Annotated in this window: 54 protein-coding genes and 1 pseudogene (2 of these 55 cut by a window edge); 21 read left to right on the top strand and 34 right to left on the bottom strand. The window is 71.2% G+C overall.

Annotated elements, in window-relative coordinates; translation table 11 throughout:
• The 4 genes from IG99_RS22915 to IG99_RS22900 all read left to right on the top strand — a co-directional run.
• Positions 1–161: the 3' end of a zinc-binding alcohol dehydrogenase family protein gene (locus tag IG99_RS22915; protein ID WP_199815580.1), read on the top strand. It extends 847 nt beyond the left edge of the window; only the last 161 of its 1,008 coding nucleotides appear in the window; its start codon lies beyond the left edge, outside the window; its stop codon occupies positions 159–161.
• A gap of 181 nt (positions 162–342) precedes the next feature.
• Positions 343–1,785: a family 2B encapsulin nanocompartment shell protein gene (locus IG99_RS22910; RefSeq protein ID WP_037676731.1), complete on the top strand. Its 1,443-nt coding sequence runs from the start codon at positions 343–345 to the stop codon at positions 1,783–1,785.
• A complete protein-coding gene (locus tag IG99_RS22905; protein ID WP_037676730.1) occupies positions 1,782–2,843 on the top strand; it encodes a family 2 encapsulin nanocompartment cargo protein terpene cyclase in 1,062 nt (353 codons plus the stop codon). The genes IG99_RS22910 and IG99_RS22905 overlap by 4 nt, the downstream gene beginning before the upstream one ends.
• A 50-nt stretch (positions 2,844–2,893) precedes the next feature.
• Positions 2,894–3,772: a geranyl diphosphate 2-C-methyltransferase gene (locus IG99_RS22900; protein ID WP_037676729.1), complete on the top strand. Its 879-nt coding sequence runs from the start codon at positions 2,894–2,896 to the stop codon at positions 3,770–3,772.
• Between the two features lie 355 nt (positions 3,773–4,127).
• Here IG99_RS22900 and IG99_RS22895 read toward each other — a convergent pair whose 3' ends face one another.
• A complete protein-coding gene (locus IG99_RS22895) occupies positions 4,128–4,610 on the bottom strand; it encodes a VOC family protein (protein ID WP_037676727.1) in 483 nt (160 codons plus the stop codon).
• Between the two features lie 220 nt (positions 4,611–4,830).
• Between IG99_RS22895 and IG99_RS22890 the strand changes: the two genes are divergently transcribed.
• A complete protein-coding gene (locus IG99_RS22890; RefSeq protein ID WP_037676726.1) occupies positions 4,831–5,469 on the top strand; it encodes an ATP-dependent Clp protease proteolytic subunit in 639 nt (212 codons plus the stop codon).
• 1 nt (position 5,470) lies between these two features.
• A complete protein-coding gene (locus IG99_RS22885; RefSeq protein ID WP_037676725.1) occupies positions 5,471–6,073 on the top strand; it encodes a ClpP family protease in 603 nt (200 codons plus the stop codon).
• Between the two features lie 21 nt (positions 6,074–6,094).
• Here IG99_RS22885 and IG99_RS22880 read toward each other — a convergent pair whose 3' ends face one another.
• The gene (locus tag IG99_RS22880) at positions 6,095–6,499 is read right to left on the bottom strand and encodes a helix-turn-helix domain-containing protein (RefSeq protein WP_037676723.1); all 405 of its coding nucleotides are present in this window, start codon (positions 6,497–6,499) and stop codon (positions 6,095–6,097) included.
• A gap of 274 nt (positions 6,500–6,773) precedes the next feature.
• Between IG99_RS22880 and IG99_RS22875 the strand changes: the two genes are divergently transcribed.
• Positions 6,774–7,661: an RNA polymerase sigma factor SigF gene (locus IG99_RS22875; RefSeq protein ID WP_037676722.1), complete on the top strand. Its 888-nt coding sequence runs from the start codon at positions 6,774–6,776 to the stop codon at positions 7,659–7,661.
• Positions 7,662–7,795: 134 nt separating this feature from the next.
• Here IG99_RS22875 and IG99_RS22870 read toward each other — a convergent pair whose 3' ends face one another.
• Positions 7,796–8,260: an ATP-binding protein gene (locus IG99_RS22870; RefSeq protein WP_037676721.1), complete on the bottom strand. Its 465-nt coding sequence runs from the start codon at positions 8,258–8,260 to the stop codon at positions 7,796–7,798.
• 226 nt (positions 8,261–8,486) lie between these two features.
• Between IG99_RS22870 and IG99_RS22865 the strand changes: the two genes are divergently transcribed.
• Positions 8,487–9,743: a streptophobe family protein gene (locus IG99_RS22865; RefSeq protein ID WP_037676805.1), complete on the top strand. Its 1,257-nt coding sequence runs from the start codon at positions 8,487–8,489 to the stop codon at positions 9,741–9,743.
• A gap of 89 nt (positions 9,744–9,832) precedes the next feature.
• On the opposite strand, the gene IG99_RS22860 is transcribed toward IG99_RS22865, so the two are convergent.
• Both IG99_RS22860 and IG99_RS22855 read right to left on the bottom strand, forming a co-directional pair.
• Positions 9,833–12,175 (bottom strand): ABC transporter ATP-binding protein/permease, encoded by a 2,343-nt coding sequence (locus tag IG99_RS22860; RefSeq protein WP_037676720.1) that lies wholly within the window; start codon positions 12,173–12,175, stop codon positions 9,833–9,835.
• A gap of 80 nt (positions 12,176–12,255) precedes the next feature.
• On the bottom strand, positions 12,256–12,666 hold the full coding sequence (locus IG99_RS22855; protein WP_037676719.1) for a hypothetical protein: 411 nt from the start codon (positions 12,664–12,666) through the stop codon (positions 12,256–12,258).
• 308 nt (positions 12,667–12,974) lie between these two features.
• Between IG99_RS22855 and IG99_RS22850 the strand changes: the two genes are divergently transcribed.
• The gene (locus IG99_RS22850) at positions 12,975–13,262 is read left to right on the top strand and encodes a DUF1905 domain-containing protein (protein WP_037676718.1); all 288 of its coding nucleotides are present in this window, start codon (positions 12,975–12,977) and stop codon (positions 13,260–13,262) included.
• Positions 13,263–13,736: 474 nt separating this feature from the next.
• Here the strand turns inward: IG99_RS22850 and mgrA are convergent, their stop codons facing one another.
• On the bottom strand, positions 13,737–14,732 hold the full coding sequence (gene mgrA, locus IG99_RS22845) for an L-glyceraldehyde 3-phosphate reductase (RefSeq protein ID WP_037676717.1): 996 nt from the start codon (positions 14,730–14,732) through the stop codon (positions 13,737–13,739).
• Positions 14,733–14,845: 113 nt separating this feature from the next.
• On the opposite strand from mgrA, the gene IG99_RS22840 reads away from it, so the two are divergent.
• Entirely contained in the window at positions 14,846–15,760 is a 915-nt protein-coding gene (locus tag IG99_RS22840; RefSeq protein ID WP_037676716.1) for a LysR family transcriptional regulator, read from the top strand.
• Positions 15,761–15,831: 71 nt separating this feature from the next.
• On the opposite strand, the gene IG99_RS22835 is transcribed toward IG99_RS22840, so the two are convergent.
• Together IG99_RS22835 and IG99_RS22830 are read right to left on the bottom strand one after the other, a co-directional pair.
• Positions 15,832–16,116: a hypothetical protein gene (locus IG99_RS22835; RefSeq protein WP_037676715.1), complete on the bottom strand. Its 285-nt coding sequence runs from the start codon at positions 16,114–16,116 to the stop codon at positions 15,832–15,834.
• 21 nt (positions 16,117–16,137) lie between these two features.
• Entirely contained in the window at positions 16,138–16,590 is a 453-nt protein-coding gene (locus tag IG99_RS22830; protein WP_158973225.1) for an ATP-binding protein, read from the bottom strand.
• A gap of 102 nt (positions 16,591–16,692) precedes the next feature.
• Here IG99_RS22830 and IG99_RS22825 point away from each other — a divergent pair, with 102 nt between their 5' ends.
• Positions 16,693–17,202 (top strand): mycothiol transferase, encoded by a 510-nt coding sequence (locus IG99_RS22825; protein ID WP_158973224.1) that lies wholly within the window; start codon positions 16,693–16,695, stop codon positions 17,200–17,202.
• Here the strand turns inward: IG99_RS22825 and IG99_RS22820 are convergent.
• On the bottom strand, positions 17,190–18,263 hold the full coding sequence (locus IG99_RS22820; RefSeq protein ID WP_037676711.1) for an adenosine deaminase: 1,074 nt from the start codon (positions 18,261–18,263) through the stop codon (positions 17,190–17,192). The two genes, IG99_RS22825 and IG99_RS22820, sit on opposite strands and share 13 nt — an antisense overlap.
• A 47-nt stretch (positions 18,264–18,310) precedes the next feature.
• The gene (locus tag IG99_RS22815; protein WP_037676710.1) at positions 18,311–18,703 is read right to left on the bottom strand and encodes a VOC family protein; all 393 of its coding nucleotides are present in this window, start codon (positions 18,701–18,703) and stop codon (positions 18,311–18,313) included.
• Between the two features lie 166 nt (positions 18,704–18,869).
• On the opposite strand from IG99_RS22815, the gene IG99_RS22810 reads away from it, so the two are divergent.
• On the top strand, positions 18,870–19,328 hold the full coding sequence (locus tag IG99_RS22810; protein WP_037676708.1) for a pyridoxamine 5'-phosphate oxidase family protein: 459 nt from the start codon (positions 18,870–18,872) through the stop codon (positions 19,326–19,328).
• A 133-nt stretch (positions 19,329–19,461) separates the two neighbouring features.
• Here the strand turns inward: IG99_RS22810 and IG99_RS22805 are convergent, their stop codons facing one another.
• Entirely contained in the window at positions 19,462–20,679 is a 1,218-nt protein-coding gene (locus IG99_RS22805) for an MFS transporter (RefSeq protein ID WP_051865785.1), read from the bottom strand.
• Between the two features lie 15 nt (positions 20,680–20,694).
• A complete protein-coding gene (locus IG99_RS22800) occupies positions 20,695–21,462 on the bottom strand; it encodes an SDR family NAD(P)-dependent oxidoreductase (RefSeq protein WP_037676707.1) in 768 nt (255 codons plus the stop codon).
• Positions 21,463–21,518: 56 nt separating this feature from the next.
• Here IG99_RS22800 and IG99_RS22795 point away from each other — a divergent pair, with 56 nt between their 5' ends.
• The gene (locus IG99_RS22795) at positions 21,519–22,526 is read left to right on the top strand and encodes an ArsR/SmtB family transcription factor (RefSeq protein WP_037676706.1); all 1,008 of its coding nucleotides are present in this window, start codon (positions 21,519–21,521) and stop codon (positions 22,524–22,526) included.
• Between the two features lie 282 nt (positions 22,527–22,808).
• Here the strand turns inward: IG99_RS22795 and IG99_RS48825 are convergent, their stop codons facing one another.
• The 14 genes from IG99_RS48825 to IG99_RS22725 form a co-directional block, all read right to left on the bottom strand.
• On the bottom strand, positions 22,809–23,162 hold the full coding sequence (locus IG99_RS48825; RefSeq protein WP_037676705.1) for a hypothetical protein: 354 nt from the start codon (positions 23,160–23,162) through the stop codon (positions 22,809–22,811).
• Positions 23,163–23,177: 15 nt separating this feature from the next.
• Positions 23,178–23,636: a MarR family winged helix-turn-helix transcriptional regulator gene (locus IG99_RS22785; protein ID WP_037676704.1), complete on the bottom strand. Its 459-nt coding sequence runs from the start codon at positions 23,634–23,636 to the stop codon at positions 23,178–23,180.
• Between the two features lie 69 nt (positions 23,637–23,705).
• A complete protein-coding gene (locus tag IG99_RS22780) occupies positions 23,706–24,602 on the bottom strand; it encodes an aldo/keto reductase (RefSeq protein ID WP_037676703.1) in 897 nt (298 codons plus the stop codon).
• Positions 24,603–24,678: 76 nt separating this feature from the next.
• The gene (locus IG99_RS22775) at positions 24,679–26,001 is read right to left on the bottom strand and encodes an aldehyde dehydrogenase family protein (protein ID WP_037676702.1); all 1,323 of its coding nucleotides are present in this window, start codon (positions 25,999–26,001) and stop codon (positions 24,679–24,681) included.
• Between the two features lie 109 nt (positions 26,002–26,110).
• Positions 26,111–26,815: a gamma-glutamyl-gamma-aminobutyrate hydrolase family protein gene (locus IG99_RS22770; RefSeq protein WP_037676701.1), complete on the bottom strand. Its 705-nt coding sequence runs from the start codon at positions 26,813–26,815 to the stop codon at positions 26,111–26,113.
• Positions 26,812–28,302, bottom strand: coding sequence for an aldehyde dehydrogenase (locus IG99_RS22765; RefSeq protein ID WP_037676700.1), 1,491 nt, complete (start codon positions 28,300–28,302; stop codon positions 26,812–26,814). Before IG99_RS22765 ends, IG99_RS22770 begins: the two co-directional genes overlap by 4 nt.
• Before the next feature lie 60 nt (positions 28,303–28,362).
• Entirely contained in the window at positions 28,363–29,808 is a 1,446-nt protein-coding gene (locus IG99_RS22760; protein WP_037676698.1) for an APC family permease, read from the bottom strand.
• Between the two features lie 179 nt (positions 29,809–29,987).
• Positions 29,988–30,614, bottom strand: coding sequence for a TetR/AcrR family transcriptional regulator (locus IG99_RS22755; protein ID WP_037676697.1), 627 nt, complete (start codon positions 30,612–30,614; stop codon positions 29,988–29,990).
• A gap of 26 nt (positions 30,615–30,640) precedes the next feature.
• Positions 30,641–31,486: a fumarylacetoacetate hydrolase family protein gene (locus IG99_RS22750; RefSeq protein ID WP_037676695.1), complete on the bottom strand. Its 846-nt coding sequence runs from the start codon at positions 31,484–31,486 to the stop codon at positions 30,641–30,643.
• Positions 31,487–31,526: 40 nt separating this feature from the next.
• Positions 31,527–32,459 carry a 3,4-dihydroxyphenylacetate 2,3-dioxygenase gene (locus IG99_RS22745; protein WP_037676694.1) on the bottom strand — a complete coding sequence of 311 codons (933 nt, stop codon included), beginning with the start codon at positions 32,457–32,459 and terminating at the stop codon, positions 31,527–31,529.
• Complete coding sequence (locus IG99_RS22740) at positions 32,452–33,915, bottom strand: aldehyde dehydrogenase (RefSeq protein ID WP_037676693.1); 1,464 nt, start codon at positions 33,913–33,915, stop codon at positions 32,452–32,454. Before IG99_RS22740 ends, IG99_RS22745 begins: the two co-directional genes overlap by 8 nt.
• Positions 33,916–33,958: 43 nt before the next feature.
• Entirely contained in the window at positions 33,959–34,765 is an 807-nt protein-coding gene (locus tag IG99_RS22735; protein WP_037676692.1) for an acetoacetate decarboxylase family protein, read from the bottom strand.
• Positions 34,766–34,787: 22 nt separating this feature from the next.
• A complete protein-coding gene (locus IG99_RS22730) occupies positions 34,788–36,005 on the bottom strand; it encodes an NAD(P)/FAD-dependent oxidoreductase (RefSeq protein WP_199815578.1) in 1,218 nt (405 codons plus the stop codon).
• 5 nt (positions 36,006–36,010) lie between these two features.
• Entirely contained in the window at positions 36,011–36,199 is a 189-nt protein-coding gene (locus IG99_RS22725) for a ferredoxin (protein WP_037676691.1), read from the bottom strand.
• Between the two features lie 367 nt (positions 36,200–36,566).
• Between IG99_RS22725 and IG99_RS22720 the strand changes: the two genes are divergently transcribed.
• The 7 genes from IG99_RS22720 (at position 36,567) to IG99_RS22690 (ending at position 42,903) form a co-directional block, all read left to right on the top strand.
• On the top strand, positions 36,567–37,922 hold the full coding sequence (locus IG99_RS22720) for a glutamine synthetase family protein (protein ID WP_037676689.1): 1,356 nt from the start codon (positions 36,567–36,569) through the stop codon (positions 37,920–37,922).
• Positions 37,923–37,938: 16 nt separating this feature from the next.
• A complete protein-coding gene (locus tag IG99_RS22715; protein ID WP_037676688.1) occupies positions 37,939–39,222 on the top strand; it encodes a cytochrome P450 in 1,284 nt (427 codons plus the stop codon).
• Between the two features lie 59 nt (positions 39,223–39,281).
• The gene (locus IG99_RS22710; protein WP_234311921.1) at positions 39,282–39,827 is read left to right on the top strand and encodes a GrpB family protein; all 546 of its coding nucleotides are present in this window, start codon (positions 39,282–39,284) and stop codon (positions 39,825–39,827) included.
• A 177-nt stretch (positions 39,828–40,004) separates the two neighbouring features.
• Positions 40,005–40,688 carry a sensor histidine kinase gene (locus tag IG99_RS22705; RefSeq protein ID WP_051865783.1) on the top strand — a complete coding sequence of 228 codons (684 nt, stop codon included), beginning with the start codon at positions 40,005–40,007 and terminating at the stop codon, positions 40,686–40,688.
• The gene (locus tag IG99_RS22700) at positions 40,682–41,320 is read left to right on the top strand and encodes a response regulator transcription factor (protein ID WP_037676685.1); all 639 of its coding nucleotides are present in this window, start codon (positions 40,682–40,684) and stop codon (positions 41,318–41,320) included. Before IG99_RS22705 ends, IG99_RS22700 begins: the two co-directional genes overlap by 7 nt.
• Positions 41,321–41,514: 194 nt before the next feature.
• Positions 41,515–42,162: a hypothetical protein gene (locus IG99_RS22695; protein ID WP_037676684.1), complete on the top strand. Its 648-nt coding sequence runs from the start codon at positions 41,515–41,517 to the stop codon at positions 42,160–42,162.
• A 12-nt stretch (positions 42,163–42,174) separates the two neighbouring features.
• The gene (locus IG99_RS22690; RefSeq protein ID WP_051865781.1) at positions 42,175–42,903 is read left to right on the top strand and encodes a TetR/AcrR family transcriptional regulator; all 729 of its coding nucleotides are present in this window, start codon (positions 42,175–42,177) and stop codon (positions 42,901–42,903) included.
• 21 nt (positions 42,904–42,924) lie between these two features.
• Here the strand turns inward: IG99_RS22690 and IG99_RS45700 are convergent.
• Positions 42,925–43,131, bottom strand: a pseudogene (locus IG99_RS45700) (GyrI-like domain-containing protein); the annotation flags it as partial.
• Here IG99_RS45700 and IG99_RS22685 point away from each other — a divergent pair.
• Positions 43,046–43,708 (top strand): TetR/AcrR family transcriptional regulator C-terminal domain-containing protein, encoded by a 663-nt coding sequence (locus tag IG99_RS22685; RefSeq protein ID WP_051865778.1) that lies wholly within the window; start codon positions 43,046–43,048, stop codon positions 43,706–43,708. The pseudogene IG99_RS45700 and the gene IG99_RS22685 overlap by 86 nt on opposite strands.
• Here IG99_RS22685 and IG99_RS22680 read toward each other — a convergent pair.
• From IG99_RS22680 to IG99_RS22650, 7 genes are all read right to left on the bottom strand, one after another.
• On the bottom strand, positions 43,705–44,157 hold the full coding sequence (locus tag IG99_RS22680; protein ID WP_037676683.1) for a flavodoxin family protein: 453 nt from the start codon (positions 44,155–44,157) through the stop codon (positions 43,705–43,707). The two genes, IG99_RS22685 and IG99_RS22680, sit on opposite strands and share 4 nt — an antisense overlap.
• Positions 44,158–44,279: 122 nt before the next feature.
• Positions 44,280–48,176 (bottom strand): glycoside hydrolase family 2 TIM barrel-domain containing protein, encoded by a 3,897-nt coding sequence (locus IG99_RS22675; RefSeq protein ID WP_037676682.1) that lies wholly within the window; start codon positions 48,174–48,176, stop codon positions 44,280–44,282.
• 212 nt (positions 48,177–48,388) lie between these two features.
• Positions 48,389–49,138 (bottom strand): sulfite exporter TauE/SafE family protein, encoded by a 750-nt coding sequence (locus IG99_RS22670; RefSeq protein ID WP_107055999.1) that lies wholly within the window; start codon positions 49,136–49,138, stop codon positions 48,389–48,391.
• 102 nt (positions 49,139–49,240) lie between these two features.
• Entirely contained in the window at positions 49,241–52,066 is a 2,826-nt protein-coding gene (locus IG99_RS22665) for a DUF5682 family protein (protein ID WP_037676680.1), read from the bottom strand.
• Entirely contained in the window at positions 52,063–53,187 is a 1,125-nt protein-coding gene (locus IG99_RS22660; RefSeq protein ID WP_037676679.1) for an ATP-binding protein, read from the bottom strand. The genes IG99_RS22665 and IG99_RS22660 overlap by 4 nt, the downstream gene beginning before the upstream one ends.
• A gap of 60 nt (positions 53,188–53,247) precedes the next feature.
• Positions 53,248–54,684 (bottom strand): VWA domain-containing protein, encoded by a 1,437-nt coding sequence (locus tag IG99_RS22655; protein WP_037676677.1) that lies wholly within the window; start codon positions 54,682–54,684, stop codon positions 53,248–53,250.
• Positions 54,681–55,887: the 3' portion of a hypothetical protein gene (locus IG99_RS22650; protein ID WP_037676799.1), read on the bottom strand. Its footprint extends 200 nt past the window's final position; only the last 1,207 of its 1,407 coding nucleotides appear in the window; its start codon lies off the right edge, out of view — the gene reads right to left on this strand; the stop codon is at positions 54,681–54,683. Before IG99_RS22650 ends, IG99_RS22655 begins: the two co-directional genes overlap by 4 nt.

Below are 55,887 nucleotides of genomic sequence, written 5' to 3'. Positions count from 1 at the left end.
ACACCCGCACGGACGGGCGGGAGTTCCTCGCACTGGCCGCCCGGCACGGCGTACGCGCGACCACGCACCCCTATCCGCTGTCGCGAGCCGGACAGGCGCTGGCCGATCTCAAGGCGGGACGTTTCGACGGGGCCGCCGTACTGGTGAACGACCTGTCCTGAGCGCCGCCCTCCGGCGTACGGCGCCGGCCGCCACGCTCCCTCCGCCTCATCAGCGAGGTTTGGCACCTCCAGGGCCCGAAGCCGCCCCTTTCACGCCGTACCCGACCGCCACGGCCGCTGCTTGCCTGGAAGCACGCGTATGACCGCGTCGCTCACCTCTGTTCTTCTCCCGGGAGGGAATGTGTCCACTCCGGACAGCGCCACCGGTCCCGCCACTGACGAACCCGCCCCCGAGCCCGCTGCCGGCGGTCAGCTCACCAGTCTCAGCACCGAGGCCGCGCGGCGGCTCGCCACGACCACCAAGTCCGAACCCCAGATGCAGGCCATCAGCTCGCGGTGGCTGCTGCGGATGCTGCCGTGGGTGGACGTCAGGGGCGGCGCCTACCGGGTCAACCGGCGTCTGCAGATCCGGGTGGGCCGGGGCCGGGTGCACTTCGAGCACAACGGCGCCGACGACATCAGGGTCATCCCGCAATCACTGACCGAGCTGCCGGCGCTGCGCGGCTACCCCGACGGCGACGTCCTGAGGGAGATCGCCACCCGTTTCCGGGTCCGGGAGATCCGGGCCGGGCAGCTCCTGTTCGAGGCCGGTCAGCCGGTCACGGAGGCGTATCTCGTCGTGCACGGCCGCTTCACCCGCTTCGTGACCGGCAAGTACGGCGGGGAGGAGGTCCTCGGGGTCGTCACCGACGGCGCCGGGCTGGGCGACGAGGCCGTCGGCCGGGCCGATCCGCTGTGGCTCAGCTCGGTGCGGGCGGAGACCGCGGGCGTGGTACTGGTGCTGTCCTGGGACACCCTGATGGAGTTCGCCGGACGCGCGCCCTCCCTCGCGGCGCACCTGGACGCCTACGCGGAGCGCCAGAGCAGGCCGATGAACCGCAAGGGCGAGGCCGACGTCCCCGTGCAGGCCGGTCACATGGGCGAGCCGACGCTGTCCGGCGGCTTCGTCGACTATGAACTCACCCCGCGCGAGTACGAGTTGTCGCTCACCCAGACCGTGCTGCGGGTCCACACCCGGGTCGCCGACCTCTACAACGACCCGATGAACCAGACCGAGCAGCAGCTGCGGCTGACCATCGAGGAGATCCGCGAGCGCCAGGAGTGGGAGCTGGTCAACAACCGGGATTTCGGGCTGCTGCACAACGCCGACCACGGGCAGCGCGTCAGCACCTTCACGGGCCCGCCGACCCCGGACGACATGGACGAGCTGCTGTCGATGCGCCGCAAGACCAAGCTGTTCCTGGCCCATCCGAAGGCCATCGCGGCCTTCTTCCGGCAGTGCAACCGGCGCGGTCTGGTGCCGGGTACCGCGACCGTCGAGGGGCACGAGATCCCGGCCTGGAGGGGCGTGCCGATCTTCCCGTGCAACAAGATCCCGGTCAGCGAGCAGCACACCAGCAGCATCATCGCGCTGCGCACCGGGGAGGGTGACCAGGGCGCGGTCGGCCTGTACCAGACGGGTATCCCCGAGGAGTACCAGCCGGGTCTGAACGTGCGGTTCATGGGCATCGACGGCAACGCGATCATCCGCTACCTGGTCACCGCGTACTACTCGATGGCGATCCTGGTCCCCGACGCGGTCGGGGTCCTGGAGAACGTCCAGATCGGCCGGACGGCCGAATGAGTACGGCTCCCCGCTCCCCCGCCGCCGCGCCGCCGCTGCCCGGGCCGCCGAATCTCGCCCGCACCCTGCGGGCCCGGCGCGGCGGGGCGGTCCCCGGGCTGCGCCACCGACAGGTCGCCCCGGCCGATCCCGGGAAGGCGGCGGAGCTCGACCGCAGGCTGGAGGCCTGGGCCCGGCGGCTCCAGCTGTTCCCCGAGGCATGGAAGGGGGACTTCGCCGACTTCCAGTTCGGCCGGGCGGTGGTCCTCCAGCACCCGGGGGCGGCCGACATGGAACGCCTCACCGTGGCGGGCAAGCTGCTGCTCGCCGAGAACATCGTCGACAACTGCTACTGCGAGGAGGACGAGGGCCGGGGCGGAGCGCACCGCGGCCTGGGAGGCCGGCTGATCACCGCCCAGTCGGCGCTCGACCCCTTCCACGGCCCGCCCGCGCTCCAGGAGGAGTGGGCGCGCGGTGTCCAGGCCGACGGACCGCTGCGCGCGTACCACGGGGCGGTCAAGGACTACGCGGCCGTCGCCACTCCCAGCCAGGTCGACCGGTTCGTGCACGACATCGCACGGCTGCACCTCGGGTACGTCGCCGAGGCGGCGTGGGCGGAGACGCGGTACCGGCCCCGGGTCTGGGAGTACCTGGTGATGCGGCAGTTCAACAGCTTCCGGCCGTGTCTGTCGATCGTCGACGCCGTGGACGGCTACGAGCTGCCCGAGCACGTCTACGCCCGGCCGGAGATCCAGCGCGTCACCGCGCTCGCCTGCAACGCCACCACGATCGTCAACGACCTGTACTCCTTCACCAGGGAGCTGGCGAGCGACCCCACCCACCTCAACCTGCCGCAGGTCGTGGCCGCGAACGAGCGGTGCGGACTGAAGGCCGCCTATCTGCGGTCCGTCGAGATCCACAACGAGATCATGGCGGCCTTCGAGGAGGAGTCGGCCCTGCTGTCCGCCACCTCCCCGCTCGTGGAGCGCTACGCCCGGGGTCTGTCCGACTGGGTGGCCGGAAACCACGAGTGGCACGCCACCAACACCCACCGCTACCACCTGCCCGACTACTGGTGAACGAGCGCCGCCCGCCCCACCGTCATACGCATCAGCACGAGGAGTGACCGTTGACCACGACCCCCGACGCCGGCACCAGGAACGTACCCGTCCCGACCCAGTCGACGTACCAGAACCGTGTCGCGGACTACTGGAACGCCGAGGAGAACCCGGTCAACCTCGAACTCGGGAGGATCGACGACCTCTACCACCACCACTACGGCATCGGCGAGGCGGACTGGTCGGTGCTCGACGAACCCGACGCCGGGGTGCGCCGGGACCGGATCACCGCCGAGCTGCACCGCCTGGAGCACGCCCAGGCGGAACTGCTCGCCGGGCATCTCGGGCCGCTCGGCCCCGCCGACCGCGTCTTCGACGCCGGCTGTGGGCGCGGCGGCGGCAGCGTGGTGGCGCACCTGCGCTACGGCTGCCACGCCGACGGCGTCACGATCTCCGCGAAGCAGGCGGAGTTCGCGGGCGAGCAGGCCCGCAAACGGGACATCGACGCCAAGGTCCGCTACCACCACCGCAACATGCTCGACACCGGCCTGCCGAGCGGCGCGTACACGGCGTCCTGGAACAACGAGTCGTCCATGTACGTCGAGCTGGACCTGCTGTTCGCCGAGCACGCGCGGCTCCTGCGCCGCGGCGGGCGGTACGTGGTGATCACCGGCTGCTACAACGACACCTACGGGCAGGCCTCGCGTGAGGTGTCGCTGATCAACGCCCACTACATCTGCGACATCCATCCGCGCTCGGCGTACTTCCGGGCCATGGCCCGCAACCGGCTGGTGCCGGTGCACGTGGAGGACCTGACGGCGGCGGCCGTCCCCTACTGGGAGCTGCGCAAGGAGGCCCAGCACCTGGTCACGGGAATCGAGGAGACGTTCCTGACCGCCTACCGCAACGGCAGTTTCCAGTACCTGCTGATCGCGGCCGACCGGGTCTGAGCTACCGGGGAGGCGGCTCAGGGACTGACGGAGCGTTGAATCCGGTCGGCGACTCGGTGTCCACAGCGGCGCCCGAGCCGGTGGGGCGGGCCAGGGCCGGCGCGGGGTTCCCATGGCCCTGGTCGGTGTACCGCCGGCCGGACGGACGCGATCCCGCGCAGCGCCGTGCGCGGGATCGACACGGGACGAGTTCACCCGCTCGGCGATCGCCCAGCTGGAGGGCAGGGTGTCGGCGTGGGCGATCCCGCCGTGGACCTGATCGTGGCCTGGAACCTGCTGCCGGCGTCGGACCGCGCCACCTTCCGCGAGGAGGTGGGCGCGGACGACGCCGATCACTCTCCCCCGCACGCCTGGGTCACTCGCCGTCGTACGCCTTCTTCAGGGCGGCGATGTCGAGCTTGCCCATCTCCAGCATGGCCTTCATGGCCCGGGCGGCCTTCTCCTTCTCGGGTCCGGTGACCATCTCCATCAGCTCGGTGGGGACGACCTGCCAGGACACGCCGTACTTGTCCTTGAGCCAGCCGCAGGGGCCGGGCTCGCCGCCGCCTTCGAGGAGCTTGTTCCAGTAGTGGTCGACCTCCTCCTGGTCGGCGCAGTGGATCTGGAAGGAGATCGCCTCGTTGAACTTGAACTCCGGGCCGCCGTTCAGCGCGACGAACTTCTGGCCGTTCGCCGTGAAGTCCACGGTGAGCACGGAGCCGGGGGTGCCCGGTCCGGCCTCGGTGTAGCGGGTGACCTTCCCGACACTGGAGTTCTTGAAGATCGAAACGTAGTGGTGGGCGGCTTCCTCGGCCTGGCCGTCGAACCAGAGACATGTGGTGAAACCGTCGGTGGTCATGGGTACCTCCTGGGGCGTGGAACACGGTCACCTGTATCGACCGATCCTCGCTCCGGAACTCATCGGTCGGGGCGCCGGTTGATCCGAATGGCCCTGCCACCGAGCGCTGAGGGCGCGCTCTGCCCGTGGCGAATCTGCCCCGGGCAGAGAAACGGGGTGCGGGCGGCGCCCGGGGTCAAGAGTGAAGTCGACGGCATCCCCACGACCACGAGGAGAACCGATGACTCCACTCACCGCGCTCGCCCCGCGGGCCGAGGAGGGCGACACCCCTCCGACCCGCTTCGACGACCACCTGGCCGCCCAACTCCTCGCCCAGCGCGTCATTCTCCTGGGCACCCAGGTCGACGAGGTCTCCGCCAACCGGGTCTGTGCCCAGCTGCTGATCCTGTCGGCTGAGGACCCGCGCGGCGACATCGGCCTGTACATCCAGAGCCCGGGCGGGTCGGTGCACGCCGGCCTCGCCATCTACGACACCATGCGGCTGATCCCCAACGACGTCTCGACGCTCGCCATGGGGTTCGCGGCCAGCATGGGCCAGTTCCTGCTGTCCGTCGGGGCGCCCGGCAAGCGGTACGCGCTGCCGAACGCGCGCATCATGATGCACCAGCCGTCGGCCGGGATCGGCGGCACCACCGCGGACATCGAGATCCAGGCGGAGAACCTGGAGTTCACCAAGCGGACCATCGAGCGGATCACCGCCGACCACACCGGTCAGACCCCGGAGACCATCGCCCGGGACGGCGACCGCGACCGCTGGTTCACGGCCGAGGAGGCCAGGGAGTACGGCATCGTGGACCGGGTCGTCGAGTCGATGACCGACGTGCGCCCCGCGTCCGCCCGACGACGGATGGGGCTGTGACATGGGGAGCTACACGATTCCGAACGTCGTCGAACGGACCCCGCAGGGCGAGCGGTCCTACGACGTGTTCAGCCGGCTGCTGTCGGAGCGGATCATCTTCCTCGGCACGGAGATCGACGACGGTGTCGCCAACGTCGTCATCGCGCAACTCCTCCATCTGGAGTCGACGGCGCCGGACACGGAGATCTCGATCTACATCAACTCGCCCGGCGGATCGTTCACTTCACTGATGGCCATCTACGACACGATGACGTTCGTGCAGGCGCCGATCTCGACGCTCTGCGTCGGGCAGGCGGCCTCGACGGCGGCCGTGCTGCTGGCCGGAGGGGACCCCGGGCGGCGTTTGGTGCTGGAGCACGCGCGTGTGCTGCTCGGCCAGCCCGCCAGTGGCGGACGGCAGGGCACCGTCTCCGATCTGGCGCTCCAGGCCCAGGAGATGGTGCGGATCCGCTCCCAGGTCGAGGAGGTGCTGGCCCGGCACACCCACCACGACATCCCCACGCTGCGCGCGGACATGGACCGCGACAAGGTGTTCACCGCGCAGGAGGCGGTGGCGTACGGGCTGGCCGACGAGGTGCTGAGCCGGCGCCCCGTGATGGTCTGAGGCGCCGGCCGGCGGGGCTCGTCAGGCGGCCAGGCAGAGCGGCCCGTGATGCGCCGTCGTGGAGGGGCGGCGGCTCCTCACGGCGTGTCGGGTGAGTTCGCTCTGCGCCAGCGACAGCAGGTCGCCCAGGCCCAGGCCGAGGGCCTGGGCGGCGGCCGCGAGGACCTCGGAGGAGGCCTCCTTGCGGCCGCGCTCCACCTCGGACAGATAGGGCATGGAGATCCGGGCGGCGTCCGCCACGTCCTTCAGGGTGCGTTCCTGGGCGAGGCGTTCACGCCTCAGGACGTCACCGATCAGGTCGCGCCAGAGGGGTTCCCGGGGTGCCGGTGCGGGGGCCGGCGCAGCGGGGCGGGCGGCGGTGTTCTTCGGCGCGGCCGCGGGGCGCAGGGGGATGACACGGGCTCGGTCGGTCGCTTGGCTCGTCACTCCCTCAGCCTAGGAGCCCGGTCCGCCGTAGGGGCCGTGTCGGCGTTCCGCCCTCGGTGGAATCGGACGAAACCTCCGGCCCGTGTCCGGTCACTCGCCACCCCGGCCGACGCCGTGCGAAACTGCGACGGGGCTGAGCGACGATTTTTTGCCACTCTCACAAGTCAGGGGGCATGCGAAGCGGAACCCCGGGTATTCGCGGTTCAGAGGGCCACGCGCCCTTCGTTGCTCAGCGGAAGAAGTACGCGTCGAACCGTGACTTTAGGGAGAGGTAATGCACACCGCCGTGATCGGGTCGGAGGCACAGGTCGTCGAGAAGACCGCCGGCACCAGCACGGGTGGCGGACCACTGCCCGGTGTCCTGGAACCGCGGAGCGTGGCGCCGCGGGACGCGCGAGAGCTGTCGAGGCAGTTCTTCCGGCGTCTCGCGGAACTCGAAGAGGGTACGCACGAATACCAGTACGCCCGTAACACCCTCATCGAGATGAACATCTCCCTGGTGCGCTTCGCGGCCGGTCGCTTCCGGGGCCGCGGGGACGACATGGAGGACATCGTCCAGACCGGCATGATCGGTCTGATCAAGGCCATCGACCGGTTCGAGCTGGCCCGTGAGGTCGAGTTCACGTCCTTCGCGCTTCCGTACATCGTGGGCGAGATCAAGCGGTTCTTCCGCGACACCACCTGGGCGGTGCACGTCCCGCGCCGGCTTCAGGAGCTGCGCGTGGAGCTGGCCAAGGCGCGTGACGAACTCGCCAGCCGTCTCGATCGGGAGCCGACCGTGGCGGAGCTCGCCACACTCATGAACCTCTCCGAGAACGAGGTGATCGAGGCCCAGATCGCCGCCAACGGATACAACTCCTCATCGCTGGACGCCGCGCTCACCGGCGACGGCCCGGAGAACGGCGAGGCGGTCCTCGCCGACTTCATCGGCGTGGAGGAGGAGGGGCTGCGGCTCGTCGAGGACTTCCAGTCCCTCGCCCCGCTCATGGCCGAGCTCAGCGAACGCGACCGGCAGATCATTCACATGCGGTTCGTGGAAGAGGCCACCCAGGCGGAGATCGGCGAACGGCTCGGCTGCTCGCAGATGCATGTGTCCCGCCTGATCAAGCGCATCATCACGCGACTGCGTGAGGGAATGCTCGGCGAACTCGGCTGCGCCTGACGCGTCGGCCTCCCCCGAAGTCACGTGTGCCGTCCCACTCGAAAGCTCGAATGCCGGAGAGGTGGGACGGCATCGGCGGTCCTGGTGCCCTCGTGCCCGCGCGCACCGGTCTGCCTTACGCGTGCCACGGCGGTTCACTCAGCGTCCGGACCCGCCAGCCGTACCACCGCGCTGACGCGCTTGCCGACCGGTACGCGCTCCACGCTGACCTGGGCGGCCAGCGCGTGGACGATCTCCAGACCGTGCCGGCCCACCCGTCGGGGGTCGCGTGGGAACTTCAGGGGCAGGGCGACGCTGCTGTCGTAGACGCTCACCGTGACCGCGTCGTCGGTGCCTTCCAGTTCCAGGATGTAGGGGCCGTTGCTGTGCCGGTCCGCGTTGGTGACCAGCTCGCTCACCACGATCAGCAGGTCACCGCCCAGGCGCTCGTCGATCCTGGCGCACCACTCGGTCTTGAGCGTGTCGACGAAGTGCGCGGCGAAGGTGCGCGCCTCGGCGATGCATCCCGGCTCACCGGTATAGTGCGCCGCCCGCCGGAGCGGGTCCACGGGCACATCGAAACCAGTCGGTACCACTGCCCCGTCCAGGTGCTCGATCATGCGTTTCTCTCTCGGAGGCCGGCCTGGCCGGACGCTTGCTGCACTGGTGCTCGTACCCCGAGCCGGGCCGGACACTCCAGTGACGGTTACGCCCTCGTCGAACATGTGTTGCGATTCACGTTCCCGGCGACTCCTGCGACGTCGACGGGGAGTCGGACCCTTCCCCGGGGGCGCTCGGCGGGCGGGGGGAGGCCGGGGTGCTTAGCGTGGCAGGGTGCGTTCGGTGATGCGGTCCGTACCCGTGGGGGCGCGGCACGGTTGGGTGCGGGCCGGGGGATCCGCGTTGGCGGGGATGGTCGCCATGGGGGTGGTGGCAGCGCTGGGGTTGTGGGCGGCGGGAGCCGCCGACCTGCCGGACGGGGCGTTCCCTCGCGTCGTCGCCGCGACCGTGGTCACCGCGGTCGGAGGCACCGTGGAGCTCTCGGGGAACGCCGGGGACCTCGCCGGTACCGAGGCCGGGCTGACCGTGATCCCACTGTCGGTCACCCTGACGGGCGCCCTGGTGATCGCCGCGGGGTTCCTACGGCCGCTGCGGCACCGTGCCGTCGCCGGTGCCGGTGAACTCGCCGGCTGGGCGGCCCGGATCACCCTCGTGTGGCTGCTCGCGCTCCTGGCGCTGTCCTTCGGCGCCCGCCAGACTTTCACGCTCTCGGTGGGCGACGAGACGCTCGACGAGCTCGGTGACGTCTTCGGCGTCACCCCGAAGGTCGGCTTCACCACGGACGTACCACCGACCCTGTTCTTCGGCCTGCTGTGGCTGGCCGCCGTCCTGCTGCTCGCCCTGGTGGTCGCGCGCGGGGCGCCCCTGCCGGCCCGGTTGCTGCGCTTCCAGGAGTCGGTCCGCCCGGCCGCGTACGCCATGGTCGCCCTGCTGCTCGCCTGCGTCGCCCTGGGCGTCGTCGTCGGCCTCGTCGTCGCGGTGACCCGCGGCCATCCGGTGGAGACGCTGGCCGTGCTGCTGCTCGGCCTGCCGAACCTGGTCTGGCTCGCGCTGACGATCGGCCTGGGCGCCACCTGGAACGGACAGGTGGAAGGCCCGTTCGGGCTGCCGATGCCGCACGTGCTCGACGAGGTGCTGCGCTCCCGCGACACCGCCACGCTGGATCTGCGCACGCTGGCCGAACAGGACGCCCGGATGTGGTGGCTCGTCGCCGTCGACGCGGCGCTGCTGCTGGCCGCCGCGTTCGTGATGGCGGCCCGCTCCCCGGCCCGTACCCGCCCTTGGCAGCACGCCCTGCACATGGCGGTCGCCCTCGCCCTCACGGTCCTCATGATCTGCCTGGTCGGCCGCGTCGACGCACACTTCGGCCTGTCGGTGCTCGGCATCGAGGACCTTGTGGGCGGTCTCTCCGGGAAGCTGTTCCTGCGCCCCGAGACCTGGGCCGCCGTGGGTCTCGCCCTGCTGTGGGGGCTGGTCACCGGGTTCCTGGGCGGGCTGCTCGCCCGAGGGGTGCGGCACCGGGGCGAGACTGACGGAAGCTGACGTGTACGGCGCGGGAACGACTCGCCGTCCAGGCCGCCGGCCGTGAGGTCCTCCACGGCAGCCGACACGCGGCGCCCATGTCCCGTTGCCTACTCACGCATCACGACGGGTTCGCGCCGGCGCAGCAGCCGGGAGACCCCGTAGCCGAAGAGGGCCGACAGGACGACGAGCATGGCGATGTCGAGCAACCACACCCCTGTCGAGTGCCGGAAGAGCGGGTCGCCGGTCAGGTCGCCGGGGACGATCCGGGCCAGGTCGATGGTCCCGGCCATCGCACCGAGCGCCCATCGTGAGGGCACCAGCCAAGCCGCCTGCGCCAGTCCGGGCACGCCGTCCAGTTTCAGCAGGGCGCCGCAGAAGACCACCTGGACGATGGCGAGCAGCACCAGCAGCGGCATCGTCACCTCCTCCCTGCGCACCAGCGCGGAGACGAGCAGGCCGAGCATCATCGCCGTGAAGGCCAGCAGAGCGACGGCCACGGTGATCTCGACGAGCGGCGGGAACAGTACGCCGTGCGCGCCCGGCGCGTTGAGGTCGACGCCGTAGAGGGCGACCAGGGTCAGCACCACGGCCTGCAGGACCGTGACCGTGCCCAGCACCACGACCTTGGACATCAGGTAGGCCGATCTGGACAGGCCCACGGCCCGCTCCCGCTGGTAGATCACGCGTTCCTTGACGAGTTCGCGCACCGCGTTGGCCGCGCCGGTGAGCACACCGCCGACGCACAGGATCAGCAGGGCGTTCATCGCGGTGTCCCGGGTGAGCGAGCCGCCGGCCAGGGCGCGGGCCATGGTGCCCATCACGAAGGGCAGCGCGACCATGATGACGAGGAAGGCGCGGTCGGCGGCGAGCGCGGCGGTGTACCGGCGGGCCAGGGTGCCGAGCTGGGCGCCGTGGCTGTGGGGCCGGGGCGGCGGGGTCATGATGACCGGGCCGGAGCGGGGCAGGCGGGGCTGCGCGGTCGCGTCGGCGATGTACTGGCGGTGGAAGCGCGAGGCGCGGTACTCCCCGGCCCAGTCCCGTTCGGTGTCCCGTTCGAACGCCTCGAAGGCCTCCGGCCACTGGGTGAAGCCGAAGAACACGAGGGCCTCCTGGGGCGGGCCGTAGTAGGCGATCCTGCCGCCGGGCGCGAGCACCAGGAGCCGGTCGCAGACGTCGAGACTGAGGACGCTGTGGGTGACGACGATGACGGTACGGCCGTCGTCGGCGAGGCCGCGCAGCATGTGCATCACCGAGCGGTCCATGCCGGGGTCCAGTCCGGAGGTCGGCTCGTCGAGGAAGAGCAGCGACGGCTTCGTGAGCAGTTCGAGGGCGACGCTGACCCGCTTGCGCTGGCCGCCCGAGAGGCTGTGCACGGGCTGCCCAGCCCGCTGTTCGAGGCCCAGTTCGCCGATGACCTCGTCGACCCGCTCCCGGCGCTCGGCCCGGGCGGTGTCCTGCGGGAAGCGCAGTTCGGCGGCGTACGACAGGGCGCTGCGCACGGTCAGCTGCGTGTGCAGGATGTCGTCCTGCGGGACGAGGCCGATGCGCTGGCGCAGCTCGGCATAGTCGCGGTAGAGATCGCGGCCGTCGTGCAGGACGGTGCCGTGGTCGGCGGGACGCTGCCCGGTGAGGGCGTTCAGCAGGGTGGACTTGCCGGCGCCGCTCGGGCCGACCACCGCGAGCAGGCACTTCTCCCCGACCGGGAACGTCACCCGGTCGAGCAGCGCCTTGCGGCCGTGGTCGACGACGACGGTGATGTCCTGGACGTCGAGGGAGACTTCGCCGGTGTCGACGTACTCCTGGAACTGGTCGCCGACCAGGCAGAATGCCGAGTGGCCGATGCCGACGATGTCCCCGGGGCCGATCCGGGCCCGGTCCTCGACGCGCTGTCCGTTGAGGTAGGTGCCGTTGTGGCTGCCGAGGTCGACGATCTCGTAGGTGCCGTACGGCAGGAAGTGCAGCTCGGCGTGGCGGCGGGAGACGATCAGGTCGTCGAGGACGAGGTCGTTGTCCGCGGCGCGGCCGATGCGGACGGCGCGGGAGGGCAGCGGCCGTACGGAGGTGGGCCGCCGGTACGTTCCGGTCAGTACGGGACGGGAGACCGCGGACAGCGGTTGCGGCGTCGGCAGGGGGCGGTCGGCCAGGACGGCGCGCGGGCCGTCCGTGGGGCTGCCGAAGCGGATCACGCTGCCGGGGCCGACGTCCCGCTCGTGGACGCGGTGCCCGTCGGTATAGGTGCCGTTGGTGCTGTGCTCGTCCGCCAGCGTCCAGTGGTCGCCGTCCGGCCTGAGGACCGCGTGGTGCCAGGAGATCCGGACATCGTCGAGGACGATGTCACTGAGCGGGTCGCGGCCGACGCGGTAGGTCTGGCTCGGGCTCATCACCACGGAGCCCGTCTCGGTCTCCAGCACGAGCTCGGGCGCGGTCGAGGCGAGAGGCCGCTCCGCCATGCCAGGATTCTATCGATTCGCCCGTACACGCGACCGGGTTGAACACCCCGGGCGGCCGTCCGTGGGAACGCGCCGCGAGGTCAGGCCACGGGCATGACCAGGGCCGGGACCACCCGCTGCATGCGCAGCGCGTCGACGGACTCGGCGAGCAGTTCGTACTCGGTGGTCTCGTCACTCACGGCGATCCGCACCAGGCGTCCGGCGGCCAGCTGGTCGGCGACCAGTTCCTGCCGGTCGACGTCGGCGCACCAGGCGCGCAGCAGGGCGGGTACGTCGGGCGCGGTGTCGAGGACCGGGACCAGCGCACCGGGCGGGAAGTGTCCGCTCCCCGGCCGCGGGTCGAGCCGCTCGGCCATCCAGGAGGCCCGGTCGCGCAGCCACCACAGGGCCAGGGCCAGGGTGGGCGCCCGGTACGTCCCCAGCGGTACCCCGATGCGGCGGCCGTCGCAGATGCCGTACGCCGTGACATGGCACAGGAATTCGTCGTGCACGTCCCACTCCCCCGATGCGTCGATCGCTTGCCGGTGCGGCCTCGCTTCCCGTGCGGCTCGTCTGGCTTTCAACAGTCCCTACTTTGAGTATCGCCACTCCTGACACAGTGTCACCATGACTTTTTGGCCAGTCTCTTGGCATATTCGGTGATTGTCGTGGCCGGATCGTGACGGGCCATTCGGGAGCACCGTCGGGGCCGGCCGGTGATCACGCCGAGTGACGAGCGGAGGGAGCGATGAGTTCCGCCGGGCACAGGGGTCTGTGTGGGTGAGGACACGTGGACGAGCCACAGAGGAGCGGAGGCCCCATGGTCACGACCGGAGAGGTGGACGCGGAATTTACCGCCGTCCTGCGCAGGAGCCCGAGCAAGGGCGGCTGGACGTATCTCGTCTGGCCCGAGTCCGTGGAGTTCTTCGGGACCCGCGGCCTGGTCAAGGTCCGCGGCACGATCGACGGGCATCCGTTCCGGAGCTCGTTCATGGCCCTGGGCGACGGGACGCACAAGCTGCCCGTGAAGGCCGACGTGCGCAGGGCGATCGGGAAGGAGGAGGGTGACACGGTGACCGTGCGCCTGGAGGAGCGCCTGGACACGTGAGCCGCCCGGCGGCTGAAGCATGCCACGCCCGAAGGCGGCTCGGTACGGGAGGCGTGCCACGCCCGAAGGCGGCTGGGCGCAGAAGACCCGCCGCGCCTGACAGGCGGCTGGGTACGGGAAGCATGCCACGCCCGAAGGCGGCTGGGCGCAGGAGACCCGCACCGAGAGGCGGCCTTTCTGGGAGGCCCCGCACTCAACAAGCGGCCGGGTACCGCAGCCCCGCACCAACAAGCCGCCTGCGCTGGAGGCCCCGCACCAACAGGCCACCTCGGGAGAGGCCCCGCACCCAACAAGCGGCCGCCGGGGCCGGAGCCCCGCACCAACAGGCCGCCGGGGCGGGAGGCCGGCACCAACAGGCCGCCTGGGCCGGAGCACCCGCACCAACTCGGGAGGCCACCCACCGACACGCCGCCTGCGCCGCAGGCCCCGCACGGACAGGCGGGCGGGTGCGGGAGGCGTCGTGGTCGATGGGCGCTATGCCGACCGGACTGCGGCGTCGATGCGGGCCAGCTCGTCCGCGTCGAAGTCGAGGTTCCGGATGGCCCCGACGCTGTCCTCGATCTGCTGGGGGCTGCTCGCGCCCACGAGGGCGGAGGTGACTCGGCCGCCGCGCAGGACCCACGCCAGGGCCATCTGGGCCAGGGTCTGGCCGCGCGACTTGGCGATGTCGTCGAGGGTGCGCAGCCGGCCCACCAGTTCCTCGGTGAGCGCGTCGGAGTTCAGGAACGGGCTGTCGCTCGCGGCCCGCGAGTCCTCCGGGATGCCGTCGAGGTAGCGCGTGGTGAGCAGGCCCTGCTCCAGCGGGGAGAACACGATGGAACCGACCTGGAGCTCGTCCAGCGCGTCCAGCAGGCCCCCGTCCTCGGGTCGCCGGTCGAGCATCGAGTAGCGCGGCTGGTGGATGAGGAGCGGGGTGCCGAGCTCGCCCAGGATGCGGGCGGCCTCGCGGGTCTGCTCCGCGGAGTAGTTGGAGATGCCGACGTACAGCGCCTTGCCCTGCTGGACCGCGGAGTGCAGCGCGCCCATCGTCTCCTCCAGGGGAGTCTCCGGGTCCGGGCGGTGCGAGTAGAAGATGTCGACGTAGTCCAGGCCCATCCGGGTGAGGCTCTGGTCCAGCGAGGACAGCAGGTACTTGCGCGAACCCCACTCGCCGTACGGGCCGGGCCACATCAGGTAGCCCGCCTTGGTGGAGATGATCAGCTCGTCGCGGTACGACGCGAAGTCCGCCTTGAGGGCCTCGCCGAATGCGGACTCGGCGGCGCCGGGCGGCGGGCCGTAGTTGTTGGCCAGGTCGAAGTGGGTGACGCCGAGGTCGAAGGCGCGACGCAGGATGGCGCGCTGGGTGGTGACCGCGCGGTCCGGGCCGAAGTTGTGCCACAGGCCGAGCGACAGCGCGGGGAGCTTCAGGCCGCTGCGCCCGGTGCGCCGGTAGGGCATGTCGGCATAGCGGTCGGGGTGTGCGGTGTACAACGCGACTCCTGAGGGGTTGGCACGAGGTAAATCCGAGCACCACTCTTTCGCGACCTGCGGCCAGTGGTCCAACAGAAGAATCGGATGGGATTGAGCGGATACGCTTCTCAGTCATGGAACTGCGTCATCTCCAGCACTTCGTCGCCGTCGCCGAGGACCAGCACTTCACCCGGGCGGCGGAACGGCTGATGGTGTCCCAGTCGGGCCTGTCGGCGTCGATCCGCGCGCTGGAGCGGGAGCTTCGGGCGCCGCTGTTCGTGCGCACGACCCGCCGGGTGACGCTGACCCCGGCCGGGCGGGCGCTGCTCGTGGAGGCGGAGCGGATCCTGGCGCAGGTGCGGGCGGCCCACGAGGCGGTGGCCGCGGTGCAGGGCGTGCTGCGCGGCATGCTGGCGCTCGGCTCCGAGCAGTGCATCGCCGGCGTCGACGTGGCCGGGCTCCTTGCCGCGTTCCGGCGGCAGCACCCGGATGTGGAGATCTGCCTCAGGCAGGCGGGCTCGGGGGCGCTGGCGGAGGAAGTCGCGGCCGGGCGGCTCGACCTGGCCTTCGGGGTGCGCACCCAGGAGGACACCGACCAGCTGAGATCCGTGTCGCTGACCAGCGAACCGATGACGGTCCTGTGCCATCCGAGCCATCGGCTGGCCGCCACCGGCGCGGCCGTCACGCCGGAGGATCTGGGCGGTGAGGTGTTCGTCGACTTCCACCCGGACTGGGGGCCGCGCCGCACCACCGACGCCGCGTTCGCCGCGGCGGGCGTGCGGCGGACGGTGGCCCTGGAGGTCAACGACGTGCACAGCCTGCTCGACCTGGTCGACGAGGACCTGGGCATCGCCGTCGTACCCCGGCACTTCCGGCACAAGCGCGCGTCACTGACCGCGCTGCCGGTGAAGGGCACCGACGAGACGGTGTACGAGACGGTCGCCCTGCTGCCACCCGCCCAGGCCACCAGCCCGGCGGCGCGCGCCCTGATGGCCCTGCTGGAAAGGGAGGGGCCGGCGACACCCCACGACGGGGCGCGCCTCTCCTGACCTGATCCGTCTCTCGCCCACCCGCTGGTGGGACGGCTGGTTGTCCGCGAGGCGTGAGAGCAGGGCCGCGATCACGTTCTGGTCAGGTGTCCAGCGCGTCCGGGAGCGGTCGTCGGCCGCGCCACGGCCCCGCGCCTCGGTGCCACCGTCACAGCGGCCGCGAGGGAGAGCGCCAGTGGATTGCCGCCCGTGAAGTCCAGCAGCTCACCGTGCACACGGGCCGGGACGCCCTGTCGGTTCAGGAGCGTGACGGCGTCGTCCCGCGACAGCGCGTTGAGGCGTACGACCGCGAGGTGGTCCGCCCAGCCCGTGTCCGCGGTCCAGCGGGAGTCCGGAGCCGTGCGTCCGGCCAGCACGGCGAGTGCGTCCAGCGGGAGTTAGGGCAGGAACCGCTCCCAGAGCCAGCCTTCCAGCCCTTGGCACATTTCGAACGTGTCGACGAGCAGGACGGCGTTCGGCAGTTCCAGCACGTCGGCGGCGGCCCGCTGGAAGCCCTCCGGTCTCGGGGCGGTCGTCCTGGCGTCCACCTCGACGACCGGCCGCCCCGACGCGGCCGCCTCCCGGGCGAACCGGCGCAGCTGCGTGGACTTCCCGATCCCGCCGGGGCCGTGCACGAAGAGCACCGGCGGCGCGACCCCGGCCAGCATGCCACGGAAGTGCGCCGTCTCCGCCTCCCCGCCCACGAACGCCCGGTCCCGCGCCGTACCCAGGCGACCGCGTAACCGGCCACCGCCCTCGGGCGCCCCTGGGGTACCGCTCTTTCCCATGCCCCACTCCCCGGCGCGGTGCCCGCACGGCACGCGCGCCACCTCGCCCGCCCAAGTGGTCATTTGTCAAAGGGTCATATGCGTGGACGGGTTCCCCATATGTGTTCGTCAAGATCCACAAGGATACGGTGCGCATGGGAGGACCCGATGCGCGATGGTGGACGCATGCATGCAAAGGACATCCTCATCGACGGTTTCAACCGCATCCGGGAAGAGGTCCACGCGGTCGTCGAGGACCTGGGCACCGACGAGCTGCACGCCCGGCCCTCCGACGACGCCAACTCGATCGCGTGGCTGGCCTGGCACCTCACCCGGGTGCAGGACGACCACCTCGCGGACGCCTTCGACCTCGAGCAGGTATGGCTGTCACAGGACTGGGAGAAGCGTTTCGGCCTCGGCCTGCCGCGCCATGACACCGGGTACGGCCACAGCCCGTCGAAGGTCGCCAAGGTACGGGTGGACTCCGGCGACCTGCTGACCGGCTACTACGACGCCGTGCACGAGCAGACGCTGAAGGCGCTGCGCGGGCTGACCGCCGCGGACCTGGAGCGCGTCGTGGACGAGCGCTGGGATCCACCGGTCACTCTGGGCGTACGGCTGGTGAGCGTGCTGTCCGACGACCTCCAGCACGTCGGACAGGCCGCCTACGCCCGGGGGCTCCTTCAGACCTCGTAACCCGGAAGGACCACGTCCTCGATGAGCGCCCTGCGCTCGTCGAACGGGATGAAGGCGCTCTTGAGGGCGTTGACCGTCACCGTGCGCAGGTCCTCGACCGTCCAGCCCGCCTGCTCGACCAGGAGGGACATCTCGCGGGTCATCGTCGTCCCCGACACCAGACGGTTGTCGGTGTTGAGCGTGACGCGGAAGCCGAGGTCCTTCAGGGCCGTGATCGGGTGCTCGGCGATGGAGGTGGCCGCGCCGGTCTGCAGGTTGGAGGTCGGGCACATCTCCAGGGCGATCCTGCGGTCGCGCACCCAGCCCGCGAGGCGGCCGAGCTTGCCCACCGCGAGGTCGGGGATGTCGTCGGTGATACGGACGCCGTGGCCTATGCGCTGGGCGCCGCAGACCTGGAGGGCCTGGTGGATGCTGGGCAGGCCGTGCGCCTCGCCGGCGTGGATGGTGAACGGTACGTTCTCGCGGCGCAGGTGGTCGAAGGCGGCGAGGTGGTCGGCGGGCGGGAAGCCGTCCTCGGCGCCGGCGATGTCGAAGCCGACCACGCCCCCGTCCCGGAAGGCGACGGCCAGGTCGGCGGTCTCCTTGGTGCGGTCGAACATCCGCATGCCGCACAGCAGGGTGCCGACCCGGACCGGGGTGCCGGCGGCGGCCGCCTTCACCATGCCGGCCGCGAGGCCCTCCTGCACCGTCTCGACGACCTCGGACAGGACGAGCCCGCCCTGGAGCATCAGCTCGGGGGCGTAGCGCACCTCTCCGTAGACGACGCCGTCGGCGGCGAGGTCGAGGACGTACTCCTCAGCCGTGCGCAGCAGGCCTTCGCGAGTCTGCATGACGGCGAGGGTGTGCTCGAAGGTGGCGATGTAGCGGACCAGGTCGCCGGAGTCGGCGGCGTCGACGTACCAGGCGGCGAGTTCGTCCGGGTCGGTGGTCGGCAGGGTGTGCCCGACCGCGTCCGCGAGTTCGACCACGGTGGCGGGGCGCAGGCCGCCGTCGAGGTGGTCGTGCAGGACGGCCTTCGGGAGGCGGCGGATCACATCGGAGTCTACGCGCGTAGCAATCATGGCGGGTCTTTCCTGGTGCAGGGTGGTTCGAAGCGGCGGAGGGAGGGTCAGTCGGCGGGCTGGAGCAGGTCCCAGCGGTTTCCGTACAGGTCCTGGAAGACGGCGACGGAGCCGTAGGGCTCGTGGCGCGGCTCCTCCAGGAAGGTCACACCCGCCGCGAGCATGCGGGCGTGGTCGCGGGCGAAGTCGTCGGTGTGCAGGAAGAACCCGACCCGTCCGCCGGTCTGGTCCCCGACCCGCCCGCGCTGGGCCTCGTCCTTGGCGCGGGCGAGCAGCACATCGGTGCCACCCTCCCCGGCGTCCGGCCGCACGACGACCCAGCGGGAGCCGTCGGGGCGGGGCGCGTCCTCGACGAGATGGAAGCCCAGGGCCTCGGTGCAGAAGCGGATCGCCTCGTCGTAGTCGTCGACGACGAGGGTGACCAGGGCGACGCGTCTCATCGGAGCCTTCCGGGAGGGGTGGTTGACGGGAGAGGTTATACGTAAAACTTCGACTGCGCCAGTGACTGTTTCGAGTCCCTGTCCCCGGGCCTAGGACCGGAGGCCGAGCGGGACCTGGGAGCGCGGCCCGACGCGGGCCCGCCATCGCTCCGGCTAGCGTCCCGGCATGGAGATCACCAGGCCGTCCCGTGGCCGTGAGCAGCGCAGGCAGGACGTTCTGGACCGGCTGGAACGTGAGATCGACATCTGGGTGGCCACGGCGGACCCGGACGGGCTGCCGTGTCTCGTCCCGCTGTGGTTCGTCTGGCACGACGAGTCCGTGTGGCTGGCGACCCGCCCGGGCAATCCCACGGGCCGCAACCTCAGGCACGGCGGGCGGGCCCGGCTGGCGTTCGGGGACACACGGGACGTCGTGCTGATCGACGGCGAGGTGACGGCGTACACCGCGCGGGAGGTACCGCCGGATGCGGCCGGAGCGTTCAGCGTGAAGACCGGCTGGGATCCCCGCGAGGACAGCGCGCCCTACGACTATTACCGGGTGCGGCCGCTGGTGGTGCAGGCCTGGTACGAGGTGCAGGAGCTGCCGAAGCGGCACCTGATGCGGGACGGGGTCTGGATCGTCTAGGGAAAGCTGCCTCCGAACAGCGCGGAACAGCGCGGAACAGCCTGGCCGCCACGGCGAGGGAGAACAGGGAGGCCGCGGCCACTTCAAGGGCGAGCCTCGGCGAGACGCAAAACAAATGCGGCCGTGTGCTCCCTCAACGGTATGGCCCTCGGGGAGTATCCGAACCGGAATCAGCGGTAGCGGAGCGATCTTGATTCCGGTTCGGTGACGTGCCCGTTTTGCCTTGGCGGGCCAGGGCAAGTGTGGCAAGCAGCGCGACGAGCACGCACACGCCCCACCAGCCGGCCTGGCTCCAGACGCGTATCCCGAGCCAGGATCCCGCGCTGCCGCCCAGGTAGGCGCAGGTCATGTAGGCGGTGTTGAGCCTGCTGCGGGCGTCGACGCGCAGGGCGTAGACGCGGACTTGATTGGCGACCATGCCGGACTGCATCGCGGTGTCGAGGAGCAGCGTGCCGACTGTCAGGGAGGTCAGCCCCAGCGTGCCGCCCCGGGCGCCAAGGGTGAGGATCGCGGCCGAGACGAGGACACCAAGCATGCAGACCAGGTTCACTGGATCGGGGCCGTAGCGGTCCACCAGGCGGCCGGCGAGCGGGGTGCAGACCATGGTCGCCGCGCCGACCAGGGCGATCATTCCTACCGCCTGGGCACCCAGCCCGTAAGCCGGTCCGGCGAGCAGGAGCGCCAGGCAGGTCCAGACCGCGGAGAACCCGGCGAAGACGGTTGCCTGGTAGAAGCACGAGCGGCGCAATTCTGGCTCGGTACGCAGCAGGCGCAGCGGCTCGACCAGGAGTGCTGTGTACCGCTGGCGGGAGGACGGGGTTGTGGACGGCACCGCGAACGCCAAGACGGTGGCGAGGGTCAGAGCCAGGACCGCTGCGACCAGGTAGGGGGCCCGCCAGCCCAGCCACTCACCGAGCGTGCCGCTGAAGGTCCGGGCCAGCAGCATGCCGCCGGTCGATCCGCTCAGCAGGGTGCCGATCACCGCTCCTTGGCGGTCGGCGGCCACGAGACCAGCCGCCAGAGGGCCGACGATCTGCGCGCCCACGGTGGTCAGGCCGACAAGGGCGCTGGCGGCAATGAGGGCCGGCAGAGCCGGTGCACAACCCGCTGCGAGCAGTGCCAGACCGTTCAGGGCGAGGAGGACGACGAGGAACGAGCGGTGCGGGAACCGGTCGCCAAGCGGCACCAGCAAGACCATCCCGGCCGTGTAGCCGATCTGTGTGGCGGTCACCACCGCAGCGGCCGAATCGGGCGACACGTGCAGCCCGGCGGCGACCAGTGGACCAATGGCCTGGGGAAAGTAGATGTTGCCCACCGCCACGGCGCATGTGACAGCCAGGATCAAGACCATCCGGCGGCTCATCCTTCAGTCCACCGGCCCGCCCGCGACGTAGATGACCTGGCCGGAGACGAACCCCGCCCCGGGACTTACGAGGAAGGAGGCGGTATGCGCGATGTCGTCCGGCAGGCCCACCCGGCCGACCGTGATGGACTGCTCCGCCCTGTACCGGAACTCCTCGAAACTCAGGCCGAGCCGCCGGGCCGAGGCCCTGGTCATGTCGCTCACGACGAATCCCGGCGCGATGGCGTTCGCGGTCACGCCATGCGGGCCGAGCTGGAGAGCGAGGGATTTGGTGAATCCGATCAAACCCGCCTTCGCGCCGGCGTAGTCGACGCGGCCGGCATCACCGACAGCGGAGACGCTCGACATGTTGACCATGGGTCCCCATCCTGCCGCCACCATGTGCGGGCAGACGGCCCGGGCGGCGAAGAAAGGGCCGCTGAGGTTGATCCCCAAAACCGTGTCCCACTGCTGCGTGGTCATGTCCACAAGGTCAGCACGGGGTCCGATGCCGGCGTTGTTGACCAGCACCGTCGGCGGCCCGAACGCGTCGCCGATCCGGGCGACGGCCGCAGTGACCGCGGCCTCGTCGGCGACATCAGCGGCGACGGCCAGCGCTGCCCCGCCGACACTGGTGATGGCCTCCACGGTATCGGCGCAGTCCGCCTCGTCCAGATCGATCACGCCGACCGCCATGCCGTCGCCCGCCAGGCGCCTGGCAACAGCGGCGCCGATACCGCGGGCAGCACCGGTGACAATCGCCGTCCGCCGCACATGAGTTGTGGGTGTCATGGGAGGAAGTCCACGGCATCGACGTCGCGTCGCCAATCGATGTAGCGTATGGCTTAATGATCAGCTTTGTGCTCGGCGTCGAGGACCTCGCAGACACCCGCTTCGCCCTCTCACCCCTGCACGAAACCCTGTTCAGCCTGCGGGTGCTCCAGGATCCCGGCCTTTCGGCGCTGCATCTGCCCTGGCGCAGGTCCGTACTCGGCAGACTCGGCACGCTCGACACCGGTCTCCTCATGTCCCTGGTCGCCCAGCGGCGTACCCTCCCCGACTTCCTGACCCCGAATCCCGCGAGCTTCGCGCCGGCCTTCGAAGAAGAACTCTCCGCCGTCCGCCAGGCGTCCTGCGCTCGGGTCCGCCACGACCTGCTGCTCGCGCACGCACCCGACCCTGTTCCCGAAGCCCTCCACGACGCCACCGCCGCCGAAGACGCACCGGTCGCCAGACTCCGCGACGCCATCTGCGATCTCCTGCGCCAGTACTGGGCGGTGGCCATCGAGCCGATGTGGCCACAGATGCGACTGGTGCTGGAAGCCGACATGACCTACCGCGCCCGCCAGCTCGCCCTGGGGGGCGCGCGACTGCTCTTCGCCGACATGCACCCGAACCTGCGCTGGCAAAGGGGAGAGCTGTACATCCACAAGATGATCAGCAGGCACCGGGTGGCGGCATCTGGCCGGGGGCTGCTGCTCCTGCCGTCCGTCTTCGCACACAAGCCCGCGCCCCCCGTAAGCCCGGACGAGCCGCCGAGCCTCGTCTATCCCAGCCGGGGAGTAGCCACACTGTGGGGCTCGGAGATGCCGACCGTCGACACAACCGCCCTGGTGTCTCTGCTCGGTTCATCCCGAGCCAGACTGCTCAGCCTCCTGGAAGAGCCGCTGCCCACCGTAGAGCTCGCCCGCCGTCTCAGGGTCACCCCAAGCGCTGTCTCCCAACACCTGCGCGTCCTGCACTCCACAGGACTGGTCACCCGGACACGTGACGGACGGCATGTGTTGTACCGGAGAAGCACGCTCGGCGACCGGCTCACGACCACCGCTACCGGACCGCGAACTCACGACAGCTGAGGATCAGCAGTCGCCTCCGCCCAACCCCGCCTGACCGGGCGACACTTTTCGGGTCCTGCTGGAGGCTCAGATCCAATCAAGTTCATGGTGCAGACCCTCGCCGCAGCCGGAGAACTCCAGCGCGACCTCCAACGGGAGCTGACCTACGACGGCCTGCGGGCCGCCGAGGCCAAAGGCAACAAGGGCGGGCGCCGTCCGGCCATCCCAGCCGAAGACCGACGCCGTGCGTACCGCGCACCTGGAGGGCCGGTCCAATCGCCGCCCTGGCCCGCGAACACGGCGTCAGCCGTGGTCGGCCATCGCCGACCTGATGCCGAGCACACCGCGGCCGGCCACGAGGACGCCCCGCCACCGGAGCTGCCGATCACCCTCGACATGCCCGGCAAGGTCGCCGACTTCCTCCGCACCACCGAGCTGGAGCCCGCCGAGCGGGCCGCGCTCGACCACGGGGTGACCGTACGGCGCGGCCGGCGCTACACCCTGCGTATCAGCACCGTCCCTGCGGTACACCGCGGGCTCCTCGCCCGATGCCAGCCCCTCGATGGCGCCCACGGCCTGCCGGTCGTCCCGGCCCAGCGCAAGGTTCGCCGTGAGTACGAGAACCGCGTCAGCACCCTCGGCACAGCCGTCGTTCACCTGTGCGCCGAAACCTCAGTGGTGCCAAGCACGCCCGCCAGTGTTGTGGATGAATCGCTGCAGCACCTTGAGGGTGCTCAGGTACTCCTCTTCTGAGATGCCCGCGTGCCGTTCCGCCCACAACTCGTCCTGGAGGGCCGCGGCCTTGTCATAGAACGCCCGGCCTTCCGTCGTGATGCCGAGGCGTCCCTCGGCGTCCTCGGTGATCCAGCCTTGGGCGATGGTCGTGTCGATCTCCGACTCCATGGCTCCCGGACCTGTGTCGAGATAGTTGCGGAGGAGGCGGGACACCTCGTCGCGGGTTTTGACGGTTTCGGCGCGTGCGACCTGCGCGAGAACCCACCACTGCGGCTGGGTCGTGCCTATCCCGGCGAGGGCTGCCCGGGTGCGGCTGACGACGGCCTTGTAGGCCGCCCAACTCCAGTAGCCGATCGGTTGCCTGATCAGTTCGGCGTCGTTGTGCGAGTACTCCATGGCCGGTCCCTCCGCCTTTGCCTCAACTGGTTCGACAGATCGACCGTAGAAACTCAACCTGACTTGAGGTCAAGTCCGTTCAACATCAAGCCGCTTCAATTCCTCAGCCGTCAGTCGCACCGCCCCCGCGGCCACGTTCTCGGTGAGGTGGTCGGGGTTGCCGGTGCCCGGGATGGCGAGGACGTGGGGGCCCTGGGCGAGGGTCCAGGCGAGGCGGATCTGGCTGGGGGTCGCGCCATGGGCGTCCGCGACGCCGCGGAGCTCCTCGTCGTGGGTGGGAGACGGACCGTGGGCGCCGCCGTCGCCCGCGATGGCGAAGAACGGTACGAAGGCGATGCCCTGTTCACCGCAGAGGCGCAGGACTTCGTCGGTCGCGGGGGCGTGGCGGCCTAGTCCGTACCGGTTCTGCACGCTCACCACCGGCGCGATGGCCTGCGCCTCGGCGAGGTGGCGGGGCTCGACGTCGGAGATGCCGAGGTGGCGGACCAGGCCGGCCTCGCGCAGGCCGGCGAGCGCGCCGAAGTGCTCGGCGATGGAGTCCTGGCGCATGCGGCGCAGATACACGAGGTCGAGGTGGTCGCGGCCGAGCTGGCGGAGGTTCTCCTCGACATGGCCGCGCAGGTCCTCCGGGCGGGCCGCGGTGCCCCACTCACCCGCGTAGTCGCGGTAGGGGCCGACCTTGACGGCGATGAGCAGGTCGTCGGCGTACGGCGCCAGCGCGCTGTTGATCAGTTCGTTGGCGGAGCGCAGCGAGGAGAAGTAGAAGGCGGCCGTGTCGACGTGGTTCACGCCGAGCTCGACCGCCCTGCGCAGAACGGCGATCGAGCGGTCGCGGTCGCTCGGTGTCCCGAGGTGGAAGGCGGCGCTGCCCGTCAGCCGCATCGCGCCGAGGCCGACGCGGCCGACGGTGTGGTCGCCGAGTTTCCAGGTGCCCGCGGCGTCCGCGGTGATGGTCTGCGAGCTCATCGACGGAGTTTCGCACGGGCGGACGGACAGTCGGACGGTCGGCCGAGAACTTTACGTTCTCCTGGTGCTCGGCTGCTCAGCTCAGCGGCTTCTCCAGCACCGCCTTGCGGTGGCTGAACGTCTCGATGGAGTACCGGCCGTGGTAGTTGCCCATGCCGCTCTCCCCCACCCCGCCGAACGGCAGGTCGGAGACGGTGAGATGGGCGAGCGGCAGGCCGTGGCCGAGGCCGCCGGAGGAGGTCTCGGCGGCGATGCGGCCGCGGGTGGCCTCGGTCTCGCTGAAGACGTACAGCGCGAGCGGCTTGTCGCGGTCGTTGATGAAGGCGATGGCCTCGTCGAGGCCGTCGACGGTCACGAGGGGCAGGATCGGGCCGAAGATCTCCTCCCCCATGACGGGCGACTTGGGGTCGACGTCGGCCAGGACGGTCGGGGCGATGTACTTGTCGGTGCGGTCGCTGTCGCCGCCCACGACGACACGGCCCGAGCCGAGCAGGCCGGTCAGCCGGTCGAAGTGGCGCTCGTTGACGATCCGGCCGTACTCGGAGGAGGCCTGCGGGTCGGCGCCGTAGACCGCCTCCACGGCTCGGGCGAGGGCGGGTTCGAGGGCGGCGGCGGTCTCCGGGTCGGTCAGGACGTAGTCGGGGGCGACGCAGGTCTGGCCGGCGTTGAGGAATTTTCCACGGGCCAGCCGGTCGGCGACGACGTCGAGGTCGGTGTCGCGGTCGACGAACACCGGTGACTTGCCGCCGAGTTCGAGGGTGACCGGGGTGAGGTGCTCGGCGGCGGCGCGCATGACGATGCGTCCGACGGTGCCGTTGCCGGTGTAGAAGACGTGGTCGAAGCGCTCGGCCAGCAGGGCCGTGGTCTCCGGGACGCCGCCCTCGACGACGGCGACCGCGTCCGTGTCGAGGTACGCGGGCAGCAGCCGGGCCACGGCGGCGGAGGTGGCGGGTGCGAGTTCGCTGGGCTTGGCGACGACCGCGTTGCCCGCGGCGAGCGCGCCGACGACGGGGGCGAGGAGCAGCTGTGCGGGGTAGTTCCAGGGGGCTATCACGAGGACGACACCCAGCGGGTCGTACTGGGTCCAGACGCGAATGTCGGCACCGAGGTGGGCCGGGACCGGGGCGGGCTCGGGGCGCAGCCAGTCGGCGAGGTGGTCGAGGGTGTGGTCGATCTCGCGGACCGTGAAGTCGATCTCGGTGCGGTGGGCCTCGGTGGCGCTCTTGCCGAGATCGGTACGGAGGGCGGCGGCGAGGTCGGGGCCGTTCTCCGTGAGCATCGCGCGCAGGCGGCGCAGCTGGGTCGTGCGCCACTCGACGGACTTGGTGCGGCCGGTACGGAAGGTGGCGCGCAGCCGGGCGACGGTGTCGGCGGGCGTCTCGGGCAGTGCGGTGGTCACGTCGTGCCTCGGTTCGTCGGGGTCGGATCAGCTAGATGTATATACCAACCTTTCACGGACCGAAGCGCATTCCCAGTTCTCGCGGGAACTACGTAACGTGACGGGTCGTTCACCCTCCGGCAGCTCGGACGAGGGCGTCGAAGAGCCCCTGCTGGGCGGGGTCCTCGTGGGCGGTGTCCTCGGGGTGCCACTGGACGGCGGTGAACCATCCGGTGGCCGTGACGAGTTCGAGTCCCTCCACGGTGCCGTCGGCCGCACGGGCCGTGACGGTGAGGCCCGCGCCGAGGCGGTCGACCCGCTGGTGGTGGTAGCAGGAGACCTCGATCTTCTCGGCGCCGACGGCCCGCTCCAGTGCCGTGCCGCGCCGGACCTCCACGGGGTGCACGAGGTGCCGGTGCTCGCGCTGCGGGCCGCCCATGTCCTGTTCCAGGGTGCCGCCGAGGGCGACGTTGACAGCCTGGAGGCCGCGGCAGACCGCCAGCAGGGGCAGGCCCTGCTCCAGTGCCTCCCGGGCGACGGCGAGGTCGAAGGTGTCCTGGAGGTCGTCCACGTCGTAGACGCTCGCGTGGGTGTCGGCGGCGCCGTAGCGGTGCGGGGCCAGGTCACCGCCGCCGGGCAGCAGGACGCCGTCGAAGCGGGTGAGGCGGGCGGGCACCTCGGTGGTCGCCGGGTGGACGCTCACCGGTTCGCCGCCGGCCCGCCACACCGCCTCGATCAGCGCGCGGGCGTTGACCTCGGCGGCGTACCTGAGTGCGGAGGTGGTGGCGGAGAAGCGGGCGGGGACGGCGATGAGCGGGCGTGCGGGCGTTGTCACAGCTGGATCCAGGTCGTCTTGAGCTCGGTGTACTTCTCCAGGGCGTGGGCGGACTTGTCGCGGCCGTTGCCGGACTGCTTCATGCCGCCGAAGGGCACGGTCAGGTCGCCCTCCTCGTAGCAGTTCACCCAGACCGTGCCGGCCTTGAGGGCGCGGGAGACCCGGTGGGCCGTGGACAGGTCGGAGGTCCACAGGCCCGCCGCGAGGCCGTACTCCGTGGCGTTGGCCAGGCGTACCGCCTCGTCGAGGTCGTCGAAGGCGAGCACGGACAGGACGGGGCCGAAGATCTCCTCACGGGCCAGCCGCATGCCCGGGTCGACGCGGTCGAAGACGGTCGGCTCCAGGTACGTGCCTCCGGTGGCGGTGAGGATGCGCTCGCCGCCCGTGCGCAGGCGGGCACCCGCCGCCCGGCCCGCGTCGATGTGGTCCAGTACGCGGACGAGGTGGCTCTCACCGGCCAGCGCGCCCATCTCGGTCGCGGGGTCGAGGGGATCACCGACGCGCAGGGCGTGGGCCCCGGCCACGACGGCCTCGGTGACCTGGTCGGCGATCGAGGAGTGCACCAGCAGCCGGGAGGGGGCGGTGCACATCTCACCCTGGTTGAAGAAGATGCCCCAGGCGGCGGTGGCGGCCGCCTTCGCCAGGTCGGGGGCGTCGGGCAGGATGATGTTGGGTGACTTGCCGCCCAGCTCCAGCCAGACACGCTTGAGGTTGGAGTCGGCGGCGTAGCGCAGGAAGTGGCGGCCGACGGCGGTGGAGCCGGTGAAGGCGAGGACGTCGACGTCGGGGTGGAGGCCGAGGGCCCGTCCGGCGACCGGCCCGTTGCCGTTGACGACGTTGAGGACGCCCGGCGGCAGCCCGGCCTCGGTGGCGATCCGGCCCAGCAGCAGGGCGGACAGCGGAGTGGTCTCGGAAGGCTTGAGCACCACCGTGCAGCCGGCGGCGAGCGCCGGGGCGATCTTCCAGCTAGCCAGGGTGAGCGGGAAGTTCCAGGGGACGACCGCGCCGACGACGCCGGTCGGCTCCCGCGTGACCAGCGCCAGGGCGTCGGGAGCGGTGTGCGGCGACTCGTCGGTGAGCTTGTCGGCGAGCTGCCCGTACCAGCGGAAGGTGGTGATGGCGGCGCGCAGTTCGATCTCGTACGCGTCGGTGACCGGCTTGCCCATCTCCAGACTGACGGTGAGGGCGAGCTCTTCCCGGTGTTCCTCGAGCAGCTCGGCGATCCGCACGAGCGTCCGGCCGCGTTCGGCGGGTGTCAGGCATGGCCAGGGGCCGGAGTCGAACGCCCGGCGGGCGGCGGCGACGGCCGCGTCCACCTCGGCGGCTCCCCCGTCGGCGACCTCCCCCAGCACTTGTCCGTCCCGGGGCGAGACGACGGCGTAGGCCGCTCCCCCGCCGCTCTCGTCGGCGCCGTCGATGTGGTGCGCGCCGGACACCTCCAGGACCTTGGCGCGGCGCAGCCACTCGTCGTGGGTGATGTCCGGCATGCGTGGGGCCTCCAGGTCAGACGGTGCGTTCGGGTTGGTACGGGGGGAGGGTGCGGCCGGTCACGAGCGGTGCCGGGTCAGCCGGGCCGCGATCACGCCCAGGGCCAGCACCGCCGGGACGGTCAGTTCGAGCCAGAGGGCGGTGGTCTGCTCACCGCCGATGAGGGTGCTGAAGTTCTCGACGATCAGCCAGATCGCGCCGGCGATGCCGACGGCGCCCAGGGCGGGGGCGATCAGTGTGTTCCAGGGCCGGGTGTCCAAACGGTGCCGGCGGAAGAAGGCGACCACGGAGGCCGAGGTCAGCAGATACAGGAGCATGATCCCAAGGACGGCGACGCCGCTGCCCCAGGAGAACAGGGTCAGCACCGGGTCCTTGCCGGCCAGGGCGAAGGGGACGACCAGCAGCACGGCGATCGCCGTCTGGACGGTGCCCGCGGCGCCCGGCGAGTGGCGGCGGTTGATGGACGACAGCCTGCGGGGCAGCAGTCCGTCGCGACTGAGGGAGAACAGGTAGCGGTTGGCGGAGTTGTGGAAGGCGAGGATGCCGGCGAAGAGGGAGGTGGCCAGCAGGATCGGCAGCACGTCGTTGACCCAGGCGTCGAACTGGGCGGCGATCGGGGCGAAGACGAAACTCGTCGAGTCGCCGCTGCCCAGCGCCTTGCCGGCGGCCGCGGTCGCCTTCGACGCGCCGTAGGAGGAGACCAGCATCCAGGAGGTGAAGGCGAAGAATCCGGTGACGAGGGCGACCGCCAGATAGGTGGCCCGGGGGACGGTCCTGCGGGGTTCGCGGGCCTCCTCGCCGTAGATCGCGGTGGCCTCGAAGCCGATCATCGACGCCACGGCGAACATCAGTGCCACGCCCGGGGCGCCCTCCAGTGCCGCACCCGGTGAGAAGGACTGACCGAGGCCGAGCCCCTCGGGGCCGCCTCCCTTGGCGAAGGTGACGAGCGCGAAGGCGGTCAGGATGCTGAACTCCGCCAGCACGAAGACCGCCAGCACCTTGGCGCCCATCTCGATGCCCGCGGCGCCCAGCACCTGGACGATCGCCATGGTGACCAGGGCACATGCCCACCAGGGCGCGTCGAGGCCGGTGTGGTGGGCGAGCAGGGCGCTCACGGTCGCGCCGTACAGGCCGTACATGGCGGCCTGGATCGCGCAGTAGGCGAAGAGGGCGATCCCGGCGCTGCCGGTGCCGACGGACCGGCCGAGGCCCTTGCCGATGTAGTTGTAGAAGGCGCCGGCGTTCACCACGTGGCGCCCCATGGCCACGAAGCCGACGGCGAACAGCAGGGTGATCACACCGGCGGCCGCGTAGGCGGCGGGGGTGCCGGGACCGTTGCCGATGGCGACGGAGATGGGGACGGAGCCCGCGATGCCGGTCAGCGGCGCCTGGGCGGAGAGGACGAAGAAGAGGATGCCCAGGACGCCGAGGGAGTTGGGCTTGAGCTTGCCTGCGGTGGAGGCGTCGGGCGCGGCCTGGTTTCTGACCGCTGTCTGACTGTCCACTCGGATCACCTGCCAGAGAGGGGAGAGGATGTCGTTTCAGGCCAAACGAGTTGCCTCATGGTGGGCTGGAACTATCCGTTTGGCAAGGGGGTGGCGGCGCATTGCCCTGCAAAAAGAGGCGGGAAGAGGTCGGGCCCCGGACGACCGCGCCCGGGGCCCGGGGTTGCCGGGTGGGCGGATCAGCCGTCGGTGGCGGAAGGGGTGTCCCCGTTGGCGTCCAGCAGGCGCAGGAGCCCGCGCAGCTGCTCCAGGGCCGCGTCGGTGACCTCGGGTTCGCCGAACACGAGCTGGTGCAGGACGAGCCCGTCGAGGGCGGCGAACACCAGCCGGGTCAGCGGGCGGCCGGCGTCGTCGGGGAGCATCCGGGACAGCTCGCGCTCGGTGGCGTCGAAGTAGTCGTCGTACAGGGCGCGGATCTGCGGCAGCAGTTCAGGGCGGCGCCGGGACTCCAGGAGCAGCTCGTACTGGAAGGCCTGGGTGTCGGGGTCTGCGGTGACCATGTCGGACAGGCCGGCCGAGAAGTCCGTGACCTTGCCGGTGCCCGGCTCGACGTCGCTCACATTGAGGCTGGTGCGCACGGCGTGGGCGAGCGCCTCCTCGATGAGGGCGTCCCGGGAGCCGAAGTGGTGGACGACGAGGCCGTGGGTGGTGCCCGCCTCCTGCGCGACAGCCCGGTAGGTGAGCTTGCGCAGCCCGCCCCGGGCGACGACCCGCACGGCGGCGTTGAGCAGGGCCTCGCGGCCTTCCCCGTAGGCCATGCGCCGGCGCGGCTCACGGCTGTCGGCACCCTCGGCGGAGTCGGTCATGGCTGCGACCCTACCCGCCCGTCCGCTCACCGCTTCGGCGGGCGGACGCCCCGGAACTCCCAGTCGCCGCCGAGCGCGGTGGACAGCACCTCCTCCGACTCGGTGGGCTGGGCGCCGACGTCGGCGCGGACGGGGGCGGGGCCGGTGACGACGTGGTTGGTGAGCCGGCCGAGACCGTCCACCTCCACCTCCACCACGTCTCCCGGCTGGACGGGGCGGGAGTTGGCGGGGGTGCCGGACAGCAGGACGTCACCGGGGTACAGGGTGATGGTGCGGGCGATGTCGGCGACGAGGTAGTGCATGTCCCACGTCATCTCGTCGGTCGAACCGTCCTGCACCACCTCGCCGTTGACGTATGTCCGCAGCCGCTTGCCGTGGAAGTCCCAGTCGGTGACCAGGCCCGGGCCGAGCGGGCAGAGGGTGTCGGAGCCCTTCACGCGGAGCATGGAGCCGGCATCGGTGTCGCGGAAGTCGTGCAGGCCGTAGTCGTTGGCGATGGTGTAGCCCGCGATGTACTCCCCCGCCTCCTCCGGCGCGATGTTGCGGGCGGTCCTGCCGATGACGATGGCGACCTCCCCCTCGTAGTTGAGCCACTTGCAGCCCTCGGGGCGGACGATCGCACCCCGGTGGGAGTTGAGGGCCGAGGTCGGCTTGTGGAAATAGGTGGGCGTGCCGGGGAGCCCGATCTGGAACTCCTCGACCCTGCTGCGGTGGTTGAGGTGGACGGCGATCACCTTGGAGGGGACCACCGGCGGCAGGTGCTGGGCGTCCTCGGTCTTGACGCGGCGGCCGTCCCCGGCGACGAGTTCGTCACCGTCGACGGTGACCTGGACGGCGGCGCCGTCGAGGAGGATGCGGCGGTACTCGGGCATGGCGGGCCTTCCTGAAGGCGGTGGGGCCAGAGGCGGTGGGCTAGAGGCGGTGGGGGTGGCGGGGGGCGGCGGCCGCGGGGGCCGGGGCGCCGGTCCAGCCGTCGGCGGGGCGGTCGAACCAGAGGTGGACCTGGCCGGTGCCGACGGAGTTCTCGTACTCCCCGTACTGGCGGGCCCCGGCCACGCAGGCCCGCTCGCCGAGTGCGCCGGCCAGCATTAGGTAGTGGAAGAACTTCGCTTCGGGCTTGAGCTTCCAGAACGCGTCCATGGTGTCGAGGACCTTGTCGTGGCGGCCCTCCTTGAACCAGGCGATGCGCTCGTAGTCGGCCTCGCGGGCCTCGGGGGTACGAATGTGGACCGGATCGCTGGCCTCGTGGTCGCGGATCTCGCGCAGTGGCCAGAAGGTGTGCGAGAGCGCGCCGGACGCGATGAGCAGCACCCGGCGTCCCGGGGTGGCGGCGATGCCGTCGGCGAGGGCGCGGCCCAGGCGCAGGTGGTCCTCCATGTCGCCGGTCTGACAGACGCCGATCGTCACCCACCGCTTGTCGGGCAGGCCCTCGCCGAGGAACTTCCAGAGGTTGATGGTGGCGTAGTAGATCGGTAGGTAGTCGTCCTCGATCGCGGTGATCCAGGTGCCGTGCTTGTCGGCGAACGAGGCGATGTTGTGGGCGAGTTCGGGGTCGCCGGGGAAGTCGTACGGCATCCGGCACATGCCGCGCGGCAGCTCCTCGGAGGTGAACAGGCCCGCGCGCCGCTGTTGGGCGGTGACGACGAACTCGACGGTCGTCGCCCAGTGGGAGTCGAGGACGACGACGGTGTCGTAGTCGTCCCGATCGAAGACGTCCTTGCGCAGTTGCTCCAAGCCCGTGACGAGGGTGATCTCCTTGCCCTCGTTGAGCTCCAGCCGGTCGGCCTCGGGCAGCACGATGGTGGGTACATGGGCGAGCAGGCCCGCCCCGACGATCTCACCCATGGTCCCTGAATCCCTTCGGGGCGGTGACGGTGTTCTTCAGGTCGCAGTAGAAGTCGAAGCTCCAGGTGCCGCCCTCACGGCCGACACCGGAGAGGCGGGAGCCGCCGAAGGGGGCCTGGAGGTCGCGTACGAAGAAGCAGTTGACCCAGACCGTGCCGGCGACGAGCCGGGCGGTGACCCGGTCGGCCCGTTCCGGGTCGCCGGTGGCGAGGGTGGCGGCCAGGCCGAAGCGGGTGTCGTTGGCGAGGCGGACGGCCTCCTCCTCGGTGGTGAAGGTCTGGAGGGTCAGGACCGGACCGAACACCTCCTCCTGGACGATCTCCGCGTCCTGGGCGACTTCCGTGAGGAGCGTCGGGGCGTAGTACTGACCGTCCTTGCGGTGACCGCCGATCAGCGCGCGGGCGCCGTCCGCGATCGCCCGCCGCACGAAGCCGTCGATCTTCTCCAGCTGACGGGGGTGGATGTTCGGCCCGATGTCGGTGCCCTCGTCGCGCGGGTCGCCCTGCGTGAGCCGGGAGGCCTTCTCGACGAACCGGCGGGTGAACTCCTCGGCGGCACTCTCCTCGACGAGGATGCGGGTCGCGGCGAGGCAGACCTGTCCGGCGTTGTCGTACTGCTCCACCGCGAGGTCGACGGCCAGGTCGAGATCGGCGTCGGCGAACACCAACAGGGGTGACTTCCCGCCGAGTTCGAGGCTGAGCGGGGTGAGGTTGGCGGCGGCCGACGCGGCGATCCGCCGGGCGGTGGGCACCGACCCGGTGAAGCTGATCCGGCGGACGTCCGGGTGGGAGGTCAGGGCGTCGCCGATCTCGGCGCCGTAGCCCTGGACGACGTTGAGGACACCGGCCGGCAGCCCCGCCTCCGCCGCGATGTCCGCCAGCAGCGAGGCGGTGAGCGGGGACCACTCGGCCGGCTTGAGGACGACGGTGTTGCCGGCCGCGAGCGCCGGGGCGACCTTCCAGGTGGCCAGCATCAGCGGGGCGTTCCACGGAGTGATCAGCACGGACGGCCCGGCCGGGTCCCAGCTCACGTGGTTGGTGTGCCCCCGGGTCTCGAAGTCCTCGTGGTCCAGCCTCGACAACCAGTCCGCGAAGAAGCGGAAGTTGTGCGCGACCCGGGGCATCACGCCCCGCCGGTGCGAACGCAGCAGCGCGCCGTTGTCGGTGGTCTCGACGATCGCGAGATCCTCCAGCCGCTTCTCCACGCCGTCGGCGACGGCGTGCAGGAGGCGGGCGCGTTCGGCGCGGGGGGTGGCGGCCCAGGAGGGGAAGGCGGCCTTGGCGGCGGCCACGGCGGCCTCGGCTTCGGCGGGCCCGCCGCGGGCGATCTCCCCGAGGGCGCTTCCGTCGATGGGAGAGAAGTCGGTGTAGGTGTCGGGGGACGCGACGCGTTCGCCGCCGATCCAGTGCCGGGTGTCGACGGCGACCCCGGCCACCGTGAGGGTGTGCTCGGTCATGTCCGGTCTCCAAGTCCTGCGTGGGTAAGGGGGGTCACTCCGGTCACTCGGCTCCGGACGTGCCGGACTCCAACAGCCGTCCGCCGTCCCACACCACGCCGACCTGGCGGTAGTACGCGGCGATCGGTTCGCGGACCTCCAGCCGGGCCAACTCCTCCGTGGGCGCCTCGAACAGCTCCAGCTCGGCATCACCCACCCACGCCTGGCCGCCCTCGAAGGACGCGGCCCCCGACTCGATCAGCTCGTCCAGGGCGAGTCCCTTGCCCTTCTCGATGGACGGCAGCCAGCGGTGGTGAAGCATGGGGTGACCGTTGACGAACCCATTGGTCGGCGACGGCTCCCGCAGGGTGACGACCGTCTGGGCGAGCCGCCGGTCCGCCGCCGCCAGCGTCGCCCCGAAGCGCGCTCCCGCCTCGATCCGCGGAGCGGGCCCGTAGAGGTGCGGGCGGGTCTGGTGGATCGAGCCGAGCTTCTTCGGATAGCCCTGGTGCAGCCCACGCGCGATGGCGAAGTCCTTGTCGACCCAGATGTACACGCACCGCGAGAAGGTCCGCCCCCGGTACGCGCAACGCACGACCGCGAACGCCTCCTTGTACTGGGAGAGCACGGGGTCGAGCAGCTCGTCGCCGGAAGCGGCGCAGGACTGCCAGTCGGCCCAGATGAGAGCGACCGCGCCGGGATCCTCGTCCGCCAACTCCAGTGGTTCGGGCAGCAGTTCACGCACACGCGTGGGATCCGTGCGGTACTCGACGGTGAGCAGGTCGCCGGAGTAGCGCCACGGCGGGGACGGGATCAGCGACGAGGCACCGCTCGCCGTCTTGGGAGGGAAGTAACCACGGACTGAGGGCATGGCGGGGGTTCCTTAGGGTTCCTTACGCGGTGAGGGCGGGCTGCCGCAGCAGCTGGGCGCGGTAGCGGGCGGCGCCCCGGGTGGCGGCCTGGCCGCCGAGGGCGACGACGCCGACGAGCCGGCCGTCGGCGTGGTAGCCGGCGAGTACGTCATCGGCCGGGTCGCCGTCCAGGACACGGACGTCGTCCCGGCCGAGCGCCGGCGCCCCGAAGGACTGGAGCCGGAAGTCGTGCTGGTCGCTCCAGAAGGTGGGCAGCGGCGCGAAGGGCGGCAACTCCGCGTCGGCGCCGTTGAGATGGGAGGCGAGGACGCGTGCCGCGTGTCGGGCGGTGTCGCTCGGGACCGACCAGTGCTCGACCCGGCGGGCCACGCCGTCGTAGCGGGCGTTGGGGAAGCGGGCCACATCGCCGACCGCGACGACCTCGGGCCGTCCGCCGACGCGCAGCTGCTCGTCGGTGAGCACACCGTCGGCCAGGTCGAGCCCGTTGCCCCGGAGCCACTCGACGTTGGCGACGGAACCGACGGATTCGACGACCACGTCGGCCGCCAGTACGGAGCCGTCGCCCAGGACGACACCGGTGACCCGGTCGTCGCCCTCGAACCCGGCCACCGTCGCCCCGAGCGCGAACCGCACCCCGCGCTGCTCGTGCCGTGTGCGCAGCGCACGGGCGAGGAGTTCGCCGAGCGGGCCCACCATGGGCAGGGGCAGCGGGTCGACGACCGTGACCTCGCGGACGCCGAGGCCGACGGCGGTGGCGGCGACCTCGCAGCCGATGAATCCGGCGCCGATCACGACCACCCGCGCGCCGGGCCGGGCCAGTTCGTCGCGCAGGGCGCGGGCGTCGGCGAGAGTGCGGACGGTGTGGCGCCCGACGAGGGGGCCCGGGCACGACAGTCGCCGGGGGCGCATGCCGGTGGCGACGACCAGTCCGCCGTAGGGCAGGACCGAACCGTCGTCCAACTCGACGGTCCGCTCGGCGAGCCGTGCCTCGACGACCTTGGTCCCGAGGCGCCACTCGACGTCGGCGGCGGCCGGCTTCGGAGTGAGGGCGAGGGACTCGAAGGGGGCCTTCCCGGCCAGCACCTCCTTCGACAGCGGGGGCCGGTTGTAGGGCATGTGGGGCTCGTCGCCGACGACGGTGACGGCCCCGGTCCAGCCCGCCGCGCGCAGCTGTTCGGCGGCGCGCAGGCCGCCCAGGGAGGCGCCGGCGACGACGATGCGTCCGGGCAGCTCGGTCATGGGGGTCAGCCCTCGATCCGGATGGCCTGGAGCGGGCAGACGTCCGCGGCCTCCTCGACCTCGTCGCGCAGGGCGTCGTCGGGGTCGGGGACGTAGGCCAGGTGACCGTCGTCGTCCATGGAGAAGACATCGGGGGAAGCGAAGACGCACTGGCCGTGGTCCTGGCACTTGTTCATGTCGACGACGACCTTCATGGTGCGGTCCTCCTGAGGGTGAGGGCGTCGGAGCGAGGTGGAGGGGAGGGAGCCCGGCCGTGGTGACGGCCGGGCCCTCGGCCAAAGGGAGGCGGTCCAGCCGCCTCCCCCACTCGTTTGGCTTCAAACAACATAGGAAGCCGACCGACCCTGGTCAATACCTGTCCAGGTGGATAAATTTTTCGGACCGCCCCCTTGCGGGACGGTCACCATCTCCATACCGTTCGGAGTCAAACGAATGGCCCGGCGGTGCTCCGGGGCGGTCCGTCCGGATCCCCCGCACCGCGGCCTCGCGTCCTCGTCACGCCACCCTCCCCCAGCGCCCCGAAGGGCCGGGGGTGCCCACCATCCGCCCGAGGAGACCCCGGTGAGCGCTCACGACACCCCAGACATCGCCCGGCACCTGGAGCGGCTCGCCGCCGACGGTATCGACGTGGTCCGGGTGACCTATCCCGACCTCATCGGCACCGACAGGGCCCGCGACGTCCTGCTGGACCACCTGCCCGCCGCCTGCGCGCACGGCCTCGCCTTCTGCCGGGCCGTCTACCACACCTCCCCACAGGGCGACGTGGTCCCGGTCGCCGGTGGACTGGACGCGGGCCTGCCGGACGTCTGCGTACGGCCGGATCTGTCGACCCTGGCCGCTTTGCCGTGGGAGCCCGGGGTCGCCGTCTGTCTGGGCGAGGTCGGCGATCCGGCGGCCGGCGGCCCGGCGGCGGAGTCGCCGCGGGACCTGCTGCGCGCGGTGCTCGCCCGCTGCGCCGACCACGGGCTGTCGCCGGTCGTGGGACCAGAGCTGGAGTACTTCCTGCTGGAGCCCGCCCCCGAGCGGCCCTCAGGATGGCGCCGCTCCCCGGAGACCCCCGGCGCCGTCTACACCGCGGGCCTGCGCGCCGACCCCGACAACCACCTGCTGCGCACCCTGCGGCAGCTGCGGGACGCGGGGCTGGGTGTCGTCACCGGCAACCACGAGTTCGACGGCGGGCAGTACGAGATCAACCTCATCCACTCCGGCGCTCTGGACGCCGCCGACCGCGCCTTCCGCTTCAAGTCGGCCGTCAAGGAGCTGGCCCGCAAGGAGGGCAAGCTGGCCACGTTCATGGCGAAGCCCTTCGGCGACGCGGGCGGCTCCGGCTTCCACCTCCACCTGTCCTGCGAGGACGCCGAAGGTCGCAACGCCTTCGACGACCCCTCGGGCGCGTACGGGCTGTCGGCCGCCGCGCGGCACGCCCTGGCGGGCATCCTCGCCCACGCGCCCGCGCTCGCCGCGCTGGCCAACCCCACGGTGAACTCGTACAAGCGCTTCGGTCCGGACACCCTCGCGCCCTGGCTGATCGACTGGGGTTTGGACAACCGCAGCGCCATGGTGCGCGTCCCGCCGGAGCGGGGCGGCGGCGCCCGGCTGGAACTGCGCCTCGGCGATGCCGGCGCCAACCCCTATCTGCTGATCGCCGGCACGATCGCCGCCGCGCTGCTCGGTGTGCTGGCCGGTGAGGAGCCGCCCGCCCCACTGGAGGGCTACGGCTACGACGCGGCGAGGTCCGCCGTGCTGCCGACGAGCCTGCCCGCCGCGCTGGACGCGCTGGAGGCGGACACCGCCCTCGCCGAGCTGCTCGGCAAGGACTTCGTGACCTCGTTCCTGAGCTACAAGCGCAACGAGGTCGAACGCTTCCAACGGCACGTGACCGACTGGGAGTTCACCGAGTACGCGTACCACCTGTGACCTCGAGGACCATTTGATGACCGACACCCTGACCACCGCCGCGCACGAGCCCATGCCCCTTCAGGACGTGGACCTCGCCGACCTCGACAACTTCACCGACGGCGTGACGCCATGGCGGATGTTCCACACGCTGCGCCACCGGGACCCGGTCCACTGGCAGCCCGAGGAGGCCCCCAACTCCGGTTTCTGGGCGGTCACCCGGCACGCGGACATCGCCGCCGTCGACCGTGACCCGGAGACCTTCACCTCGACCCGGTTCGTCAACCTGGAGGAGGTCGACGACGACCAGATCAAGAAGCGCGCCTCCATCCTGGAGCTGGACGGTGTCCGCCACCGCGCCCTGCGCAGCGTGATCCAGCGGCAGTTCGGCGCGAGCGTCATCAACAGCTACGGCGACTTCCTGCGCGGCCTGACCGCCAAGACGCTGGACGCGGCGCTGGCCAAGGGAAGCTTCGACTTCGTCAAGGAGGTCTCCGCGGACTTCCCGATCAACGTCCTGGCCAGGCTCCTCGACGTGCCGCCGGAGGACAACCAGCAGCTCATCGACTGGGGCAACCGCATCATCGGCAACACCGACCCCGACTACGCGGACGTGCTGCTGCACAGCGCCGAGAGCGAGCGCTACCGCGATCTGCCGTTCCGCTCCCCCGCCTCGCTGGAGGTCTTCGCGTACGGGCGGGAGCTGGCCCGGCAGCGGCGCGGCGGCGCGGGCACGGACCTGGTGTCGAAGCTGGTCAACACCACTCCGCGCGACGGGGTGCCGCTGTCGGCGCAGGACTTCGACAACTACTTCCTGCTGCTGGTGGTGGCGGGCAACGAGACCACCCGGCACACCATCTCCCACTCCATGCTGGCCCTGCTCCAGCACCCCGAGCAGCTCGCCCGCCTCCAGGAGGACCCCTCCCTCATCCCGACCGCGGTCGAGGAGTTCCTGCGCTGGGCCTCCCCCGTCTACCACTTCAGGCGCACCGCCACCCGGGACGTCGAGCTCGGCGGCAAGCAGGTGAAGGAGGGCGACAAGGTCGTCATGTGGTTCGCCTCCGGCAACCGCGACGAGGAGGTCTTCGGCAACCCCTACGACTTCGACGTCACCCGGCAGAACAACGACCACGTCACCTTCGGCAAGGGCAGCCCCCATCTGTGCCTGGGCAACCTCCTCGCCCGCACCGAGATCAGGATCATGTTCGAGGAGCTGATCCCCCGCATCGCCGACATCCGCCTGACCGGCGACGTGCCACGCGTGCGCTCCAACTTCGTCAACGGCATCAAAAGGCTGCCGGTCGAGTTGACGCCGGTCTGACGTCCCCACCGGGGCCGGGCCGGTGGACATCGTGGATGCGTCGGCGCAGGATGACGGCCGTGTCAGAGCACATCGGAAGTCACATCGCCGACTACGACCCGGACTGGCCGCGGCAGGCCGCTGCCGCGATGGACGCTCTGCGGGCAGCGGTGCCCGGGCTGTTCGTGGAGATCGAGCACATCGGCTCCACCGCGGTGCCGGGACTCGCGGCCAAGCCCGTCATCGACCTGATGGCCGCCGTCCACGACCTCACGCACGCTCGACCCCACCGGGCGGCGCTCGCCCGCCTCGGCTTCCACCCGCACGACAACGGGATGACCGACCGGTTGCTGTACGTCCGCGCGCAGGACGGGGTCCGCAGCCACATCCTGCATGTGGTGACCCTGGAGAGCTGGCCCACCCGCAACCAGCGCATCTTCCGGGACCACCTGCGCGCCCACGCCGCGGACGCGGCCCGCTACTCGCGGCTCAAGCGGGTGATCGTCGCCGCCGGCACACCACCGGGTGCGTACGCGCGCGCCAAGACGGCGCTGGTCCAGGAACTCACCGACCGGGCCAGGGCACGACTCGGTCTGCCGTCGGTGCCCGTGTGGGAGAAGCGCTGAACTCTGCCGGGTCCGCGGCCGGTTCAATCGTTCGGTTGAACGTTGATTACATCCCGAGCGCGTCCTGCGCACCGTTCGCAGGACGCGGAGGTGGGGCGGCCGGCGCCAGAATCGTCCGTGCCCAACGGCGCCGGTCACCCCCTGTCCTCCCCCAGAGATCAGAGAGGTCTCCGCAGGATGTCCAGCTTTCCCAGCAGGCGACGTGTCCTCACCACCGGGGCCGGTGCGGCCCTCGGCGTCGGCGCTCTCGGAGCCACCGCCACTCCGGCGACCGCGGCCGTGTCCACCGGATCCCGGCAGCACTCCGGCCCGGAGGAGACCCGGACGCTCGACGAGCTGTACCGGGACGCCCTCGCGGAGGGCGGCGGCGTCCGCTCCCAGGCGGACGGGACCGCGGACCGCGTACGGTTCCGCTCGGTTGGGGAGGACCGGCCCGCACTGGACGCGCAGTCCGAGGCCACCCTGTTCCGGGTCGCTCAGGGGACCCTGGCGAACCTACGGGAGCACGCCCGGGCGGTGGATGTGCGGGTCACCCTGCGGCAGGAGGCGGACCGGGTGGAGTTGGAGGTCTCGGACGACGGTGTCGGCTTCGACCCGGCCGCGCCTCCACCGGCGCCCCGCCCCGCCCGAGGTCTTGGGCTGCCCGCGGCCCGGGCGCGGCTGCGCGAGTGCGGCGGCGACCTCGACCTCGACCTCGACCTCGGCAGCGCGCCGGGCCGGGGCACCCGCGTACGGGCCGTGGTGCCCGCGCTGTCCGGACCGCCCGAGGACTCGCCGGCTGCCGGCTCTCACGAGCGGCGCGCCGTGACGCCGGTGACCTCGACGACCAGCCGGCGACCGCGACACCGCTGCGGATGCTGATCGCGGACGACCACACCGTCGTACGGGCCGGTCTGCGTGCCCTGCTGGAAGGGGAAGCGGACCTCGACGTCGTCGCCGAGGCGGGCAGCGCCGAGGAGGCGGTGCGTCTCGCCGCCGGGCTGGAGCCGGACGTGGTGCTGATGGACCTGAGGTTCTCGGGCAACGGGGCCGGTGGCGGCGCGGGCATCGACGGCATCGAGGCGGTACGGCGTCTGGCCACCGCGGCTCCGACCGTCGCCGTGGTGATGCTGACCAGCTACTCCGGCCGGGCCGACGTGGTCCGGGCGATCGAGGCGGGGGCCCGCGGTTATGTGCTGAAGGCGGGCCCGCCGGAGGAGCTCTTCCGTGCCGTGCGCGGCGCCGCCGCCGGGGCCATGGGCCTCGCGCCCGAGATCGTCGGCGAACTCGTGGGACAAGTGGTCAGTCCCCGGGCGGAGCTGACGGGACGTGAGGTCGAGGTGATCCGGCTGATGGCCGAGGGGCGCAGCAACCGGGCCATCGCCGAGGCGCTGTTCCTCAGTGAGGCCACCGTCAAGACCCACCTCGTGCGTGTCTACCGCAAGCTCGGGGTGGACAACAGGGCGGCGGCCGTCTCGGAGGCCGTGCGCAGGGGGCTTCTCGACCTCGGCTGAGCGCCCGTGGACTGCCTCGATCTCATTGAGTAACGAGCCGTTACTTTGTGATGGCCCTGAACGTTACACGGATTGCCACAGTGCTGGGCGCGTGGAGTGGACGATCAGGAGGAAGGCGTGTTGACGGATGCGTTGTCGGTCCCGGCGGCGGCCGGCGGTACGGCGGGACTCAGCACTTCGCCGGGGGTGGGAACGTGAAGAGCGGCAAGGGGTTCCTGGGACGCACCTCTCCGGCCGGTGAGATCGACTCTTCCGAGGGCCCCGGCGGCGGATGGATGTCGACGAAGGTGCGGGCGGCCCTCGTCGGCTCCGGCTTCGGCGTCGTGACGCTCGCGGCCGCGCTCACCGTCCATGCCACCAACTCGCCCCGGGCGGCGGAGACGGCGAACACCGGGGAGTCACGGCCCGGCACGACGGCCTCGGCCTCAAGGGCCGTGCACTGCGGTGCGTGGCAGACCACGAACTCGGCGAACGTGGTGGTGAGGGCCTGCGTCCAGGCCGTGGACGGGATCGGACGGGCGTTCTTCGGAGCGGAGATCGAGAACCGGGGCAAGGAGACGGCGCACGTGTCGGTCCTGGTGAAGTACGTGGTCTCCGAGAAGACCCTCGACTGTCCCGGGAGGCCCGGCCCATGGACCGGAGCCGTGATCGACCCGGGCGACAGCCGGCGCACCGCACTCGTCGAATGCCGGATCGACGGCCTGCGGAACCACACGGTGCGGACGCGGGCGTGGGCGGTGACCGGAACAGGAGGCCCGCTCGGCTCACGGCCGGCCTCTTCACCGACACTGACCATCGAGCCGGACGGTACCGTCATCCCTCTTCGGCATGAGAGGACGTGAGAGGAGGAACCCATGCCCGCCCCGAACCGCCGCGAGCGACTGCGCCGTCAGATGTCGAAGGACATCAGGGCGGTGGCGCGGGAGGTCATCACGCAGCAGGGTGTGGAGGCCCTCACGCTCGCCGAGATCGCCCGCCGGATCGGGGTGACCCCGGCGGCGCTGTACCGGCACTTCGACGACCTCGCGGACATCGTCCGGCACACGGCCCGGGACATCGTCGCGGAACTGGCGGCCCAGCTGCGGGCCGCGGTGGCCGCGGAGGACGAGACGGACCTCGCGGCCCGTATGATCACGCCCTCCCGGGTGTTCCGCCAGTGGTCACTGGCGAACCGTCAGGAGTTCAGCCTGCTCTTCGGCACGCCCACCGCGGCCGCCGGCACCGCTCAGAAGGACCTGACCGGTGAGTGGATCCGGGAACTCGCCGCGGTGTGGGGCCCGGAGTTCGTACGGCTGTGGGCGACCCGCCCCTACCCCGTCCTCCCCGACGACCAGTTGGACCCCCGACTGCGCGTGCAGATCGCCGACTACCGCGCCGCCACCGGCGTCGAGCTCCCCCTGGGCGCCCTGGTCGTCATGCTCTCCTGCTGGCGCTCCATGTACGGCCAGATCGCCCTCGAGGTGTTCGACCACTTCGCTCCGCTGATCACCGACCAGGAGCCGATGTTCGAGCTGCTGATGCAGGAGCTGGCGACCCGGATGGGCCTGGGGGCGGAGTACCGCCCACCGCGGGCCACCGCCTGATCACTCGGCCCGTCTCCGTGTTCAACTCCGCTCCACCGGAAGCCACAGTTCGGCGTCGGCCTCGGTCCTGTCCGGCGACAACCGCGTGCTGAGGATCTCCGGGCCGGGTCGGCTGCGGTACGGATTGGACGGGAACCACTCCGTGAACACGTCGCGCCACAGCTCCTGGATGGCCCGCGGGGCCGGCCCGGAGGTGGTGAAGACCGCCCAGGTGCCGGCCGGGACGGCCCGATCAGGTCGGGTGCGCGGCGGGAGGGTCAGGACCGTTCCGCGGCGCCGCCCTCCGCCCGCATCTGGCCTGGCCGGGGACGGCTGGGACTTCTACCTGCGCCACCCCTGGGTGCTCCAGGTCTCCCAGGCCCGGCCCGTGCTCGGCCCGAACGAGTACGCCGTACTGGAGGCACTGCTGCGCATCCTGCGGGCCGCCGGGCTGGAGGCGACCCTGGTGCGGCGGGTGGTCGGCACGCTGTACCACTTCGTGCGGGCGACGGCGCAGACGGCCGCCGAGGCGCTGCGGGCCGGCGCGGAGACCGGCGTCGACGACACCGAGTGGTGGTACGCCCGGTCGGCCGTCATGGGCCAGGTCGTTCCCGACTTCGCCGAGCGCTATCCGACGGTGCACTGGCTGAACAGCGCCGCGGCCGAGGCGGCGGCGAAAGACGAGGCCTCCCACGCGGACGACGCGGACGTGCCGTATCTGGTACGGGAGGCGAAACGGACCTTCGACGCGGGGCTGGCGGTCCTGTTGGACGGCGTGGCGGGCCGCGTGCCCCCACGGGCCGCCAGCCGGCCGGAGGACTCCTAGCTCATCAGCCCGGCGGCGACCGTCGCGCCGAGTTCCCAGCATGCCTCGATGTCCGCCTTGGCCGGTTCGCCGGTCACGGTGACCGGGTCGGCCGCGCGTCGCCAGCCCAGGCCCGTCGTGATGGCGTCGAGGGCGCGGACCGCGCCGGTGACGTCGTTGCCGCCGTGCACGTAGTAGCCGTAGGGCCGGCCGCGCGTGGTGTCCAGGCAGGGGTAGTAGACCTGGTCGAAGAAGTGCTTGAGGGCGCCCGACATGTAGCCGAGGTTGGCCGGGGTGCCGAGCAGGAGACCGTCGGCGGCGAGCACGTCGGACGCCGTGGCGGCGAGGGCCGCCCGCCGTACGACCCGGACGCCCTCGATCTCCGGCGCCGTCGCACCGGAGACGACGGCCTCGAAAAGGGCCTGACAGTTCGGCGACGGTGTGTGATGCACGATCAGCAAGGTGGCCACAGCCCCACACCCTGCACGTCCGCCGCCAGGGCCGCAAGCCGCGTCCGCGACGGGCGTGCCGTTCGCCGAGTCGACCGGCGGGGGCCTTGGCCCGCCGCCGGTCGCCGCCTCCCGCGGCCGGGCTACTCGGCGAGCTCCGTCGCTGTCGGACGGCGTGTCGCCGCCGTCGCCCTGCTCACGTCGGTGAGCGGGCGCAGCCGGTAGGTGTAGGAGTAGTCGCGGTCGGCGAAGAGCTTGTACTCGTCGTGGGTGTGCGCGCCCCAGCTGTTGTCGCCGCCCACGCCCATCTGGCGGTGGTTCACCCGCAGGACGACCGCGTCCCGCGGGGTGAGCTGGTAGTCGTGGCGCACCCCGCTGGACAGGTCCTCCGGGGTGAGGTGCGAGGCGTTGACCTCCAGGAGCGGTTCGCCGGAGACGAGCAGTCCGACCCCGTCACGGCCGGTCAGCGCGGCCCAGCGGACGTCGGTCTTGTTGCCGTTCTCCTGCGGGCGCAGGTAGGAGGTCCACTGCCCGGCGACGGTGCCGGAGTACAGGCCCACATCGGTGCCGTTGTTGCGGTCCCACTGGTTCTCCTCGGGGCCGCGGCCGTAGAAGTGCAGGCGGTCCAGGCGCTTCGGCAGGAACAGCAGGGTGCCGACCTCGGGGATGTAGGGCAGGTTCGACGCGCCGGGGTGCAAGGTGTTGTCGACCTTGATCTCGCCGTTGCCGAAGACGGTGTAGGTGGTGGTGTACGTCGATTCCGTGGTCGTCGGCAGGGTGCCGGTGACCTTGATCTCGACGGCCCGGTCCCGCAGGGCGCGCACGTCCACGCCCGTCACCTTGCGGTTCGCGCCCGCGTCGCGCCAGGTCTGGTTGCGGGTGTGCTGTCCGTTGCCCCGGTCGTTGTCGGTGGGCGCCCGCCAGAAGTTGGGCGCGGGGCCCGAGGTGATCAGGCGGACGCCTCGGGCCTCGTACGAGGTGATGGTGCCGCTGCTCTTGTCGACGGTGACGGAGAATCCCCTGCCTCGGACGGTGACGGCCCTGTCTCCGTCGTCGTGGCGCAGCGCCGGCACGCTGTCCAGCGGTACGGGCGTCACGGCGGGGCTGCCCGCGGCGACGGCCAGTTGCTGTTTGGCGACCTCGAAGCCGGACTTCGCCCACTTGGTGGGCTCCTTGGTGGTGAACGACAGGTTCAGGAAGTACTCCGTGCCGGGTGCGGGCTTCGCCGGGACCTTCACGGGGATCGTGATGTCCTTGCTGGCCAGCGGCGGCACGTCCAGCTGGTCGCGGCTGAGCGTGCCGCGCTGGACGACCTTGCCGTCGGCGACGAGGGACCAACGGCCGTCGTACGCACGGATGTTGGTGAACAAGTACTCGTTGGTGAGGGTGACCCGGCCCGAGGTCACGGTGTCGCCGGAGGCGGGCTTGGCGTTGATCGCCTGGTAGATCTGCTTGACCTCGACGGACTTGCCGGTGTGGCCGCGGTCGGCGGTGACGATGCCGTCGCCGGAGAAGGCGCCGTCGTTGGGGTTGTCGCCCCAGTCACCGCCGTAGGCGTAGAACGTCTTGTCGCGGGACCGTTTCTCGGTGAGCCCGACGGAGGCCGCGTCGAACCAGAACCGCACTCCGTCGTCGCCGGGGCCGCGGCTGTCGGAGGCCAGCTCGGTGGCGCTCAGGGCGCGGGCGTACACGCGCGCCCTTCGGATCGTGCCGCTGAACTCGCGGGTGGAATTGTCGACGTCGGTGGCCAGGGCCAGCGGGGCGGTGTTGACGGCGGGGCGCCGGGTGGTGGCGCGGGTGGCCCGCGCCGTGCCGTCGACGTACAGGGTCAGCGTGCCGGCCTCGGCGTCGAAGACGCCCGCGACGTGGTGTTCGCGGCCGGTCCAGTCGTCCGGCAGCGCCCAGCTCGCGGTGACCCACTGGCCACCGCCGTGGATGAAGAACTCCAGCGTCCGGTCGGTCTGCTTCAGGGCGTACTGGGTGTCGCCCTTGGCGAGGATGGGCTGGTGGTAGCCGGTGACGTGCGGGGTGACCCAGGCCTCCAGGGTGAGGGAGCCGGTGAGGTCGAGGCTCGTGTCGCGAGCGAAGACAGTGCCGCCCGAGACGCCCTCGGCGCGGCTGAAGGTACCGCTGGGATTGATGACCTCGCCGCTCAGGGCGGCGGGCCCGGACTCGGTGAGCAGCTTGCGCGTCGGGGTGGGCCAGCTCAGGGCCTGGTCGACGAAGTCCCAGATCCAGCCGCCCTGGAGGACGTCGTAGCGGCGGACCAGGTCCCAGTACTTCTTGAAGTTGCCGTTGGAGTTGCCCATCGCGTGGGAGTACTCGATCATCACGTACGGCCGGGTGTCGCCGGTGTCCTTCGCCCGGGCCTCGACGCGGGAGGGGCTGTCGTACATCTCGGAGCGGATGTCGCTGATGCCCGGGCGGTCGTCGCCCTCGTACTGGATGACACGGGTGGTGTCGTAGGAGCGGATCCAGTCGTGCATGGCGTTGAAGGTGCTGCCGCCGCCCGCCTCGTTGCCCAGTGACCAGATGACCACCGAGGCGTGGTTCTTGTCGCGGTGGACCATGCTCTGCGCGCGGGCCACGCACGCCTCGGTCCAGTCGGCGTGGTTGCCGGGGTACTCGCCACGGATGCCGTGGGTCTCGAGGTTGGTCTCGTCCACGAGGTAGAGGCCGTACTCGTCGGCGAGTTCGAGCCAGAGCGGGTTGTTCGGGTAGTGCGAGGTGCGCACGGAGTTGATGTTGAGCCGCTTGATGATGCCGATGTCCTCGACGAGGTCGGCGCGGGTGAGCGCCGAGCCGTGTGTCGGGTGCATCTCGTGCCGGTTGGTGCCGCGAAAGGAGACCGGCTTGCCGTTGATGCGCATCAGGCCGTCCTTGAGCGCGAACTCGCGCAGGCCGACCCGGTGGGAGAGGGTCTCGACCACCTTGCCGCCGGGGTCGCGCAGACGGAGCACGGCGGTGTAGAGGTACGGGTGCTCGGCCGACCACAGGCGCGGCGCGGGCACGGCCTTCGACGCCTGTACGGTCGTCTCGTCCCCGGAGTCGAGGGCGACCGCCTGCTGGAGCGGCCGGGACCAGACCGGATGCCCGCCGGCGTCGTACAGCTGGGTTTCGACGGAGTACCGGCCGGCGCCCTTGCCGCCGTAGTCCTTGACACTGGCCGTGACCGAGAGGTCAGCCGACTTATAGTCGTCGCCGAGCGGGGTGTCCAGCTTGAAGTCGCGCAGGTGGACCGCGGGCGTGGAGTACAGATACACCGAGCGGAAGATGCCGCTCAGCCGGATCATGTCCTGATCCTCGAGCCAGTCGCCGTCGGAGTAGCGGTAGACCTCGACGGCGATCTGGTTGGTGCCCGGCTTCAGGTGCCGGGTGATGTCGTACTCGGCGGGGTCGTAGGAGTCCTCGTGGTAGCCGACCAGCTCGCCGTTGATCCAGACGTAGTGGGCGGACTTGACCCCCTCGAAGTGCAGGAACGTCCGCCGCCCCGACCAGTCGCGCGGGACGGTGAAGGTGCGCCGGTACTGGCCCACCGGGTTGTAGCGGGTGGGGGCGGCCGGCGGCTGTGCCTCCTCGCCCAGGCCGTTGGGGCCCCACCACGGGTAGGTGATGTTGATGTAGATCGGGCGGTCGTAGCCCTGGAGCTGCCATGCGGACGGCACGGGGATCGTGTCCCAGCCGGTGTCGTCGAGGTCGGTGCGGTGGAAGTCCACGTCACGGTCGTCGGGCCGGTCGGCGTAGGCGAACTTCCAGGTGCCGTCCAGGCTCAGCCGGTACGGCGAGCGGGTGCGGTCGGCGGAGAGCGCCTGGCCGAGGGTCGCGTACGGCATCAGGGTGCTGTGGGGTGGCTCGGAGCCCAGTCTGAAGACGTTGATGTGGCCGTTCCACTCCGGCGTCGTGTCGGAGGCCTCGCGCGGCCCGGCCGCGTACGCCGCGACGGGCGCCCCGGACAGGGCGAGCGCGCCGAGGACGGCGGCTCCGCCCTCGAGGAGACGACGACGGCTGACGGTCGTGGGAGACACGTGCGGGTGCGGCATGTCCGTGACCTTCCTCGGAGCGAACAGAAACGAACTTTCCTGGAACCTGCCTGACGTGAACTCAAATGCGCTGGTCAGTAGATGAGTTGATGGCGAGTCAGTGGACGACGACTGGTGACGGAGGTGTCACCGAGCCAGCCTCACCCTAGGACTCGATCACAAACGAATCAATGACGCTGTCGGACTTTGTGCGGTCCTGATGGGGCTGCGCCTCAGCGCAGCAGCTGCAGTATGCCCACGGTCCCGACCACCACGATCAGGCCCCGCAGGACCGGCGGGCTGAGACGCCGGCCCACCCTGGCCCCGAGTTGGCCGCCCACGGCGGAGCCGGCCATGAGGAGGGCGACGGCCGTCCAGTCGAAGTCGGCGACGAACAGGAAGACGGTCGCGGCGACGGAGTTGACGACGGCGGCGAGCACGTTCTTGACGGCGTTGAGGCGTTGCATGGTGTCCTCGAGGAGTACGCCCATGAGGGACATGTAGATGATCCCCTGTGCGGCGGCGAAATAGCCGCCGTAGACGCTGGCCAGCGTCAGGCCGACGAGCAGCAGGGGACCGCCGTCGGGGTGGGTGGAGGTGCCGTTGCGGGCGCGGCGGCGCCGCAGGCGGGTGCTGATCACGGGTTGGAGGACGACCAGGACGAGGGCCAGGGCGACCAGGACCGGCACGATCGTCTCGAACGCCGAGGCCGGCAGGGCCAGCAGGAGGCCGGCTCCCGTGAACGCGCCGAGGACGGCGCCGACGCTCAGGGTGAGGATGCGCCGGCGCTGGCCCTCGAGTTCCCTGCGGTAGCCGATCGCTCCGCTGATCGAGCCTGGGATCAGTCCGAGCGCGTTGGAGACCGTGGCGGTGACGGGCGGCAGGCCGGTGGCCAGCAGGACGGGAAACGTGATCAGGGTGCCGGAGCCGACAACGGTGTTGACGGCTCCGGCACCCACGCCCGCCGCGAGGACGGCGAGCATCTCCGGCGGGGTCACCTCGCGCCCGCGGTCAACGTGTTCATGCTCCGCCTGTGGTTCATGGGGCGAGCATAGGAACCGGACACTTCGGCGGGCGCCGCAAGGTCACCTGCTGGACAGCAGCGCCTCCAGTGCCGTCGCCGTGGCGGGATGGCGGCCGAGCAGGGCCACGCCCCGAGGTGCCGGGTCCGCCGTCTCCCAGGGGTCGTCGCAGCCCAGCAGGCCGGCCAGCGCGTCGCAGGTGGCGGGATGGGCGGCGAGCAGGGCCACACGGGGGACGCCGTCCTCGCGGTGGGCCGCGGGCGTGGGCTCAGGATCGGCCTGCCACGGCGGTACCCACGCGTCCAGCGCCGCGAGCCGGCCGGGGAAGATCCGCCCGGCCTCGCGGATCAGCACGGGCGCGAGTTCGGCGCCGCCGGAGCGCAGGCTGGTGATGAGGATCGGCAGCCATGGCAGGAGCACCGGGTCCGGCAGCCTGGCGAAGGCGTTCGACACGGCCTCCACGACGAAGTCGGCCAGCGCCGGTACGGGCTCCAACGCGTGCAGGAAGCCGCTGAGGTAGCGCGGGTAGGCGGGGACCACCAGGGGGTTGCCGAGCAGGTCGTCGCACCGGGTGCGCAGTTCCGCGCGGGAGAGCCGGCCGAGATGCGCCTGCGCGGCCCAGAGCAGGGCCACCTTCGAGGGGTCCTCGGGATGCGACTGGGCGACCGCCAGCTCCAGTTGGGTGCGGTCGCAGCCCAGGGACAACGCGAGGCTCTCCATGCTGAACAGGAACCCGAGCATCGCGGCGACCTGGCGGACCGTCGCCTCGTCGTCGGTGAACGCCGTCGGCAGCAGGGTGCAGTAGTGGGCGTAGCCCGTCTTGACGAAGGACTCGATCCACCCGGGCAGGGCCGGCTCGCTGGTCCGGTAGTGGGCCAGCAGGCGGCGGGCCCGGCGCAGGACCTCCGGTGCGCCGTCGACGCTGCGTTCGGTGGCGAGGACCTCCAGGGCTCGCGTGCCGAGTTCGTCGGCGAGGCGGCGGCTGCGCAGGTAGAGGGTGGCGTCCTCGACGGCTTCGAGGACGGTCGCGGTGGTGGCCTGCGGGCCGTAGGCGGTGCGGCGCAGGCGCTGTTCCAGCACCTGCTCGATGCCGACGCCCTCGTAGCCGAGCTCGATCAGCGCGCGCTGGTGGGTGCCCAGCGCCAGGTCCCACGACTCCTGGATCGGCCGTTCGCCCAGCCGCCGCTCCCCCATGATCGGCCGGGCGGCGCCGTGCGGCATCAGGTACTTCAGCATCCACAGCACGTCGGAGCAGCGCTCCAGCTCCGGGCGGCCCGCGATGTCCAGCAACGCCCTTTGCACACCGCGCTGTTGCAGCTTCAGGCCCAGGGGCTCCAGCCGGTCGTGCACGTCGCGGGCGAGGGGCGGCAGGGCGTCGTAGCCGACCTGGCCGACCCGGTCGCCGCCCATCATGATCTCGACCAGGCGCCGTACATCACGCCGGCCCGGCACGGAGTCCTTCTCGATGCAGGTGACGGCCGCGTCCTGGAAGTCGTACGGCGTGGGCCTGGCGCGGTCGCGCATCCCGGCGAGCAGGATCGAGGTCTCGAAGACGGCGATGGCGTCGGCGGTGGAGGCGAGGTAGCCGTTGCGGCGTGCGGCGCGCACGATGTCCACCGACCAGCCGAGCAGTTCGGCCTCGTCGAGACGGTCGAGCACGGGCGGCCGCCGGAGGAAGCCGGACAGCTTGTCGGTGGCGGGTGCGGCCGGCTCGGGAGCGGGTGCCGTGCCGGTCCTCACCGGCTTCTTCGTGCCGGCCTGCCCCTCCAGGCGGAACGGTTTCACGCGGGTGCGTTTGACGTTCTTCGCCCATACGGAGGCGGCGATCGACACCGACCCGGCGGCGAGGCCGAACTGCGCCTCGATCGCCGCGTGGCTGGACGGGATCAGGCCGTGCTGCCACCTTGTCGCGCTGGGCGGGCTGATCTCGAAGGTGTCGCTGCCGTGCACGCCGAACTCGGCGACCCTGCTGGCCGCGTGGAAGGCACCGCAGACGTACAGGCAGTCCTCGGGGTCGGTGCCGGTCTCGGCGAGGTGCCGGCGCATCCGGGTCCACATGTACCGCTCGCGGTCCTCGTCGACGCACACCCGGTGCGGGTCGCCCGGGGCGAGGCGCCGGAACAGGCTGCCGATCAGGAGCATCACCTGGCGGTATGTGTCGTGGTCGCTGTCGCCGAGCGGCAGCTCGACGTACTGGTGCCACCACTCCGACCAGTGCCGCACCCGGCCGTGGCGCAGCAGGTGCTCCTCCAGCTCGGCGAAGCGCGGCCGCAGGTCGCCGATCTCCACGCCGACCGCGTCGCCGTGCAGGCCCGCCTCCTCGGTGGCCGGCGACTCGGTGGGCGGCGGTTCGGTGGCCGACGGTTCGGCGGGCGGCGCGTCCGGGTCGGCCGGTCCGGTGGGCGCCGGGCCACTGCGGGCGTCCCACTGGAAGACGTGGTCGGAGGAGCGGTCGACGAGGACCAGTTCGACGCCCGGGGTGTCGAGGGCGTAGGCGATCGCCTGGTACTCGGCGGACGCCTCGGTGATCGGCGCCACCACCGACAGGGGCGCCCATTCCGCGGGGAAGCCGTCGACCTCGGTCGCGTACGCCTGGACCGCCACCGGGAGCCGGCAGTTGCGCAGTTCGGTCAGGAGCGGCGCCATGTCCTCGCACAGCTCCAGGTACACGACCTTCGGCTGCTTCTCCCGCAGCCGGCGAGCCATGGCGAGCGCCGAGGCGGGTGAGTGGTGGCAGACGGGGAAGATCTCGAGCGGCTCGCGCACCGCCCGGTCGACGTCGTCGACGATGCCCAGGAGGATGCCCTCCAGGGCGTCGGGGCCGTCGGCGAACGCGGTGGCGGCTTCCTGGAGTTGGGCGCGCAGAGCGCCGAAGGTGCCCTCGCTCATGACAGGGTCGAGATCGCGTCGCGGCCGCCCTCCAGGAACTCCGGCCAGGAGCCGCCCTGTTCCTTGCTGCGAGGCTCGACGACACCGTGCAGGTACTTGTTGAGGATGGCCAGGTCCTCCGGTTCGCGCCGGGCCAGCGAGCCGACGAGGGAGGAGGCGAGGGTGTGGGCGGTCAGCGTGCGCTCGCCGAAGAAGTTGCTGTGCAGGACGGCGTCCTCCAGGACGCCGATCTGCTCGGCGGTGGACAGCGCGGACTCCAGCTTCTCGTCGTCGCTGCCGGCGGCGGCCGCCGAGGCGCGCAGGTCGGCGAAGCTCTGCAGCAGCACATCGAGGAGGGTCGGGGGCACGTCCAGCTCGATCTGGTGGCGGCGCAGCAGTTCCTCGGTGCGGAAGCGGACGATCTCCGCCTCGCTCTTCTTGTTGGTCACCACGGGGATGCGGACGAAGTTGAAGCGGCGCTTGAGGGCCGAGGAGAGGTCGTTGACGCCCCGGTCGCGGCTGTTGGCGGTGGCGATGACGGAGAAACCGGGCTTGGCGAACACGATGTTGTCGCTGTCGCTGTCGCTGCCGAGTTCGGGCACGGAGATGTACTTCTCGGACAGGATCGAGATCAGCGCGTCCTGGACGTCGCTGGTGGAGCGGGTGAGCTCCTCGAAGCGGCCGATGGCGCCGGCCTCCATGGCGGTCATGATCGGCGAGGGGATCATCGACTCGCGTGACTGGCCCTTGGCGATGACCATGGACACGTTCCAGGAGTACTTGATGTGGTCCTCGGTGGTCCCGGCCGTGCCCTGCACGACGAGGGTGGAGTTGCGGCAGATCGCGGCGGACAGCAGCTCGGCCAGCCAGGACTTGCCGGTGCCGGGGTCACCGATCAGCAGCAGGCCGCGGTCGGAGGCGAGCGTGACGATGGAGCGTTCCACGAAACCGCGGTCGCCGAACCACTTCTGGGAGACCTCCCGGTCGAGGCCGTCGGCGCGTTCCGAGCCAAGGATGAACAGACGGACCATCTTCGGCGACAGACGCCAGGAGAACGGCTTGGGGTTGTCGTCGATCGACTCCAGCCAGTCCAGTTCCTCGGCGTACTTGATCTCGGCGGGGGCGCGCAACAGGTCGGACATGTGAGGGCCTTTCGAGCGTGTGGCTACGGAAGCGTGTGGCTACGGGGGACGAATGACTGATCAGGCGAGCGAGGTCTTGAGTTCCTGGACGAGTCTGCGGACGTGGCCCGAGATCACCGGGGTGCCGAGCGTCTTGAAGCGCTCCCGGAACCAGGGGTTGACCTCCTGCCGCCCGGAGCTGGTCACGGAGCCGACGGGAATGAACTTCACGCCGGATCGGTGGACCTCCTCGATGCCCTCGAACAGGGGCTGGGAACGGTCGAACTCGTAGAAGTCCGAGATCCACACCATCACCGTGTTCTTGGGCTCGGTGATCTTCGGGCGGGCCATGGCCATGGCGACGGGGCCGTCGTTGCCGCCGCCGAGGTTGGTGCGCAGCAGGACCTCGAAGGGGTCGTTCACCCAGGGGGTGAGGTCGATGGCACGGGTGTCGTACGCGATCAGGTGGACGTCCACCTTCGGCAGCCCGGCGAAGATCGAGGCGAGGATGGTGCAGTTGACCATCGAGTCGACCATGGAGCCCGACTGGTCGACGACGACTATGAGCCGCTGCGGTGTGGTCCTGCGGGCGGTGTGGCGGTAGTAGAGGCGGTCGACGTAGAGCCGTTCCTCCTCGGGGCTCCAGTTGGTGAGGTTCTTCCAGATGGTGCGGTCGAGGTCCAGATTGCGGAAGACCCGCTTGGGCGGGACCGACCGGTCGACGGCGCCGACCGTGGCCTTCTCCACCTGGGTGCGCAGTACTTCGGCGACCTCGTCGACGAAGCGGCGGATCAGGGCCTTGGCGTTGGTGAGGGCCACACCGGAGAGGTTGTTCTTGTCCCGCAGCAGTTGCTCGATGAGCGACATGCTGGGGGTGAGCTTGGCGGCGAGCTTGGGGTCGGCGAGCACCTCGCGCAGGTGCATGCGCTTGACGAGGTCGGCCTCGATGGTCCCGAGCTCGGGTCCGATCGCCGGGATCAGTGTGCTCAGGTCGGGCGTCGTCCCGCGGCCGCCGGTGGTGGTGTCGGGGCCGCGGCCGGGGCTGTTGCCTGCGGAGCGGCCGCCGCGGAGTTCACCCGGGCGGCAGCCGAGGGCGCGCTCCAGCCAGCCCGCGTCGGACTGCCATCGGGAGAGCTGCCCGGCGGTGACCGTGCCGGTGCCGGTGGCGAAGACGTTGAGCAGCACCTTCGACACGAGAGCGGCGCGCCGCACCTCGACGGCGTGGTCGCGTACACCGTCGTCGGTCTCCTGGTCGGGGTCGGGGACCATGAGTCCTTCGAACTCCGCCGCCAGTTCGGGGTGGCGCTGCACGATGGAGTCGACGGAGGCCTGGGGGTCGAGAAGCGCGGGCGGCAGGTCGATGTCCTCGACGACGGCGAGGCTCGCCGCTTCCAGGGTGGCCTGTTCGTCGGAGTCGAAGAGCCGGGAGAGCAGACGCCAGTAGAGGACCTGGCGGCGGTTGGCCTCGGCGTTCGTCCCGGTGTTCGTCCCGCTGTTCGTCTCGGGCGTCTGTGTCACTTCCGCAGCAGCCTTCCCGCGCGCTCCCGCAGCACCGCGACGGCGTCGGTGGCGGCCTTCTCGGCCTTGACGCCGGCCTTGTCGGTGATGCCCCCGGCCCATGCCCCGGCGTGCAGAGCGACGGTCTTCTTCCGCACCGTCGTCTCCACGGCGAGCGGCTGGACGGTGAACGCCCCGTCGTCCCAGCGGAGCAGGCCGATGCAGGCGGTCGAGGCGGCGACGGCTTCCGGGGTCAGCGGTCCCGCGGCCGGGACGCGGTCGGTGTCGACGGCGAGCGGCGGCAGCCCCGGGAGGCCGAACGTCAGCAGGTCTTCTTCCTGTTGGATGGTGTGGCCCTCCAGGAGCACGGGGACGGCGATGCGGGCCGGGTGCCGGTCCAGGGGTGCCGTCGGGGAAGCGGTCGCTGCCGCCAGGGCGACGCGGGCGGTGGCGAACGCGTCGGCGGGCGCGCCCGGTCGGGCGTACTCGTCGCTCCAGACCAGGTCGCCCTCGGCCGTGATCGGCATGTCGGTGATGTCCATCGACAGGCCCTCCCCCGCTGCCGCGAGGAGCGACAGATGGGGCCGGAGCAGCTGCCAGACGCCGGCGCCGACGACCGTGTCCGGCTTCGGCACCGCGACGCCGGCCCGCACCAGGCGCGGCGGGGTGCCGTCGGCGGGCTCGAACACGGCGTGGACCTGGGCCTGTGCGGCGGTGGCGTGTTCGTGCAGGTCGACACCGAGGGGCAGCAGGCGGCCGGTGACGGTGCCGGTCGCGGCCGGGGCGGCGGCGCCGGGCAGGGTCAGCAGCATCGCGCGGGACCACAGGTCGGCCCAGCGGCGGGCCGGGACCCGCTCCAGGGTGGCGCCGGGGCAGGAGGCGGCGAGCTCGGCGGCGAAGCCGTCGAGGAGAGTGGCGAGGCGGCGCGGGGCCGGGTCCGGGAGCATCGCGGAGACGATCTGGGCGGCCCCGGAGACCGTGTCGTGGTCCATGCCCTGCCACCCGGCGCGGGCCAGGTCGGACAGCCAGGAGCGGGCGGCGGCCAGGAGGTTGGCCGACTGCGGCTCGGCGGGCGGCGGAGCCTCCTCCTCGCCCCGGGGGCGGCCCGTGATCTCGTCGAGCCGCAGCATGAGGGCGTCGTGGACGGAGCCGAGCAGCGCGCCACGCGCGGCGGCGAGGGCGACGAAGTGGTCCTCGCCGGCGGCTCCGGCGGCCGCTTTCTCG

It is taken from the genome of Streptomyces griseus subsp. griseus (assembly GCF_000720255.1).
GTDB classification, from domain to species: Bacteria; Actinomycetota; Actinomycetes; order Streptomycetales; family Streptomycetaceae; genus Streptomyces; species Streptomyces griseus_I.
The sequence above is the reverse complement of the archived record's forward strand: the minus strand, read 5'-3'. Positions and strand labels throughout refer to the sequence as shown.

Excerpts from the sequence above, each read along its gene's own strand:
- IG99_RS22905 (WP_037676730.1), top strand. The coding sequence starts at position 1,782 with ATGAGTACGGCTCCCCGCTCCCCCGCCGCCGCGCCGCCGCTGCCCGGG.
- IG99_RS22895 (WP_037676727.1), bottom strand. The coding sequence starts at position 4,610 with ATGACCACCGACGGTTTCACCACATGTCTCTGGTTCGACGGCCAGGCC.
- IG99_RS22890 (WP_037676726.1), top strand. The coding sequence starts at position 4,831 with ATGACTCCACTCACCGCGCTCGCCCCGCGGGCCGAGGAGGGCGACACC.
- IG99_RS22885 (WP_037676725.1), top strand. The coding sequence starts at position 5,471 with ATGGGGAGCTACACGATTCCGAACGTCGTCGAACGGACCCCGCAGGGC.
- IG99_RS22875 (WP_037676722.1), top strand. The coding sequence starts at position 6,774 with ATGCACACCGCCGTGATCGGGTCGGAGGCACAGGTCGTCGAGAAGACC.
- IG99_RS22870 (WP_037676721.1), bottom strand. The coding sequence starts at position 8,260 with ATGATCGAGCACCTGGACGGGGCAGTGGTACCGACTGGTTTCGATGTG.
- IG99_RS22865 (WP_037676805.1), top strand. The coding sequence starts at position 8,487 with ATGCGGTCCGTACCCGTGGGGGCGCGGCACGGTTGGGTGCGGGCCGGG.
- IG99_RS22860 (WP_037676720.1), bottom strand. The coding sequence starts at position 12,175 with ATGGCGGAGCGGCCTCTCGCCTCGACCGCGCCCGAGCTCGTGCTGGAG.
- IG99_RS22850 (WP_037676718.1), top strand. The coding sequence starts at position 12,975 with ATGGTCACGACCGGAGAGGTGGACGCGGAATTTACCGCCGTCCTGCGC.
- IG99_RS22840 (WP_037676716.1), top strand. The coding sequence starts at position 14,846 with ATGGAACTGCGTCATCTCCAGCACTTCGTCGCCGTCGCCGAGGACCAG.
- IG99_RS22830 (WP_158973225.1), bottom strand. The coding sequence starts at position 16,590 with ATGACCACTTGGGCGGGCGAGGTGGCGCGCGTGCCGTGCGGGCACCGC.
- IG99_RS22825 (WP_158973224.1), top strand. The coding sequence starts at position 16,693 with ATGCATGCAAAGGACATCCTCATCGACGGTTTCAACCGCATCCGGGAA.
- IG99_RS22820 (WP_037676711.1), bottom strand. The coding sequence starts at position 18,263 with ATGATTGCTACGCGCGTAGACTCCGATGTGATCCGCCGCCTCCCGAAG.
- IG99_RS22815 (WP_037676710.1), bottom strand. The coding sequence starts at position 18,703 with ATGAGACGCGTCGCCCTGGTCACCCTCGTCGTCGACGACTACGACGAG.
- IG99_RS22810 (WP_037676708.1), top strand. The coding sequence starts at position 18,870 with ATGGAGATCACCAGGCCGTCCCGTGGCCGTGAGCAGCGCAGGCAGGAC.
- IG99_RS22805 (WP_051865785.1), bottom strand. The coding sequence starts at position 20,679 with ATGGTCTTGATCCTGGCTGTCACATGCGCCGTGGCGGTGGGCAACATC.
- IG99_RS22800 (WP_037676707.1), bottom strand. The coding sequence starts at position 21,462 with ATGACACCCACAACTCATGTGCGGCGGACGGCGATTGTCACCGGTGCT.
- IG99_RS22795 (WP_037676706.1), top strand. The coding sequence starts at position 21,519 with ATGATCAGCTTTGTGCTCGGCGTCGAGGACCTCGCAGACACCCGCTTC.
- IG99_RS22785 (WP_037676704.1), bottom strand. The coding sequence starts at position 23,636 with ATGGAGTACTCGCACAACGACGCCGAACTGATCAGGCAACCGATCGGC.
- IG99_RS22780 (WP_037676703.1), bottom strand. The coding sequence starts at position 24,602 with ATGAGCTCGCAGACCATCACCGCGGACGCCGCGGGCACCTGGAAACTC.
- IG99_RS22765 (WP_037676700.1), bottom strand. The coding sequence starts at position 28,302 with ATGCCGGACATCACCCACGACGAGTGGCTGCGCCGCGCCAAGGTCCTG.
- IG99_RS22755 (WP_037676697.1), bottom strand. The coding sequence starts at position 30,614 with ATGACCGACTCCGCCGAGGGTGCCGACAGCCGTGAGCCGCGCCGGCGC.
- IG99_RS22750 (WP_037676695.1), bottom strand. The coding sequence starts at position 31,486 with ATGCCCGAGTACCGCCGCATCCTCCTCGACGGCGCCGCCGTCCAGGTC.
- IG99_RS22745 (WP_037676694.1), bottom strand. The coding sequence starts at position 32,459 with ATGGGTGAGATCGTCGGGGCGGGCCTGCTCGCCCATGTACCCACCATC.
- IG99_RS22740 (WP_037676693.1), bottom strand. The coding sequence starts at position 33,915 with ATGACCGAGCACACCCTCACGGTGGCCGGGGTCGCCGTCGACACCCGG.
- IG99_RS22735 (WP_037676692.1), bottom strand. The coding sequence starts at position 34,765 with ATGCCCTCAGTCCGTGGTTACTTCCCTCCCAAGACGGCGAGCGGTGCC.
- IG99_RS22730 (WP_199815578.1), bottom strand. The coding sequence starts at position 36,005 with ATGACCGAGCTGCCCGGACGCATCGTCGTCGCCGGCGCCTCCCTGGGC.
- IG99_RS22725 (WP_037676691.1), bottom strand. The coding sequence starts at position 36,199 with ATGAAGGTCGTCGTCGACATGAACAAGTGCCAGGACCACGGCCAGTGC.
- IG99_RS22715 (WP_037676688.1), top strand. The coding sequence starts at position 37,939 with ATGACCGACACCCTGACCACCGCCGCGCACGAGCCCATGCCCCTTCAG.
- IG99_RS22705 (WP_051865783.1), top strand. The coding sequence starts at position 40,005 with ATGTCCAGCTTTCCCAGCAGGCGACGTGTCCTCACCACCGGGGCCGGT.
- IG99_RS22700 (WP_037676685.1), top strand. The coding sequence starts at position 40,682 with ATGCTGATCGCGGACGACCACACCGTCGTACGGGCCGGTCTGCGTGCC.
- IG99_RS22690 (WP_051865781.1), top strand. The coding sequence starts at position 42,175 with ATGCCCGCCCCGAACCGCCGCGAGCGACTGCGCCGTCAGATGTCGAAG.
- IG99_RS22675 (WP_037676682.1), bottom strand. The coding sequence starts at position 48,176 with ATGCCGCACCCGCACGTGTCTCCCACGACCGTCAGCCGTCGTCGTCTC.
- IG99_RS22670 (WP_107055999.1), bottom strand. The coding sequence starts at position 49,138 with ATGCTCGCCGTCCTCGCGGCGGGCGTGGGTGCCGGAGCCGTCAACACC.
- IG99_RS22665 (WP_037676680.1), bottom strand. The coding sequence starts at position 52,066 with ATGAGCGAGGGCACCTTCGGCGCTCTGCGCGCCCAACTCCAGGAAGCC.
- IG99_RS22660 (WP_037676679.1), bottom strand. The coding sequence starts at position 53,187 with ATGTCCGACCTGTTGCGCGCCCCCGCCGAGATCAAGTACGCCGAGGAA.